The following is a 57671-nucleotide window of genomic DNA, read 5'->3' on the forward strand; positions in this document are numbered from 1 at the left end:
CATTTTTAAACGATTATTTGGGTTTCTTCCCATAAAGCACTCTACTATAATATGACTTTCTTGAAGCGGTGGGGAAATAATACAAATATAAATCCTGCCAAGCTTTCTTCTTTGTAGCATATCAGCAAAGAATTTGTGGCTTTCATTATTTTTTGCAATAAGGATTGCTCCACTTGTATCTTTATCCAATCTATGAACAATCCCGCTTCTTTCCTCTCCATTAATTGTAGAAAGAGAATATTTATGAAATTGCAAATAATCACTTAATGTAATATCTTTTATACTTGGGGCAGGATGAACTGCTAGATTGCGAGGTTTATTTAAGATAATATAGTCACTAGTTTCCGCAATAACTTCAATATAAATATTTTTTATATATTCAGCATTGCTAGATTTAATACTTGATTCTAAATAAATATTAGATTTGCTATATTCTAAGGTTTTTTTTATGAAATCTCGCGAGGCATAAATGTTGATTACATCTTTTTTGAAAAGCTTTCTGCTTTTCTTAGCCAATATATCATTTACAAACACATACCCCGCATCTATCCACTGCGAACTTTGATGTCTAGAAATTCCTAAAACTTCGTGCAAAGCTATATCTAACCTAGCAAAATCTTGCAATAAGCCAAAACAATACAAAATATTCATATTTTTGAAGCATATAAATTTTTATAAAGCCAAAAGATTCCAATACATAAAGCAATACCAACTATGTATCCTGCAATCAAAGAATAAAATATACTTGCTACCAAAAAACTTATTAGTGTTATTCCTGCTATTGTGCTAACATATGGCAATTGTGTAATAAAATGGCTTTGCACGGAACAACCAGCACCTGTAGCTGATAATATGGTAGTATCTGATATAGGAGAAGCGTGATCTCCATATACAGCACCAGATAATATTGCAGATATAACAAAGCTAAGTTCAAGCCCATTAACATTTGCAAGGGTAGCTCCAATGGGTAGCATAATGGCAAATGTTCCCCAACTAGTGCCAGTGCAAAATGCAATAAAAGCAGAAATAATAAATGAAACTAATGGGATAGCAATACCAGCTGCTATGATATTGCTTTCAAGCCACAACCTAGATAAATTAGATAGATAGATTCCACTTTGCAAATCATTCTTTATAACAGGACCTATGCTCCATGCAAGCACAAGAATCAAAACAGCAGGTAGCATAGATAACACGCCCATTTTAATAATTGGAAAGAAAGAATCTGTAGTAAAATGCTTATATGATATTATATAGCTTATTATAAGTGCACCAAAGCCCCCCCAAAATAACGAAAAGCTAGTATCTGTATTAGCAAGCATATCTATTATGCTTATACTTTTTGATTCTAAATAACCTGTAATCAATATCAATGCCCCTATAAAGAATATAAGGCTTATAATTGGTATAATTAGTAAATAAATACTGCTAGGGGCTCTTTGTTTGGATTGGAGGAAATCGCTTACACCGATATTTCTATTACGTCTCATGGCTGGTAAATCTATCTGCCAATAAATTGTCAAAAAAACTGCGAGTAATGCAAGCCAAGCATAATAATTACCCCAAATACTAGCGAATAATAAAAGAAAGGCATTGTTTTCATTTAATCCACCAATGATTCCTATTATGTAAGCACCCCAACTAGAGATTGGCATTAGAATGCAAATTGGTGCGGCAGTAGAATCTATAATATATGCTAGTCTTTCTCTTGTAGAATTATTTGCATCATTAAGGTGCTTACTCATCTGTCCAACCGTAAGTGCATTAAAATAATCATCAATAAATATAACAATCCCAGCGATAAATGCCAAAAACTCCGAACCTTTTGCGGTTTTTATCCTATTGCGAGTCCACTTAACAAAAGCAGACACGCCGCCTGAATAAGAGATGACTTGAGTTAAAATTCCAAGAATAAACATAAACCCGAATACATAGAAATTAGATAGCTCAATATCTACTCCATTCTCTGATACGCTATAAAATACGCCGCTAATACTATGATAAACATAAAATAAGGAATGCAATATATTTTCATTCCAATTAATTTGCATTCCATACAAAATGCTACCCGCAAAGCCTACCATAATACCAGATAAACAAATTCCAACGAAAAGAGATAAGACAATTCGTTTTGTAATAATAACCATTGTGATAACAAATATAGGTATAACCAAACTAAATGCAGAATCTGCATACATAAATAAAATCCTTTTGATAGAGTCCTCTTTCATTGTAGCTTGAAAGACTAAATCTTGCAATATATTTTAGCAATGAGCGAGTGTTTGGAATCCTTATTGTTGGGAAAGTTCTAGCATTTTGGTAATACTATTTAAGTTTAATAAAACTTATTATAATTGTTAGCTAAAATATTAAAAGCAGGGAGATATATGGAAAACGAAGTGATTGAATTGCTAAAGGATCATAACAACTTGGAAAGTTTTGGCTATATGATTCTATTTCTATACTCTGTGGGTGGAGGATATATTGGAATCATAACAGCTGGCGTATTCTCATCTCTAGGGAAGTTTGATTTAAGCATTAGTATCTTGTTGGCAATTTGCGGAAATGTTATTGGAAGCTCACTTTTTTGTGTATTTGCTAGAACACAAAAAAGCGAAGTTTTTAAAATTTTTAAAAAACATAAACGAAAATTAGCCTACCTACAAATCATGATAAAGAAATATGATTGGATAATTTTCCTAATTAGCAAATTCATACATGGTTTTAGAACATTTGTCCCCATAGCTGTTGGCATTAGTAAATATAGCTTGATAAAGTTTTTATGTATCAACTTCATTGCGTGTATCATTTGGGGCATCAGCTTAGGGTTACTTGGATTCTATGCGACAGGTATGCTATTACCTATATTAAAATTTTTACTTCAATATCCATATTTATTTGCTATTATTTTGCTAACACTCATTACAATATTCACAGTTATTAGTTATATACGTAAGCGACTATCAAAAGATAATAATATACAGCTAATTGATAATAGAAGTAAATTAGAATAATAATAAGAAAATTTAATTTAATATAAAGTTAAACAAAATAACTATTAGCAACAGTACTGCTAATCATATCTCTTCCAATATGTCCTATCAAAGAAGTCTGCCTCATTTAATAAAGCCTCAAATGGTTTGAATCTCTCCTTGTAGCCCATAGACTTATGCCCCTTAATCCAATAACCAGGATAAAAATATTTTAACTTAAGTTTTCTAGCTAGATTTAGTAATAATAATATATTTAATGTTCCTAAGCTCAACTTTTCAAAATCATGATCATAGAAAAAGTAATTAGCACTCATAGAATCTTCCACAATATCAAAATAGCTAACCCCAACCAAATGCCCTTCACGATAGAGACACATCTCATATCCAAAAAACTCACTACCAGATACAAATGAGCTTGTATATCTATCCATATCAATGCTATTCATACTCCAGCCCTTTTTATACATCATTTTATTATGATATTTAAGATACAGGCATACCCTAGCATCATTTGTTAGTGGACGTCTAATTTGTATCAAAGTATTAATATTCTTTTTCATTACTTTTTTCATACTAGAAGTCATATTGAATTCTTGGACTAGATTCCTAATAGTAATGCATCTATTACAACCAAAACATTGAGGTACAAAGTAATATTCACCAAAACGTCTATATCCTCTAGCTAACAAGCCATTATAAAAATAAGGAGTGCAATCCTTAATACATAGATAGCGAAATTGGCTTTGAAGCTCCTCAAAATATGAACAAGGATGTAATTCAGAAAAAAAATCAAAATACTCCATATTATTCCAACTAACGAAAAAACTTTATTTTATTATAAGTTTTTATTGCTATTAAATAAAAAATAGGAATATCAAGTAGATTTATCACAGATTTTACTAGATAATCAAATAAAAATAACATAAAAACATCATAATAAGGCAAAACAAATAAAAACGCTATATGAAAAAATATAAAGGTATCAATACACTGCGCAATACTAGTACTTACACCATTGCGTAGCCACCATAGTGATGGAAACTTCTCTTTTAATTTATAAAAAACAAATACATCAAGAAATTGAGAAGCAAAAAACGCCAATATGCTAGCAAATGCAATTCTAGGGTCGCTAACTATAAATACAGATGTGATAAATGCAAAAAATAACCCAAACCTAAGCGTTCTAAGCACTTCCTTGCGACTATATTTCTCACTTAATATATCCATTAACAAAAAAGATAATGGATATGTAAGCGCACCATATGTAACATGTGTATCCATGATTCTAAAACTAACAAGCATATTAGAAATAGTAATAATACAAACAAATATTGATACTGTTAACCAAAATACCGTTTTGCTCATCTTAGATTCTACTGGTTGATAGGAATTCATTATACTTCCTTATTTGACTTTTTATTTAGCATTTAACTCGGAGAGTTTTAACACAAATTCTATCTCCCCCTTACTCATATAAAGATCTTTGGCTATGGCATCAATGGTGTAACCATTTTTAAACATATCAATGATCTGTTTTTCATTTCTTTGTTGTGTTGGAGTATTAAAATGTCCAAGAGAACGTAATTTCTCCTCAAGTATAAGAATTTTGTCCTCAAAATAATCTCTATCACTTTGTAAACCATGTTGCAAGGCGTTTATGTCACTTTTATGTTCTGTGATAATTTTCAGTAAGTCGTTATATTTACTAGAATCTCTAGACTTTTCAGATTCTACAATCCACTTCTGTATCTTATAAATTTCTTTATTTATATCTTCGATTGAGTGTTCTAGCTGAATAATCTTCTTATAAGTTTCTTTCTCTTTCGTCATTATATAAAGTAAAATAATAATAACTACTATAATAAAACATAAAGCAATAATCACACTCATTGTTTCATAGCTTATATTAACAAATGAATCTGTCATATTCATTCCCCTAGTAAATATCGGATTTACGCGCTTTAAGCATTTCTCTCTCTACACTCATTATATAGCCATCATAATCTTTTAAATCTCTCTCACCTATCTTTGTAATACGAAATACATCAATATCCAAGCCCTCTGCAAATAATGGAACATAACGAGCAGGAAATGTAGGTAAAAATAATCTTACATAATATTGTCTCCATACAAGCAAATTTTTGCCATGGGATTCTTGAGGTTGATTGGAAATGTTGGTTGCATTTGTAGAATGTGAATAGACACTAAGATTAGAATTTACTAAAACATCTGGCAAGTTGCCTTTCTCCTGCGCACCAATATCGCTGCTCTGTAACACAACAATACCATGACCAAGCTTATATGTATGGGAGATATGTTCTAAGTCTATATATTTTATAGCATTTCCAGATATAAGATTCTCAATATGCTCTAGTTTTTTATAAATTTGCACTAACATTTCACCTAGTATAAATGTCCCACCCCCACACTTACAATCACCGCTCTTTGATTTTAGTGAACTCAACCATTTTTCAATAGAATTATTGTGAATCTGCGTTATAGTATGATACTCTTCTAGAGCTTTGGGATTCAGATCCTCATCTAAAAGCTGAAATTCAATTTGCAATCTAGATTCTACTAATCGAGTTTGAAACTCCATATCAAAACCTCACTACACTATCTAAGATGATAAAAAACAAGAATACAAATCCCAAATAACCATTAGTAACAAAAAACGCCTTTGGAATATTGTGTAAATCCTTGCAAACTATCACATGCTCATAAACCAACATAATAGCAGCTAACAATAATCCTATAATTGCTAGATTATATGTTTGACTACACCTAAGAAATATGGCCCAACAAAATATTGCCAAAATATGCGAAATTCTAGATATGCTCAAGGCATTATCTAAGCCAAATCTAGATGGCACAGAATATAGTCCATTAGCCTTATCGTGCTCTATGTCTTGTAACGAATAAATCAAGTCAAAACCAGCAACCCAAAATAACACACCTAAACATAAAAACGCAGTCCAAATATGCAAATCTCCGCTTACAGCAATATCACCAGCAAGAGGTGCTAAACCAAGAGACAATCCTAAAACCCAATGGGCTAAATATGAGAATCTCTTCATTAGACTATAAAATCCAATAATAATAAGAAATGGAACTGATAGCATAAATGCTAAATCATTGATAAAATAACTTACTAATACAAATGCAATGATATTTAGAATACAAAATGCGAGTAATGAAATAACTGAAATCCTACCATCAACGCTTGGGCGATTCTTGGTGCGATTATTAGTAATGTCAATATCCCTATCACAAAACCTATTGAAAGCCATAGCAAAATTCCTAGCACTAACTAAGGCAATAACACATAAAAATAAAACCTTAAAGCCAAAGAATCCATTATCATTGACTGCATTTGAGGAAACAACCATAGCTATTAGTATAAAACTCGCACTAAATATAGTATGCTCAAATGCTACCAATTCACTAAATACTTGTAATCTATGCCATATTTTTCTTATTGTCATAACTGATAGCTCACCGCCCTTGATTTAAGTATTGTAAGCACAGCACTATTTGGCTTACGCAAAGCTTTTAACTATAACATAAAAGACAGCTAAAATCAAGCTTCTATAACTATATAGAGATATAGCATAAAAATCAATATCATTCAGATAAAAAATAAACATAGACAATAAAACTAAATAAACTTTATAGTATTAAGCTAAAATTTTATATTATACTTTCACTAAAGAATAGTTTTAAGGATTTGACATGGCAAAAAGTCTTTATGAAACTCTTGGTATTTCGGAAAATGCAAACAATGATGAAATAAAGAAAGCTTACCGAAAGCTAGCAAGGCAATATCACCCAGATGTAAATAAATCTCCAGAAGCTGAGGAGAAATTCAAAGAAATCAATGCAGCATATGAGATACTAAGCGATTCGGAAAAAAAAGCAGCATATGACCAATATGGGGATTCTATGTTTAATGGGCAAAGCTTTGGAGATTTCTCTCGTCATCATAAAGGTCAAAATTTAAATGATCTTCTTAATGCCATATTTGGCAACTTTGGCGGTTACAATCGTAATGGTTCTAGCTTTAACGGCTTTGGTGGATATGCTAACTTTGGTAACTTTGGAGAATATAATAATGATATTGACTTAGATATTGAAGCGAGCACAAAAATACCTCTTAAAACAGCAATTATAGGAGGAAATTTAAAATTTACATTAAATAACTCTAGCTTCGAGCTTAAGATTCCAGAAGGAATCTCAAATGGAACAAAGCTAAGGGCAAAAGGTAAAGGCAGAAAACTAGGAAACATTACAGGAGATGCAATAATAACAATAAACATATCTACGGAGAAAAACTTTGAAATTGATGGAATCGACCTCATTCAAGAAATCTATGTTCCTCTGAAAATTATGCTATTTGGTGGTGATATGGTTGTAAATACAATACAAAAAGACATAACGATAAAAATCCCAAAAAATGTGCAAAGTGGGTTAAAAATGCGCGTTGAAGGAATGGGATTCAAAGATAGAAAAAATGGAAAACAAGGAGATCTTTTGTTGAAATTGAGAGCATTATTACCAAATAGCGATGATCTTAGTCCGGAGCTTAAGAACTTAATGTTAAAAGAGCTATAAAATCACTAGCACAAATCGAATTCAAAGCCCAAAGTTTTATGTTAAGATTACTAATGTATTTCAACGCACATTCTAAGGAGTTCCTATGGAAGCTGGATATGATGAGCCTGTATTCCCAATTAGCGTTGTAGCTAAGATTCTTGAAATACACCCACAAACATTACGCCAGTATGAGAAAGAAGGCTTAATTGAACCATCAAGGACAGATGGTAAAATGAGGCTATATTCACAGCGAGATATGGATAAGATTAGGACAATCCTAAAATTAACAAGAGACTTGGGCGTAAATCTTGCTGGAGTAGATATTATTTTACGATTAAAGGAACGTATGGACGAATTAGATAGCATGAATGATGATTTACGCAGTAATATACACAAGAAACAAGGAGCAACCTCAAGCGACTTAACAATTACAAAAAGCTCTTATGAGATCGTTATATTATCAAAAAAATAAATAAACTTCTTTATTATTAAATACCGATTCTGCAAAATGTTAATAAAAAATAATAAGACATAATATAAAGCCTATAAATGAAATGATAAAATTAATACAAAATGCAAAAACTAGAGCTTATCTAACCTCTTCAACGCAATAAATAGCTCCATAAAAACACAAAACTATAAGACAAATGAGAAATTAAGAAATGGAATCATATTAAAGTTTACTAACCAAGTCGTCTAAAATTATAAAAAGCCAACCATCAACATTTAGCCAAAAGAATATCCATACCTAAACTCTTAACTACAATAGATCGATAGATTCCTTGCAAAAGCTTGCAGTCATATTTAAAAGATTGACATTCTAGCTTACCCTCAAGGCGTAATTTTCTCAATTCATTTTTTGCCAACTTATCGCTTTTTGTATATATCTCCAAAACCTGACAAGCATTACCAAAGCTTATAGTATCTAGAAAATCACGAATTTGCTTATCTATATTTAGATCTCTATGTCTTGAATCAATCAAATGACAAAACAACTTAATACTATTTCGTCGTTGCAAAAAATCAGTTAAATTTCTATCCCATTGCTGCCTTTGCTTCTTATCAACTTTTGCATAACCAAAACCAGGAAGATCAATAATAACCAATGGCAATTTATAAGCATATCCTAAGGTAGAATTAGTGTTAGTTCCTCGTATCTCCCAAGTAGTTTGAAAAAAGTTGATTAATCTAGTTTTGCCAGGAGTGCTAGAGCTTTTAGCAAGCTTGGCGTTTAAGATTTTATTAATAAAAGAGCTCTTTCCTACATTGCTGCGACCAAGTATTGCTATTTCTGTATATTGGCTTGGAATAGATTCTAAAATATTGCTAGCAGACTTAATAAATTTTGAATGAAGTGGACGTATCATAACATTAGAATCTATAAAAATACTAGTATCTGCAACATATTGCACTATGACACCTCGCTATTAAGGAATAATACTTTACAATCATAACACAAATAAGCTGCATAAAACTTGATTAATAGAAAGCTAGACTAGCGTGAAGTAGGTGTATCGTGCACAATAGTAATCTCCCCATTGATATCGCTAAGAATCGCGCAAGCAGCTTCCACAGCACTACCCATAGCACATGTAACCATTGTTGTAACACCAGATGCTAATCCAGCGACATATATTCCATCCTTAACTTCCTGTCTACCATTCCAATGTAACTTTATTTTGTTTGGTTTATTCATAAGAGTATGTGCTCTAATAATATCTCCTAAACCATTAATATCAAATCTGCTAGCCCCTGTAGCAAGAATTATATAATCTGCGCTTTTATTTATATTATATCCTTTTACTTGAAAATCGCCCTTTTTGCCCAAAATATCACTAACAGTTCCAACAATGTATTCAACTTTAAGTAAAGAATCAATTTGCATTTTTGTCTGCTCAATAATTTCTTTACCTGTAATCGCACGCGGAAATAGTGGCACATTATAAATTGCTGCTGCATTCAAATCAGCCTTATTATCATCAATAATACTAATATCAAAATCCAATTCTGTGCTCTTAGCTGAAGCTAACACCAACGCTGCACTTAAACCTGCAATACTCCCACCTATAATAATAATTGATTTTTTCATAATTTATCCTTAAATATAAAAATAAATATTAATTTTATAATAAAAAATGTTAATTTGCAGATAAATGTTTTAAACAAAACTCAACCTAACTTAGTATAAAATAACCGACATTTTCTAAAAAAGAAAAAAAGGAACATTTATGACCTTAGAGCAGTATAAACAATATGCCAAAGAAAATGAAGATTGGACTCCAGGCTGGGAAGCAATAGATCGGGCGTTTGAATCTATCTATCATGAACAAAAACCAAAACATTATGCAACAAATTTAGTATCGAGAGCAAATCTTGGTGGTGATCAATACCTAGATGGATATAGTATATACAAATCTGAACATGGCTACTCTCATATTGTAACTTATGGCATGAGTGAACTATATGTAAATGAAGAATCATTTGGCGGCGAATGGAGTGGCTGGGGATATGAGATGACATTTAAGCTCATGAGTAAGAATCCACAAGATTGTCTTTGGGTGTTTAATATATTTGCTAATTTAGCGTTTTTAACCAATACTAAAGAAAATTTCTTGCAGAATCTACAATTCATAGCTGGCGATAATAAACCAATAGACAGAGTTAGTAATTCTCAAATAACTGGTTTAATTGTAGTATATGATACAGAGATATTAAGCTCAAATACACCACATGGGCGATTAGATTTCTTACAACTAGTTGGTATAACACAAAAAGAGCTTGAACATATTGCTAGATTTGAAGATGAAGAAGCAAGTAAGGCTGAAATACAAAAGCTAGTCCATAGAATGCAAGAAGACAATCCATATCTAGTAACAAATATGCAAAGAGATAAAAACTATATATAAATATTTAGATATAATAAATATCGTATTTAAAAGTTATTTAAATTATAAAATATCTATATTTAGTAATCTTTATAGCTATTAGCTTTATAATTTATAACCATACTTCATAGGAGATATAATGAATGCAACACAAATTGCAAAAGATAACTTTGGAATTGTATTAGATTCTGATATAAAGTCCTCATTAAGCAGCAAAGTAAAAAAGATTGATAGAGGTTATTATCCCAAACATATTCTAAGGGCTTTAGCAAAACAAGGATATTTCACCAACAATATTGCTAGCACCAAAATTATTAATGATATAGATATCATTAGCAATTTAAAACCTAAAGCCAATAAAAGTGATTTTTCTAGCTTCCTAGTCCAAGCATTGAAAAGTATCTCTGCTATCTCCTCAATATGCGGAACAACAGGATTTTGCGTTTGGTGTCAGCAAGCTCTCTCATGGTATCTTGCCAATAGCAAAAACATAACCTTGAGAGATGAGATTTTAGAAACCGTGCATAAAGGTTGCTTACTTGGCGGAACAGGACTATCAAATCCAATGAAATCATATGCAAATATTGAAAATAATTCTTTGAAAGCCAATAAGGTAGATCAAGGCTATATTATAAAAGGAATGCTTCCTTGGGTATCTAATATTGAATATGGTCATGTATTTGCAACTATATTTCCAGTTACAAATGGTATATCAAATACAAGATTTGTCATGGGGCTAGTTCGTTGTGAAGAAGATAAAGGTATAGCATTAGGAGATAATATTAGTTTTATAGGTTTAGATGGTAGCGCGACAAAGTCTGTTAAATTTAAAGATTATTTTATGCCTGAAAGCGACTGTATCGCAAATCCTGCCGAATCCATATTAATTAGCATTACAGCCGGATTTATTATATTGCAAATGGGTATGGGCATAGGTATTATCTCTTCATGTTTAAAACAGATGAAAAAGTCAAATATAACTCATTCACATATAAATAGATTCCTTAATATTAGTGAAAATGAGTTAGAAGATTCCTATCAATTACTAGCAAATAAGGCTATCGAGCTTGCAAAGACACCATACAAAAGCGATAGCAAGGAATATATGTTAGATGTGTTAAATACGCGACTAGAGTTTTCTAAATTAGCACTTAAAGCTAGCAATGCTGCTTGTCTGTATTCAGGGGCTAAAGGCTATATAAAAGGCAGCAATGTTGAGAGATTATTAAGAGAATCTTATTTTATCGCTATGGTAACACCATCAATCAAACACCTACAAAAAGAGCTATATGACATAAGTCAAGGAAGAGGAGTAATGAAGCAATGGAAAGAAAGCTTAGCAAACATCAAATGAAGCATATAAGATAGTTATACAAATGGACAATAAGCTAAAGGCATTATTCTAATAACATAAATAACAATTTCTAACAATATAAATATATGTTTAAGCCCATATAGCGGCTATCTTTGATAGATAATATTGGTTTGGTTTTACGCTTTTTTCATACTTCACAATACAAAATGTTCTTTTTTTAGCTATAATTCTAAATTGCGAAGTTAATTAGCTTCTGTGTATTTTAGGAGTTTTTGTGAAAATATTTAGCAAGCATTTTCCTTATATATGCTCTGGTTATAAACAAATACTATCAACTAACATATCACTAAACAATCAGGTTATTTGCAATATAGGAGCTAATATTGGTTGTTGTATTCAAACATTTGAGAATCTTTTTATGTTTTTACAAAAACACCGTAGCATTGCTATTTACGCTACATCTCATATATATAAAAATTCGCCATTTGGCTATGTCAAACAACCAGATTTTTATAACGCTTCCATGATTATATATACTAGCCTTGACATTAGGAGTATATTTGTGCTCTTTTCATATCTTGAGCGTAAATTTGGTAGATTGCGAAGAAGAATCTTTAGAAATGCTCCTCGTACACTTGATATTGACATAATTTTTTATAATAATAAAAAAATTCGTCTAAATCATATGCATATCCCACATATAGATTACGTAAATAGACAAAGTGTTATATCCACTTTGAGATTCCATATAGGTTAATATATGAAACTATATACTTATTCGGGAGAAACGCCAACAGAAGCACTTAAAAGGGCGCAAGCTATGCATGGAGATGAGGCACTAGTAGTAGAAAATAAAACAATTCGAAAGAAAACACTAACAGAGCCAGGATTATATGAGATTGTAGTGCAAGTTGATGAAAAAGATGGTGCCAGTCTTAATACTCAAGAAAAAGAAATAATCCAAAATAGGACAAATAGTATTCAAGAAAGATTAGATAACATAGCGCAAAGAGAACTAGAAAGAAAAAGAGCTCAGAAGAACCAGAGCTTTTTTGATGAAAACATTAGTAATCAGCTAAGTCGTGCTGTGCGTGAGATTTCTGAACTATCAAATGAGATAGAAAATGATGATGTAAAACTAAACTTTAGTAATAATGTTTTGAGAAATCAAAATCTACTTCCTTCTCAACAAGTTGTTCGTCAAACTAATCATCCAATAGCTCAAGCAAGCGACACTATTGGCAGACTAAATAAGAGAGTTGATACTAAGATTCAAGAAAAGCAGAACCTAAGAAATAGGGATAGCAGCAATGTAGATGAGTTAAGAGGCATAAAGCAAGAACTAGACAAGCTAAATGATAAATTAAAGCTTATACAGAATATGGTATGGGAAGATAGAAGCCCGAAGAATGAAGGGATAAATATACCATATGAGTTTGCAGAGATATATCGTATAGCCAAGACAAGCGGCATTATTAACGCACATCTTGATGCAATAATGAGTTTAAGCCTAGAGCTTATGCCTCTTAAAATGAGGGAAAATTCGTTAACTATTAAGCGTTACTTTAGAGAAGTATTACGCAAAATGATATATTGCAGACCTGAAAGCAAAGACACGACAAAGAAAATCATGATGCTTGTTGGTCCAACTGGCGTAGGCAAGACTACTGCACTAGCAAAGCTAGCAGCAAGATTCTCATTAGAAAAAAAAGCAAAAGTTGGAATTATAACCCTTGATAGTTACAGAATTGGAGCATTAGAGCAACTCGAATGGTATGCAGAACGAATGAGAATTAGCATACAAATGGTAATAGCTCCTGAAGATTTTTTAAAGGCCCTTGATTCTTTGCGCTATTGTGATTACATATTAATAGATACAGCTGGTAGAAGTCAAAATGACAGTGAGAAGATATCACAAATTAAAAAATATCTTCAAAGTGATTATAAAATTAACACATCTCTTGTCATGAGTGCTACTACAAAGTTTGAAGATCTGCGCGACATCTATGATGCATTTGGAATACTAAATCTAGATACACTAATATTTAGCAAACTAGATGAGAGTAGAGGTCTTGGGAATATATTTTCATTGGCATATGAAACAAAAAAACCAATTAGTTATTTTTCAGTTGGACAAGAAGTCCCAACAGACTTAGTTGTAGCTACCAATGAATCACTAGTTGATTGGCTATTAGATGGCTTTATCAACCCAAATTCATAAGGATTTAGAAAGCGAATTTGAAATGCTTGTCATATTTGCATAAAGGAGCATCATGACTATTGGAATTATAGGAGCAATGAAAGAGGAAATCGCACCCCTTATTGGGAAATATAATAACCACAAAGAAACAACCATAGGTGGCAACACCTACTACAATATAAAGTATAACGAGCACAATATAATCATAGCGTATAGCAAAATAGGCAAGGTGCATTCAGCAATTAGCGCGTTAGTGATGATTTTACATTTTGACTGCAAAATCATTATTTTTAGTGGTGTAGCCGGAGCATTAACAAAGGATTTAAGAGTTGGGGACTTGGTTGTAGCAACTAAGTTATGCCAGCACGATGTAGATATTTCAGCTTTCGGACACGCATTAGGATTTATCCCGGAAGGCAAACTATTTTATGATGGAGATTCTAATTTAAGAAAGCTAGCCAATGAAATTGGCAAAGATATGGGTATTGAAATTAAAGAAGGGATTATTGCAAGTGGAGACCAATTTATAGCAAATCAAAATAGAAAAGAATTTATTATTAGCAAGTTTAATGCCATTGCAGTAGAGATGGAGGGAGCTAGTGTAGCTTGTGTATGTGATAATTTTGGGATTCCATTTTGCGTCTTTAGATCTATTAGCGATGCTGCAGATATGGATGCTAGTATTAGCTTTGATGAATTTTTGGATTCAAGCGCAAAAATTAGCGCGGATTTTGTAAGCAGAATGATAGATAAGATTTTAAACCAACATATATAAAAACCTTAGCTTAAAATATATAATGATTATCTCTATATAAGATGATATTGCAATAATTATAGGCTATACAACTAGAATAATTATTAAGGAAGCATTAATGATGGAATTATTAATTGAGATTCTAATAGAGGAGTTACCAGCCATTCCTTTATTAAATAATCTTAACTCATGTAAAGAGAAATGGAATGAGATTCTAAAACAAAATAGACTAGAATCAAAGTTTGATTTTTTTTATACTCCAAGAAGACTAGTCATTATTCATAGAAATTTTCCAGCAAGGCAAGAAGACTCTATTATTTCTTTATATGGACCGCCAAGCAATATAGCTTACAAAGAAGACAAAACACCTTCAAAAGCATTATTAAGCTTTCTATCTAAAAATAATATAAAGCAAGAACATATTACAACTAAAATTAAAAATAAAAAAGAAATAATCTATATAGAAAAGGTTTCACAAGGGATAGAATCAAAAAAGCTTCTAAGCAATATGGTTATAGAATGGTTAAACAGTTTACACTTTGGGAAAAACATGAGATGGGGGGATAATACTCAAAGCTTTATTAGACCAATTAGAAATATCTGCATTTTACTCAACAACAACCTAATTCCTTGTAATGCCTATGGCGTGCAAGGAAGCAACATAATAACTCCACATAGGCAAGCTAGAATTAAATACGATTCAGTAAAATCAAACGATAATCTTAGAGCTAATAGTATAGATTCCTATATTCATATTTTACGTAATAATGGGGTTGTGCTAGACCAACAAGAACGTAAGGATATAATTATCAAAGCTTTCAAAACGATAGAAGATAAGCATAATGTGCAAATTGAAATTGACAAAGAATTGCTAGATGAAGTAATAGCTATCACCGAATATCCAACCGTGCTATTAGGACGTTTTGATAATAAATTTTTAGAGATTCCAAAGGAAGTAATCATCACCTCTATGAAGGAAAATCAACGATATTTTTCCATATATAATGGAACAAAGCCTCAAAACTTTGAATCTAAAACTAACAATTTATATGCTGGATTCATTGTCGTTAGCAATGCTTTTATGGGGAATTTTGACTTGATTTTAAAAGGAAATGAAAAAGTTCTTCGAGCAAGATTAGAAGATGCCCTATTCTTCTATCGTAATGATATAAAGGCAAATATGAACTTTGGTAGCCTCACAAATATTGGTTTTATAGATGGAGCTGGAAATCTTCAAGACAAAGTAGAGCGTGAGGTGATTTTGGTAGAAAAGCTTTTGTATGCAATCAAAGAACAATGTTCAGAAGCATCAAATAAACAAAAAGCAACTCTTGAAATAGATATTAACAAAGACTTACAAAGTATTATAAAAACATTATATCATGCTAAAAATGACTTATTATCTCAAACTGTTGGAGAATTCCCAGAACTACAAGGAATCATGGGCGCGAATTTTGCCTCTATTATTGGCTTTAATGAAAGAGAGTGCCTTGCAATAAGAGAACAATATCTCCCACATGGAAAGGATTTGTCCTTGCCTAGTTCTAATTTTAGTGCAATTATCAATCTTGCTATAAAACTTGACACCATATTTACATTGTTTCATTTAAAAAAGATTCCTACTGGCTCAAAAGATCCATTTGCCTTGCGTAGACAAACAAGCGCATTTCTTAGAATATGTGTAAAATTTAACTATAATCTAAAAATATCTGATATTTGCAACTTAGCTATGAATAGCAAAGATTATGCGAATCTCGATTCTAAAATATTAAATGAATTCATATTAGAGCGCATTTATGGAATCTGTAACCATATAAATCCAAGTATTGTACGGGCTGTATTGAAACTTAATATTGGAATTGTAGACATGTTTTATAGAATCTATGCCCTAAATAACTATTGCGATAAGATTGATATAAGGTCTGTTATTAGCACATTTAAGCGGGTAGCAAATATTTTAAATTCAACCGTTGATACAAAAAACATGATTAATGCAGAACTATTCGAAGAAAGCGAAAGAGAGTTATATAACAATCTCCTAGTATACAAACAACAAAAAAAACAAATAATCCTAGAGCATAATAGCGATATATCGCCATTAAATGCGCAGGATTTCTTGCATCAAGAATATATCAAGAATCTAGTAATGCAACTAGAGTTATTATTTAGCCTTAAGAAAAACCTTGACGATGTTTTTGAGAATGTCCTTATTAATTGTGAAAATTTAAAATTACGTGAAAATAGAATTAGCCTAATCCAAGACGTATTTAATGAATTTCTAGAATTTGGCGATATGTGCCAAATCGCAATATAGCTTTTTATACCATAGGTTGATATTATCTACTTATAGCATTATATTTTCTAAAATATTAAATATGCCCATAGTTAGTAGATTTATGATATATCAATATGGGCTAAATTGATATTTTTAGATTAATAAGTTAAAATTAATTTTTAACCATCTAAGCTACTACCCAATATAACTTAGTAAAATTATCATGAAATACAAAATATATAAAATCTAGTCTGCAAAATCAGCATAAACAAGCGCGCTACCCCAAGTAAACCCAGCACCAAAAGCATCCAATAATAACAAATCCCGATTCTTAAACATGCCATGAGTATAGGCAAAATCCAAAGCCATAGGAATACTAGCCGCGGAAGTATTGCCATATTTCTGAACAGTTAAAACAATTTTTTCATCTGGTAACTCAAGCGAATTAGCTATTGCTTGTATGATTCTTAAATTAGCTTGATGGGGTACAAAATAATCTAGTTCATTTGGTAAAATATTATGCTTTTGTAACATATATTTTGCGTCCTTGCTTATAGTTCGAACAGCAACTTTAAATACTTCATTGCCCTTCATTCTAAGAAATTGATTTTCTGTCTCTTTCTCCTCTATTATTCCATCTAATATAGATATATCTGATTGAAAATTATTTGGCATATTATTGCTTTTAGGAGTATAAAGCAAATGCGAAAAATCACCATTTGAAGAGATATGAACGTCTTTTATGCCAACTTTATCACCTTGACCAATTACACAAGCCCCTGCTCCATCTCCAAAAAGTACGCAAGTGCTTCTATCTGTGAAATCCAAAATTGAGCTTATTTTTTCCGCACCCACTACCAATACATTATTATAGGCACCGCTCTCTATGTATGACTTTGCCATAGACAGACAATAAACAAAACCAGAACAAGCTGCAGTAATATCAAATGCTGGAATATCCTTCATTCCCAACTTAGAAGCAATAATACAAGCAGTAGATGGCATACCAAAAAAATCTGGGCTAATACTAGCACAAAGTATAATGTCAATATCACTTGAACTCAAATTAGCTCTTTTTATAGCCAATTTGGCCGCTTCTACACCCAAATCGCTACTTTTCAGATGGCTAGGAGCAAAATAACGTGTATTTATACCTGTTCTTTGCACAATCCATTCATCACTTGTTTCCAAAAAACTTGTAAAAAATTTATTTGGAACGCAACGACTGGGCACATAAGAGGCAATAGATTTCATAGAAGCATAAACTGACATGCTGATTCCTTGTTTTGATATTGAAGCATAGCACTTAGACCTACTTAAACTAGCCTTATTTATTTTGATTAAAAGCTTCCTGAATGATGTCGCATACCATAGTTTCACAACCTACGACAGCCTGATATATTGCACATTCAATAGCTCTAGCATTACTTTTACCATGACTAACAATCACTGGCTTCTTAACCCCAAGCAATGGGGCACCACCATATTCCGCATAATCTATCTTTTTCTTTAAAGAAGAAAAGGCTTGCTTCATGAACAAATAACCAAACATGCTAAAAAATGACTTTCTAACTTGTTCTTTTAGTATGATACCAATAGAACTAGCTACACCCTCACTAGCTTTTAAAACAAGATTACCCATAAAGCCGTCGCAAACTATAACATCTACACTACCATTAAAAATATCAGAACCCTCAACATTGCCCTTGAAAAAATCATAGTGTTTCAACATCTTAAATGCTTCTTTCGTTAATTCGTTGCCTTTAGAATCTTCCTCTCCATTAGAAAGCAAACCAACTCTAGGGCTAGAATATCCTAAAACCTTTTTAGCATAGTGAAACCCCATAATAGCAAAATCTAAGAGATATTCAGGTTTACAATCTGTATTTGCTCCTGCATCAAGAATAATGCTTGGGTTAGAGGTAATCGTTGGCATACAAGTACAAATTGCAGGTCTAGAAACACCAGGTATCCTGCCGATCTGTAAAGTGGCAAGACTCATGGTCGCTCCACTATGCCCCGCACTCACACAAGCATCAGCCTCACCTTTTTTTAATAATTGTATAGCTTGATATATTGAAGTATCTACGCGTTTATTGGCTATACTAGCGGACTCTGTCATTTGCATAAAATCATTGGTATGGACTATTTGTATTCTCTGTAAGATAGCATTAGGCAAATGTTTAGAATCAACAAATGGCTTTAATAGTAGCTCATCACCCACTAATAAGGCATGAAAATTCTTATTCTCCAATGAACTAAGCAAGCCATCAACAACAGGTGCTATACCATTATCAGCCCCCATTGCGTCCAATACGATTCGTAGCATAACGCCCTATTTATATGTCTGTGTAAATTTATTAATAAAGTGAGGAAGTTTCCAACTACCATCTTTATCTTTAATAGGTTTTGCCAAAGATACACTATAATGCGTGCGCCTCTTCGCCGCCCTTGTTTTACTAACTCTTCTCTTAGGAACTGCCATAACTACTCCTTAATATTATAATCTAGGCGAATGGATTCTACTTCGCCTTGCAATATGAAGCCAAAATCTATAAATCCATCAAAAAACTCTATAACCTCTAACGGATCAATATCTGATGTTTGACTTTGTATATCCCAGACTCCATCTGAAAAATACAAAGTCAAATCTTGCCTTATAGTTTTAAAAAAGAGATCACTACTCAACACACAAACTAATTTAAGTCTAGCACAAAATTCCCCTTGAAATTTAATAATTCTAGAATCCACCCTTTCTATACTGCCAACTAAAGATGCACTTTCATCTGATTCTAAGAATCCAGAATCGCTACTACAAGTAAAATCTATCTTCCTTGGATTAGAAAGCACTTTTCTAAACTCTATCCTCATTATGATACCTTATATCAATACCATAGAAAATAAATCTAAAACTTTAATCTACACAATGTGTATCAAGTTTATAACTACAAACCAAAATCTGCTAAGAAAATCTTAAGTAATCTTTTAGGACTAATAATCAATCTAAAATAAAATCATCATCAAATCAAAACAATAAGAATAAAGCTTCTTAACGTTTAAGGCTGTCTAAAGATTCTAAAATATAATTAAACATAGAAATAAGGTTCAAAAAGACTTACACCAAACTCTTAAAAAATTTCACGTCTAGCGAAGAAGAAAGAAATCTCAATAGCTGCATTATCTTTAGAATCGCTTCCATGCACAGCATTTTCATCAATGCTATCAGCAAAATCAGCACGGATTGTTCCAGCTTGTGCTTCTTTTGGATTCGTAGATCCCATTAATTCCCTATTCTTAGCTATAGCATCGCTGCCTTCTAGAATCATAACAACAACAGGTCCACTAACCATAAAATCTACTAAATCCTTAAAAAAGGGCCTATCTTTATGTATAGCATAAAATTCGCCAGCCTCTTCTTTACTCAAATGCAGCTTTTTTATAGCAGCAATTCTTAAGCCGTTCTCCTCGAAACGTGAAATTATCTTACCAACCAATTGTTTCCTCACAGCATCAGGCTTAATAATAGATAATGTTTGTTCCATATTCTCAATATTCCTTAAATTAAATAATAACGAACACATCATCAAATATAGATAGATGGCATAGTTAAGAATCAATATAATACAAACTTTGTATTATATTGATTCTTAACTATGCCAAGTTCGTTGTTTAAGTGAAGTTAGATTCTACACTAAAAACAATCAAAAATCAAGTTTTAACCAAATAAAAGATAATTTAGCTACAAATATAAATCCTATGCCATCTATCTATCTGTTATAATTATATATTTTACACAATACGCTTTTTACAATCAATTATTTCATTAAAATTTATATATGCTAATCCAAGATACGCAAGGAAGTAGTCTATGTCTCTTTTTCAAGCAAATATACAAAGTATTATTTATGAATCTTTTGCCAAGCAAGATTCTATGTGCTGCTGCTATTATGCTAATGAAATTAATAATGCAGCTAGCAATAAATCTAGTTGTGTCAAACTACAAGATGTAAACTTATTGCACAAATATACAGAAGAATCTCTTAAACAATATAAACCCAAGATTATTCTTTGCGGAAGTGATGAAGCATATTTATGTTATCAAGCTTTAAGTTTCATACTATCTCAAAAAAATACAAAAGATGAATTGCTACCAATATTACTACCAGACATTCGTGCAAAACCATTTGATAGCATGCAGAGTTTTTATTCGGAGTTTAGAGAACTATTTGCTAAACTTTCATTATGGTATAGAAATGATTGTAAACAGATTCTAGTCTCACCTGTCCAAACGCTTATGGCTTTTATGCCAAGTGCTAATTTACTTAGTTGCTTTAACCTTAGTTTAGGAGAAAATATCGCCAATGCGAACTATCTAAATCAAAGTAGAGATGATAATATTCCATCTAATTTTAAAAACAGTTATAACATAGAATATAGAACTAATAATTTAGGATTAAATAAACTAGCAGAAAAGCTTTTGCACTATGGCTATGAACATGTAGAAATCGTAGAAATGCAAGGAGAGTTTTCTCACAGAGGAGACATTATAGATATATTTATACCAAATACTAATATGCCCGTGCGACTAAGTTTCTTTGATACAGAAATTGAGAGTATTCGCTATTTTGATTATCAAACACAGCTAAGCAATAAAGAAGAATTAGAATGCATTACAATTTATCCAGCCCTATTTAGCCTTAGTGACACTGATTACTTGTTTTTAGAGTCAAAAATTAAGTCCATGGATAACACAAACGATAGCTATCAATATGCAATAGAAAAAAGTATTAATACTGTTGGATTTTGGTTTCTTAAAGATATTGGCGGTATTAATTTATTAAAGCATTATACGTCTATATTTACTCCAAAAGCAATAATAGAATATAAAGAAAATCTTGAATATATTGATCAAGATCTATTACTAAGCGATACAGCCAAGATAAAAGTTCTAAAGAATGCAAAATCCTTTAAAGATATGGATACATTTCGTTTAAGCAATCTGGCAAACACTATTAGGCTCAATGCAAATAAGCAAATAATGATTCTAAGTCCTACAAATGCTTTGATAAAGAATCTTTTAGATAACAATCAAACACAATATATAGAATCTACAAAAAATATCAAAAACATTATAACGCCATTTTACTTGCACATACAATCAGAAACACAAATATTCATTAGTCTACAAAAACCACAAAGAATACAAAAAAAAGCTATAAAGCTAGATTTAGATTCACTAAAGGTTGGTGATTTCGTGGTGCATAACGAATATGGTGTAGGAATCTTCCAAGCAATACAGCAAGTAAGTATTATGGGTGGATTAAAGGATTTTATTAGCATAACATATGCCAATGATGATAAGTTGCTGTTACCTGTGGAAAATCTAAATATGATTGAAAAATATACCAGCTTTGACAATACAATAATCAAACTTGATAAATTGGGTAAATCTAACTTTTTACGGTTAAAAGATTCTATCAAGGAGAGACTACTAGAAATTGCCAATGAAATCATTAGAGTGCAAGCACAAAGAGAGCTAAGCAATGGAGCCATTATCTCACTACAATCTCCACAAAATTTAATCGCATACAGTAAGTTTGAAGAAGCAAGAGGATTTGAGCTTACAAAAGATCAAGAGGTTGCCATACACGAAAGTTTTAAAGATTTAGCAAGTGGAAAAGTTATGGATAGATTACTTAATGGCGACGTAGGATTTGGCAAAACCGAAGTTGCTATGAGTATTTGTTTTGTAAGTGCTATTAATGGATATACAAGTTTTGTGCTTGTGCCTACTACTCTGCTTTGCAACCAGCATTTTGATAGTTTTAAAGAAAGAATGAAAAAAATAATATTGCCAAATGGCAAGATAATAGGAATTGCAAAGATTGATAGATTTACAACCCAAAAACAAAAGGAAATATTACAAAAAGATTTAGCAAATGGAAACATTCATATTGTAATTGGAACTCACGCACTATTTAACCTAGAGGCAAAGAATCTAGGCTTGATAGTCATTGATGAAGAGCATAAATTTGGTGTAAAACAAAAAGAGACACTTAAGCAAAAAAGCATTAATACACATGTATTATCAATGTCTGCTACTCCAATTCCTCGCACTCTCAATATGGCTTACTCAAAACTCAAAGCAATCAGTCATCTACAAACGCCTCCAACATATAAGCAAGAGAATAAGACTTTTGTTAAGCAAAAACAAGATTCTCTAATTAAGGAAGTTATCATTCGAGAGCTAAGACGCGGTGGACAAGTATTTTACATCTACAACAACATAGCAAGAATGCCAAACATAAAAAAATATTTGCTAGATTTATTGCCAAATCTTAAAATCTTAGTTTTACATTCCCAAGTTAGCCCTAAAGACACAGAAAAAGGCATGCTAGATTTTTTACATAATGAATATAATGTCTTACTTTGTACTTCAATAGTGGAATCAGGAATTCATCTGCCAAATGCTAATACCATCATAATAGATAATGCTGAAAACTTTGGCATAGCTGACTTACATCAATTAAGAGGCAGAGTTGGTAGAGGTAAGGCTGTGGGATTTTGCTATTTTTTGGTGAATGAGAATCTAAATAATGACGCAAAGCAAAGACTTTTAGCATTAGAGAAAAACTCATATCTAGGCAGTGGAGCGAATCTTGCTATGCGCGACCTAGAAATTAGAGGAGGTGGGAATCTATTAGGACAAGCGCAAAGCGGACATATCAAGCAAGTAGGCTTTGGAATGTATGTTCGTATGCTAGAGGAAACATTGCACAGCCTTTTACAAAGTAGCACATATGATAACAAGGTTGATTTAAAACTATCTATTTCCGCATTTCTAGATAGCTCTCTAATAACTAGCGAGCGTATGCGATTAGAGCTATATAGACGTCTCTCTCAAGTCAAAAGTGAATATGAAGTGTATGAGATTGAGCATGAAATAGAAGAGAGATTTGGTAAATTAGACAAATATAGCTCGCAATTCTTAGAACTAATCATTATAAAGACTCTAGCTAGCAAGTTGCAAATTAAGTCGATTAGCAATATGGCACATAATATCTCACTAATTTACCACGATAATTCAAGAATCACATTGAACTCCCCAACAAAAGATGATGATGATATTATTTTAACCATTAAAGAATACCTAAAGAAAATGCTAAAAAATAAGCCAAATGAAAATCAAATTCAAAATCACACGAAATACAACAAAATAGAAGAATCCTAAAGAAAAAGCACAATAATTAAATTTCTAATGAAACAATGATAATCACCTAAAAATAGCGTATTTTTATGTATTGATGTTGCAATTAGTTTTATAAATAAGTTAAGATAAGCCTTAATAATTAAAGGTAGGTAAAGCTTATGGGATTGCTTATTATTTATTTTCTTATTGCAATTATTATATCTTTTATATGTTCCATACTAGAGGCGGTGCTATACTCCATCACCCCAACATTTATAGAAAGCTATCTTAAAACACGCCCAAAGAGTGGCAAAATTCTATTATTCCTAAAAGTAAATTTAGATAGCGCGTTAGGTGCAATACTCATTATAAATCTTTTTGCTAATACAGTTGGAGCAGCTGGTGTAGGGGCAGAGGCAACAGAAATATTTGGCGAAACATGGCAGGGTGCAATAGCAATTGGAATGACGCTTAGCATTTTGTATATATCAGAAATTCTACCAAAAACAATTGGAGCAACTTATTGGAAACAACTAGTCCTACCTGCTAGCTATATTATATTCATATTTTATTGGATTGTCTTCCCATTAGTATATATATCGCGCATTATTACTAGAATATTTAAGGATAATAAAACAAATCAAATGAGTCGTGATGAGGTGTTAGCAATAATGGAACTAGGTGAGAAAAGTGGCAGCATAAATGAGCTAGAGGGTGATATTTTAGAGCATTTAATAGCTCAAAAATCCCTTAGCACAAAAGACATCATGACTAAAAAATCAAATATCTTCGCACTTGATGAAGAAATGAGCATTAAAGATTCTATAAAGGCATTAAAAGAGGAAAAATACTCTAGAATACCCATCTACAATAACATACCGAGTAATATCTGCTCTATGGTATATCGTAAAGATATTTTACAATCCCACCTAAAAGGCAAGAAGAAAAAAGCACTAAAATCAATAGCAAGAAATATAACAAAGGTGCAAGAAAATTTAGGGCTACTTGACTTGCTAGATTTATTCATCAACAAAAAAGAACATTTATTTGTTGTGTTAGATGATAGAAATAATATAGTTGGTATAGTAAGTTTAGATGATGTTATCGATGCCATTTTAAATGTAGAAATAAAAGACTAGGAGAAAAAAATGACATTACTCATTATATATTGCACAACTGCTATTATAATATGTTTTATTTGCTCCATACTAGAAGCTACCTTCCTATCTATTACACCATCATATGTTACTAGCTATGAGAAGAAAAATCCAAAGATTGGAGGATATTTGCGATATTTAAAGGAAAATGTAGACGATGCCGAGGGTGCCATATTAGTGCTTAATACCTTTGGTGTTACTGCTACCTCAACTGGAGTTGGAATACAAATAGCACATATCTTTGGGGTAGAATGGCAAAGCTTTGGAGCAGCATTACTTACAATTGTGCTAATTTATGCTTGTGAAATATTCCCAAAAACACTTGGAGCAACCTATTGGAAGAATTTTGCACCTATGGTAACAATTACTGTGCACTATCTACTAAAAGTTACTTACCCCTTTGTTGTAGTGGCAAAATTTATTACTCATTTTGTCAAACCAGATAAAGAAGGAAATTCCGTAAGCAGAGATGAGATTCTAGCTGCTAGCAAGATTGGAGAGGAAGGAGGCTCAATAACTAAAAAAGAGCAAAGCATTATCGAGAATCTATTCACACTAAAAAATAAGCAAACAATCGACATATTGACACCTCGCAATGTTGTATTTGCACTAAAGCAAGACTTGAGCATAGAAGAAGCATTGAATTTTGAGAGAATATATAGTTATTCCTATGTACCGCTATATGATGAAATCATAGATAATATTATTGGAGTTATTTATGCGCCCGATATTTTGGAGGAAGGAATCAGAACAAACACAAACAAACAAATTTGTGAATTTATACAACCAATTTATGCAGTCCAGCTAAATCTACCTGTAATAAATTTGCTAAAACTTTTTATTAGTAAAAATGAAAAAATTTTTATCGTGCAAGATAATTATGGGCAACTAGTTGGCATTGTAACACTAGAAGACGCTATAGAGACACTTTTAGGTGTGGAAATTATTGATGAGTTTGATGAGGCTAGCGATATGCAAAAGCTAGCAAAAGAAAAACTTCATTCAATGAAGTTAAAATATATGAAAAAAATGCATCATAAGAAAAAAAATAGTGATAAGTTGGGGAATTGACATTAGCTTTAATTTGATTCTTAGTTTAACAAAATAACTATGCAATATATTGCTCTACATTGAAAACACAGTTAGCTTGCTATTGCAAATAATAAAAAAGAGCAAAAATATTAAATAACTCATGTATATTCATAAAAATACTCATATATAAAATAATGCCTACCATAACTATTAGAAAGATAAGATAATTTTATAAATAAATACGATATTGTCAATATTGCTTTTCTTTATAATCAAGGTATAATTAAGGCTTGAAAAATAATATATTGTGATTATATTGCCTATCTTAAATAAGATAAAAGAAAGACTAATAAGTGCCCATATCACTTTGGGCATAATATGGCTACCAGAAATATGTCCCAAATAATTAATGAAAATAATTCTCTATTATTACTAAATATGATAAAAAGTAGATAATGAAATCATAAGAATACTACAAAATTTATACTAGCTACTAAGTGATAATTATGTTTTAAGTCAACAGAGCAATACTAGCAAGAAATGACAAATTGAATATTAATCATAAGCCTTGTAAAAAAATTCTTGCATTAAGATTAAATAATAAAAGCAAAAAAATAATAAAAAGCTTAAGTGTCCAATGTTACAAACAGTAAAAACATCTATGCTATCTTTTTAAAGTTTAGTCTGAATTCAACATCTTAAGTCCAATAGATTTAAATCTAAATACAATCAAAACCATTAAAGATATAAACCATAAGAACAATCTTAAAACAATTAGCAGCTATATGTTGATATAAACTCAAATGGATGCGGTCTAGCTTCCCATGGCCAAATTTCTGTCTCAAACTTGTATGCCTTATATACCTGTAAAAATTCCTCTGTGAAAACTCCACCTTGCTTTAAATAATCCTTATCAACTAACATTTCTTCTATAGCACTCCTTAGCGTATGAGGAAGTTGCTTAATGCCCTTTGCTCGAATTTCATCTAGACTTAGCTCGAATAGGTTAATATCCATTGGTTTGCCAGGATCAATTTTATTATGAATGCCATCAAGTCCAGCCATAAACAGACTAGCAAATGCTAAATATGGATTGCTAGAACTATCTGGAAATCTAAACTCCATACGTTTTGCTTTTTCCCCTTGATTATATGGGATTCTAACACTTGCGCTGCGATTTTGTGCAGAGTATGTAAGAATACTTGGAGCTTCAAACCCGGGTATTAATCTCTTATAAGAATTTGTGCTGGAATTTGTAAATGCTGCAACACTCCTTGCATGCTTTAAAACACCACCCAAGAAATGCAAAGCCGTATCGCTCAATCCCTGATAACTATCACCTGCAAAGCAATTTTTTCCTTTTTTCCAAATGCTAATATGCACATGCATGCCGCTCCCATTATCTCCATATAGGGGCTTTGGCATAAATGTAGCCGTTTTACCATTCAAATGGGCTACCATCTTAATTACATATTTAAGTTTCTGCACATTATCAGCAGCTTCTATCATATTGCCAAATCTTACACCAATCTCACACTGCCCTTGTGCAACCTCATGATGAACTACAAATGTTTCTAGACCAACTTGATTTAACACCTTTACCATTTCAGCACGAATATCAACCAAGGAATCCACAGGAGCAACAGGGAAGTATCCACCTTTTGTACCGGGACGATGTCCTATATTGCTACCAGCTTCAAAGTTCTTATTTCGATTCCATTCACCCTCTTCTGTATCTACCTCATAATATTGGCAATTTATGGAATCTTGCATCTTGATGCTATCAAAAATAAAGAATTCATTTTCTGGACCATAATAAACTATGTCGCCAATACCAGTATCTATTAAATATTGCATAGCTCTTTTTACAATGCTTCTTGGACATTTCTCATACGGTTGATTTTTATAAATATCCCAAACATCGCAAAATACAACAACAGTAGTATCAGCTGTAAAAGGATCAATGAAATACCTAATAGGATCAGGAATTAGAATCATATCAGACTTATTCACAGATTGCCAAGCCTCAATGCTTGAGCCATCAAATGGAATACCATCAAAACTACTTTCATCAACAGCCACCATAGAAAAACCAATATGATGCCAAGTCCCCTTAATATCTGTAAATCTGAAATCTACAAATTCCACTTCATTGGCATTACAAAACTCAAAAAACTCTTTGATTTGTGCTTGCTTGGTGCTTGCTTCAACCATATTGAACTCCTTGATAAAAATTTAAATACTGCAAGTTTAACATATTTAAACAAAAAATCAGCAAAAAAATAATATTTCTTGAATACAAATTGTATTATAATTTTATACAATACCTAAATCGAATTGCATTTTTAACTTTATGCAACATTATCATTAATGTCTTCAGAGGAAAAATTTATGAAACCAAAGATTTTATTATTTACATATATATATTACCCGATACTTAGTTGCTATCTGCTTGGACAAGCTAATGCTAAGACACAGGACATGGAAATAAAATTAGTTCCTGCACAAAATCCTATTATTGAAAACCAAATGCCAATTAATTCTGTAAAGTCAAACCAAGATAATAATGGACTCTTTATTGAAGCAGAAGCAGAGATTTTTAACAAAACTGCTTTTTCTCTAAACCAACGAGTTCCCAATAATGGCTATGGATACTTCTTAGGCATGCTTAGCATTGGTTATAACTACGGAAATTTTAGCTTTGTGCTTGGTGGGGTTGGTGCGGGGTTGGCTTATGATTCTACTAAGAATAATAATAATGCAGAAGGTCTAGGCTTTAACTATGTTGGGTCATATCCTGGATATTTGGCGAATAGAGAAGCTACAAATATTAATACACATAATTACTTAATTCATAACGCCTATATTGGATATGATAACTCTATTTTTAAGATTAAGGTTGGTAGATTCTTGCAAGAAGATGATGATTGGTATGATAGCTATGCAGAGGGGATATCTGTAATTTATAAATTTGCAAATAAATACCATCTTAAGATATTTGGCTCTAGCACATATGCTCTTGTTGGACAAGGCTGGTTAAACGACTTTAGTAGGACATATTTCACAAACGGCTTACTTAATGCTGAGTTTGGTTATAACTATGAAGAACTCAAAGCTATGATTTATATATATTACGGAATCAATGAATTTATATCTCCCGGATTCAATATAGAAGTTGGATTTGGTGATTCTGATAATATTTACACTACAACAAAATTAACTGCAATTTTTCCAGTTCATCAAAAGCTAGCAAAAGAAAGGGGATTCTTTGTTAATATTCTTGAACCAAAGGGCTTTAATGCAAGCATATTGCTACGTCAAGATGTAGAGTTTTTTGAGAAATATCTAGCAGCCATTGCATTCTATAAGAATATTGGCAACGCAAATGCCCGCATGGCATTATTTGGAAATCCAATAGGCATTGATATTTGGGATAATAGTATTTATACAGAAGGAGCATCCCTAAATGCCTCTGTAGCACCAGATGCATTTAGTGCTTTGCTATTTACTAGAGCTAGATATGAAAATATAGCAACATTTTTGCAACAAGCAGATATTGGCATTAACGCTCGATATACATACTCTCCTAGCAATGATGAATATTCTCTAAGCTTATTTTGTGATTTAGGAATCACTAAGAATTTGAGTTTAAGCTTGATATTGAACTACTATACAACAATAATAAAGAATGAATTATTAATACTAGATGATAGTATGAGAGCAAATATAAGCAGAGCGACATTTGATAGAAGCTATCTTATAAGTCGTATTACATATAGCTTTTAGCAACTTAAATAAAATCATTAGTAATTTAATTATTTGCATGGCTATAATCTTTACCAATAAGTGCACAAAGTTGTTGTAGAATCTAAGCTTCAAATCACCTATAAAGCAAGGTATATAAGGATTAAGAAAAATTATGAAAAAACTATTAAAATTACATAAAATTGGATTAAAAACTCTAGGCTCATTAGGTTTAGCTTCTTTACTAATTATATCAAATGGTTGTGCGTCCAAAACCGAAGAGATAGAGCAAGAAACAGTCAAATGTGAAAGCTATAAAACATATGCGAGTGCTACTTTTGAAGTCGAGGGCGATATGAATGAGCTAGTTGAGAAAACTGCAAAAAAAGCTCTCACAAAAAGCTGCTTTAAGAAATCAGATCAAAGCAATGCAAATATGAGAATTAAGATTCAATCAACGCAGTCTATGCAAGCTGAAGCAGGATTCATACAAGATAAACACGATAATTCATTTAGCCTAGATATAACGGCTATTATGCTAATCCCAACAGAGCAAGGTGGTCTTACTACAATCACAGGAACGCAAAATGCGAACTTACACCTAAAATCTACTACTATTGCAGACTTTGGTAGCAAATCTGAATTATCTGAAAAAGAAATTATACCATTTATAGAGAGCAATGTTTTAATAGCCCTAAATACTCTTTTTAAAAATATTTCATAGGATTTAATATTATGATTAGGAGAATATATCAATATATATTGATTTTATCCATGCCACTTCAAATAGCATTTGGTGCACAAGATTACAAGAATAATGAATATTTTATTGATAAGGCTCATTCTAGCGTTAGCTTTGGAGTTAAACATTTAAGCGTTGCAGATAGTATTGGAATCTTTGAGGATTTCGATGGAAGACTATTTTTTGAAAATGGTGTAATAAAAAAATTACAAGGACAAGCAGCAATCAACAGCATTAATACATTCAATCCGGGGAGAGATTCTGACTTACAAGATTCAAATTTTTTTTCTCACAGTAAGGCTTTTTTAGAATCTATTTCATTCAATGATAATGTGTTGCTAGCTAAGCTTACAATTAACAATATTACAAAAGAAGTATCATTCAAGGCTAGCATTATTGGACCAATCCGCAACCCAAGCCTATATAAACAAAAGAATAAACCACAAGATGTCCTAAAAAATCCCATTTTAGACAAAGACTTTACTAGCAATATGCAATTGCAATCAAGCAAAAATAATTCATATATTAAACAAAAACTATATAGTAAAACCATAGATAGCACCAATAACACACTAGTGAATCCAATGCTAGAGGATGCTGCTAATTCCGATTGCGGTTGCTATGCTAGTTATGGAGACAATGTGTTAGGTATAGAATTATTTGGTAAAATAAATCGTTTTGATTTCAATATCGCTAGCAACACTCCTAAAGAATGGTTAGGTGATATTGTATGGATAAAAATTATCCTAGAAGCCTCACAGTAATTCTTGTTATTGCGATTATCAACATAATTAGTAATCAATCACAAATAGAATCACTCAAAAATGCTTATATAAATTCATTAGATAAGTTTCTATCCTAGCTAATCTAAATATTAATCTGCCCGTACAAATCATTCAATAATCTTTGCTGGAGTAAACAATGGAAGAAGTTATTACTAAAATAGAAAAGATTGTCCTATCTGCCATCTTCTTTGATAAAGACAAATTTGATGAAATATATGAGAGCATATCGCATAAAGATTTTATAATGCCATTACATATTTGCATGTTCAAAGCATTCGAATCTTTACAAAAGATAAATATGCCTTTTACACCAGAGATTGTCTGCATAGAAATGCAAAAAGAAATGTCAAATATAACACTTGATGATATAAGCATAGTCATTGCAGAATCTCCTATTGCAAATATAGATTCTTATGTTGAGCAAATAAAAAATGCTTCAATAAATAGATCGCTATTTGCACTTGCAAGCTTCATTAGAGACACAAGCCTTAAACCTGGCTCAAAGGCTAATGATATACTTGAAGAAACACAAAGAAGAATCTATGCTCTAAGCATGGACAATACCTCAAATGATTTTCGCTCTAGTATAGAGATAATAGAATCAACGATGTCTATTTTAGAAAACGTAAAGAATCTTCAAGGCGCAATTAAAGGAATTGACACAGGATTTGCAGAGCTAAATAGCCTTACAACTGGATTTAATGATGGAGAACTAATTATAATTGGTGCTAGACCAGGAATGGGAAAAACAGCCCTAATTCTTAGTATGGCATTAAAGATTATTAGCAGTGGCAAGGGTGTAGCCATATTTAGCCTAGAGATGCCGGCTGAACAGCTAATGTTAAGAATGCTATCATCACGAGGTAGGATTCCATTACAAAGCATGCGTTCAGGCTCACTAAATGACGATGAATGGAGTAAGCTTTCACTCATATCACAAGAATTATGTCAAAAAAATAATCTCTATATTGATGATAGCTCTGGACTTACATTAGCTTCTCTAAGAACAAAACTGCGCAAATTGTTTGCAAGGGATTCTAGTGTAGGTATTGTAATGATTGACTACTTACAGCTAATGGGACAAAATAACAAAGAAAATAGCGATAGATACAGCATTATTAGCGAGATTTCAAGAGGATTAAAACTTTTAGCGCGTGAATTAAATGTCCCAATCATAGCACTATCACAGCTAAATAGATCTGTTGAAAGCAGAGAAGATAAGCGACCAATCATGTCAGATTTACGAGATAGTGGATCTATTGAACAAGATGCAGATATTATCCTCTTTTTATATAGAGATGCCTACTATAAGGAGAGAGAGTCTAGAAATATGAAAAAAATAGCCATTAAGAAGAAGCAACAAGGAGAAGAAATAGATATTCCAGAGGTATTTATCGCGCCTGAAACAGAGGAAGTAGATATAATTGTAGCCAAGAATAGAAATGGAGCGGCAGGTGATTCTGTCAAGGCACTTTATCATAAGAAATACACATTATTTGAAGATATGGAGGAAAGCGAAATGACAAGTATGGCAATCCAAAATGTCACTACATTATATCTAGATGATACAGAGTTAAATACAGATACAAGCGGATTACCAAAAATATAATATATGTAGCAACATCGGAACATAGATAATATAAATTACATATATTGCTTTATAAATCAATATTAATAATTTAGATAGAGGTCTTACAAATATAATTAAGAAATTATAGATTTCTTAATGCTCAATAAAGCACTAAAAAATCTATAACTTTTTGCAAAGTCATAGAATAACAAAACAAGAAGACTTTAAAGTCTTGCCTAGCATAAAGCAAAACTAGTTCCAACTGTATAGATGATGTAAGAGTGATTGTTTATCAATTTGTTTAAGATAATATGAATTGAGATAAAAACATCCTATTACCTAAAATAGTCTTGGATAAAAATTAGATAAAATTACTAGTAGCACTCACGCTTTAACTAAAAATACGATATAAGATAAATCAAAGTAAAAGCGCATAACACAGCCATTCAATCTAAAACTATATATAAAAGCCAAAGGAGTATATATGCTAAAAGGAAAGAATATTCTAATTTTTCTTAGCGGTTCTATTGCTGTATATAAGAGTTTGTTGCTCATTCGTATGTTTATAAAAGAAGGGGCTAATGTGCGCGTTGTGGCAAGTCCTAGTGCTCTAAAATTTGTTACAAGATTAAGCATTGAAACGCTTAGTAGAACAACCCTATTAGTAGAAGATAGTGAAGGATGGAATATAGAAGATTCAAATACTCCAAATCATATAAAATATGCAAAATGGGCAGATATAGCAATATTTGCCCCAATTACAGCAAATAGTATCAATAAGCTAGCACAAGGCATAGCAGACAATATATATCTATCTACAGCACTAGCTCTTCCAAATGCTATAAATGTCCCAAAACTAATTATTCCAAGTGCAAATACTCGTATGCTAGAAAATCCAATTACACAAAGAAACATACAATCACTAAAACAAGACGGATATACTATAATGCCATCACAGCATGGGAATCTCGCATGTCAAGAAATAGGCAATGGGGCGATGATAGATATTGAGGACATTGTTTTTGCAACAAAAAAAGCTCTTTATACAAGGGATTTTTGGCGTAATCAATTAGTAATTGTTACTGGAGGCGGAAGTAATGAGGATATTGATTCTGTGCGATGCATAAGTAATAAATCAAGCGGTTTACAAGCTTGCAATCTAGCTCTAGCAATGTATTTTTTAGGTGCTAAGGTAACACTTATTAGCTCTCAAATACCCTTGCGATTACCTATCGATATAAATATTATTAATGTATATAGCTCAAAAGATTATTTAGAAGCATTGGAAAAACACACAAAACAGCACAATAAGCAAAAAATATATTTATTTATGGCTGCAGCAATTAGCGACTATATCCCCAAACATAGAAATGGAAAGCTAAAAAAGGCAGATCTGGGTGATACTATGAGTTTAAACCTATATAAAAACATTGATATTTTGCAAAATATACAAGCAAAAAATGTCATAAAGATAGCCTTTAAGGCTGAATGCGATAGCCAAAATGCTAAAAATAGTGCCATATCAGTTTTAGATTCCAAAGATTGCAAACTAGTATGTTTAAATATTATTTCAGATGACAATAAGGCATTTGGTAGCCAAGATAATACACTATGTATCATTCATAAAAAAGATATATCCTTGTATAATATATCATCAAAATCCCTAGATAGAGAATTTAACAATAAAGAGAGCAACAATATATTATCAAGGCTTGGTATTAATGATGTGAGACTAGAAACTAAATATGCCGAATGCAACTTAGATTCCACAATATATAAAGAATATCAGGTATCTGGAACCAAATTAACGGTAAGTATGGCACTAGCCCTATACATTGAGCATATCGTGTTGCAATAATGTTTGCAATATTTGATTAAAGGAAAATAATGAGTAAATTACAACATCTTGCGGTTGTTATGGACGGAAATAGACGATGGGCTAGAAAAAATGGAATCCTAGAAAAAATTGGCTACTTGCATGGAGCAAAGACCGTGCAAAAAATTATAGAAGTTTGCATTGAAGAAGGAATAACAAATCTCACGTTATTTGCTTTTAGCACAGAAAATTGGCAGAGACCTAAAGAGGAGATTGAATATCTATTTGATTTACTAGAAAAATATTTAGACAATAGCTTAGATAGATTTATAAAAAATCAAGTAAGATTTCGCGCAATAGGCAATTTAGAAGCAATTGACGACAAATTGAAAAAAAAGATACAAAATGCTCAAAACATAACTAAAGATTGCACTAAATTATGTGTAAATGTGGCAATATCTTATGGAGCAAAAGACGAAATTGTGCGCTCTGTACTTAGAGTAATTGATAAGGGATTACCAATCAATGAAAAAAATATTCAAGATAATTTAGATTTACCGCAAGATGTAGATTTATTATTAAGGGTTGGCAATGCGAAAAGAATTTCAAATTTCTTGCTTTGGCAATGCGCATATGCTGAAATATTTTTTAGCGATACTCTATTTCCCGGTTTTACAAAAAGAGAATGTAAAAAAATCATTAACGACTTTAAAAAAAGGGAAAGAACTTTTGGTAAATAAGCCAAAAAGATTATAAGGCTAATTTATTCTAGATTTTATTTTGCAACACCTGCTCCTTATGTCATTAGCAACAATAAAAATCAATGTATTTTGTAATTTATTTAGAATCTTTTTTATCTTTAGAGATAGAATCATTGCTTTTTGATTCATCAAAAATAAATACAGGTAAGCTAAGTTTATAATGAATTGCAACTACTCGAAATCCAAATCCAAAAACCAAAGTAATAAGAACAGAGAATATATTAGGAATATTTGTATAAACACATAAGACATAGTAGAGTATACATGCAACAATGGACACACTAGCATAAAGCTCCTTTTGAAAAACCAAAGGTATCTTATTACATAAGATATCGCGCAATATCCCACCTGAAACGCCTGTAATAACCCCAGATATGACACAAACAACAAAACCAAAATCGTGTTCTAATGCCTTATTAACACCAATAATACTAAAAGAAATAAGACCTAGCGCATCTAAAAGTAGAAAAAGTCTATCAAATCTAGCAAAAAAATATGGAATCATAACAGTTAGCATACTGAAAAAACAAAGCATGATGACATATTCGGGATGTTGCACCCATGTCATAGGATGCATATCTAGCACAATGTCTCTAAGTGTGCCTCCGCCAATAGCAGTTACAAGCGAAATAAGCAAAACTCCAAATAAATCCATGCGATATTTGCCAGCACTCAAAGCACCTGTAATGGCTTCTGAAACAATAGCAATAATATAGAGGACTTGTAATACCATATATCACCTCCATAAATCCAAACTATATAAATCTCTGCCTAGCAGACATTTTTTCCAAAAATGCCTTTGTCCTCTCATGCTTAGGATATAAAAAAAATATTTCTGGGGTATTTTCTTCTAAAATAACTCCATTTGCTATAAATACTATCTTTGTAGCTATTGCCTTAGCAAAATGTAATTCATGAGTTACCACAAGCATAGTAGTGTGTTTGATATTTAGAATTACATTCAAAACTTCTTCCACTAGTTCAGGATCAAGCGCGCTAGTTGGCTCATCAAATAAAATAATAGATGGGTTAATTGCCAAAGCTCTAGCTATCGCCACTCGTTGTTGTTGCCCACCACTTAGCTGATATGGATAAAAATTAGCCTTGTCCCCTAAGCCAACTTGATTCAATTTCGACATTGCTATATCCATTGCCTGCGTTTTAGACATATTCTGCACAATAATTAAGCCCTCCATAACATTCTCAATAGCATTTTTATTTACAAAAAGATTATAATGTTGAAAAACCATAGCACTTTTTTTTCTCAATGCCAAAATATCTTTCTTTGTATAACTCTCAAAATTAAATGCAACAGAATCTATCTTTACTAGACCACTTTGAGCAAACTCAAGAGCATTGATACAACGCAAAAACGTGCTTTTTCCAGAACCACTTGGACCAATGATAGCAACAATATCACCCATATTTACTTGTAAGCTAACATCTTTTAGCACTTTTGTATTACCAAAACTCTTAATCAGATTCTCTACCTTTAGCATAAAATATCCTATAAATAGCTCTTTTTATATCTCTCTGCAATCTTTTCCAAACGGAAAAATAATGTCTCTAGAACCACACACATACCCCAATACAACAAGGCTGCCATGCAATATACTTCTAAAAACTTAGAGCTTCTACCTGATTCTATATCTGCTATGCCCATTAATTCTGGAACAGTAATAACAGAACAAAGAGATGTATTTTTAAGCTGCAATATAAAAAAATTTAATAGATTTGGCAACGTTATCATAATTGCTTGGGGTAAAATAATACGACGTAATACTTGACACTCACTCATACCAATGGAATATGCAGCCTCTAGCTGCCCCTTATCAATAGCTAATATCGCAGAGCGAAAAATCTCGCATAAATAAGCACTAGCATATAGAGAAAATACAATTAAAGCATAATAAATAGCATCTATGCTACTAATGTCTATTTGTATATCAAAATCTCTAAGAAAAATCGGAATCCCATAATAAAACATTAGTAGCTGGACTAATAGAGGAGTGGCACGAAAAAATGATACATATACAATAACAATATTATTTACAATAAAAATTCTATAAATCCTTGCCAAAGCCATGAATAAGCCAATAACTGAACCAGCAAAAAATGAAACAACAGTAATCAATAAAGTTATTGGTAAACTAGGAACAAGCAAGCTAAAGGTTGAAAAAAAATATGCTAAATCAAACATATAACACCTACTAATAACATCTTCATATGTTTAATTCTTTTTATTTTGTTTGGTCAACACCGAAGTATTTTATTGAAATTTCTGATATTTTTCCATCTTGTATAGCTCTTTCTAATGCCTGATCAATAGTTTTTGAAAGCTCAATAGAATCCTTTCTAAATATAAAATATATTGGAATCTTCTCAAATACAAAATCTGTAACTTTTATATATACGCCTTGAGATTTAGCATAATCAACTGCACTAGCAGGGTCATTTATCATGGCTTGAATTCTGCCATTTGCCAAATCTGCTATTATAGCTGGAGAAGTTTTATAATATATTATGGATATATTTTGTTTTGGATTCTCTTTCACATATTTCTCGATGTTAATGGCATGATTAGAACCAACTGTTACTCCAACTTTGACATTTTTCAAATCTTTTATATGTGTTATATTAGAATTATTTCCAATTATTAATCCACTAACTCCATAGAAATATGGCTTATTTGAAAAAATATATTTTTTTTCTCTTTCATCATTCTTAGTAATCTGATTTGCTACAACATCAAACTTACCAGAATCTAATCCTGTAAATATAACATTCCATGGAACAGATACAATTTGTAACTTTGATTCTGGAATATAAGATACAACGACTTGTAAAACCTCATTATCAAATCCTAGTGGATTGTTTTTAGAATCTAAATAAGCAAATGGCTTATAAGCGTTCTCACTACCAGCAACAATAAGCAATTGATTGTCTTTGGAAAAAACATTCCCACCTAGCATTACAATAGCCGCAAATAAAATGGAACACAATTTATATATTTGATTTATTCCCACATTAAACCCCTAATAATTATGTAGATTGTATAGCATTATGTCTTATTATTTCTCAATGGATACAGCACCACTGCGAATAATCTCCTTGGGCATAAATATACCTATACATCGAATCAAATCTGCAATCTTTTGTGTATCTCCGCTTACGCTATACACTATATATTTCTCACCCCAGCTAACAATCTTACCGCCAGAAGAATTAATTAATGCACTAATAGCACCAATCTTTTCGTTATTTTCAAACTTTATTAAAGCTATCTCCTGAGTTACGATATCCTCACTCTCTACAACATTTAACACAGGTATAAGTTTATGAAGTTGTTTAATAATTTGCTCTAAAACCCTCTCATCACCACGCGTAGAGACTGTAATCCTAGATAGATTATTATCAGGTAAAGGCGCAACAGTTAGACTATCAATATTGTAACCCCTACCAGCAAAAAGACCTGAAATTCTAGCTAAGACACTATGTTCATTGATAACAGTTATACATATAATTTTTTTTTGCATTATGCTCCCTTATTCCTTATATTATTCTAATATCATCTTATATAGGGGATTCCCTCCAGGCACCATAGGCAAAACTATCTCTTCCCTATCTATCCATACATTAATCAGACTTGGCTTGTCGCTCTGCAATGCAGTTTGAAATGCATCTTTAAATTCCTCTTTATTGCTAGCCTCTAAACCCAATGCTCCAAAACTCTGTGCCAATAGCACAAAATTTGGTTGATTTAAGTTTACATGAGACAATCTCTTTTCATAGAAAAAATCCTGCCATTGCTTTACCATCCCCAAATAAGCATTATTAAGGACAATATTAACCGTCTTAATACCCGATTCTACAAAAGTCATCATTTCCTGAATATTCATCAATACGCCACCATCACCGCTAAAGCTAATAGCAATCTTATCTGTAATACCCTCTTCTTTCATCTCTTCTAAAGCCATAAAGACACCCATAGTTGCAGGCAAAGCAAAACCCATAGTTCCAAGTCCGCCACTTGTAATAAATTGCCTCTTAGCACTAAAGGGATAAAACTGCGCTACCCACATTTGATGTTGTCCAACATCAGCAGTTACAATAGCCCTATCTCCCAAAATTCTACCTACCTCTTGTATTACCCACTGCGGTTTTAAGGCTACATTTTTATCATCAGGCGAATCATTAAATCGTAGTGGATGCGTGTCACTCCATTTTTTAAGTTTATTCCACCATGCTACCCTCTCTTTAAGAATATCAGGCTTTATATCTTTATCTTGAAGCTCTTTAATTAATTCTTTTAATATAAATTTCAAATCTCCTACGATTGGATAATTGACATTAATAATTTTACCAATAGAGCTTGGATCAATATCAATATGTGCTATCTTAGCGAACTTTGCAAATTCGCTAACCTTGCCTGTAACTCTATCATCAAAGCGAGCTCCAAGACAAATTAGCAAATCACACTCACTTGTAGCCATATTTGCAGCATAAGAACCATGCATACCTAGCATGCCTAAGAAATGGGGGCTATTTTGAGCTACTCCCCTAGCCATTAATGTTTCAACACTTGGAATCTTGGTTATCTCCAGAAGCCTTTTTATCTCTTGATAACTATTAGATATAACTGCTCCACCACCAATATATATGAGCGGATTTTTTGATTCTAAAATAGCCAAAGCTAACTTTTTGATTTGTCTTGTATTACCCTTTATTGTTGGCTTATAACTTGCTAGAGCAATACTATTCGGGTAATTAAATGGCGCAACTTGGGCACTAATGTCTTTTGGAATATCCACAAGCACAGGTCCTGGTCTACCGCTCCTTGCAATGTAAAAAGCCTCTTTCAATATCCTAGGAAGCTCTGTGATGTCTTTTACTAAATAATTATGTTTAGTGCATGGTCTAGAAATACCAACAGCATCAATCTCTTGGAAAGAATCAGTTCCAATTTGAGAAAGTGGAACCTGCCCACTTATAATAACTAAAGGTATAGAATCAGTAAATGCAGTTGCAATTCCTGTTACCGCGTTAGTAAATCCTGGTCCAGAAGTAATAATGGCTACCCCTACTTTGCCGCTAGCTCTGGCATAGCCATCGGCGGCATGAACAGCCCCTTGCTCATGCCGAGTAAGAATATGTCGAAAATATTTCTGCTTATAAATTTCATCATAAATATTTAGCACAGCACCACCTGGATAACCAAAAATAACTTTTACTCCTTCTAAGTGTAATGCTTCTATAAGCATCTTAGAACCGTTAATATTGTTTTCTATAGAATCAAACTTATTGTCTTGCTGCATGTTGAATCCTTAACAAAAAAACTTAAAAGAGATATTCTATTATAGAATAAAGAAATCTTAATACCTTAATCCTATTATTATATACAAATTTTATTCAGAATAGATTTTTTTACCAATTTGTTGTTTTATTCTAGGCTATGTGTTAAAATATAGACTTTTTGATAGTCATACAAACCGAGTGAAAGGGATTTTGTGAAGCATATCTTACTTATAGTTGATGGTGAAATCGCTCTTCAATTCCTAAGAGATGTATTAAAGTCATATTACAGTAATAACCTATACATAGTGATATATCAAGATTCAATTTTCCTTCCCAAAGAAATTCCAAGTAGTTTTGAATTTTACCACTGTGATTACACATCTAGCTTCCGATTAAATAACCTACTAGCAAATAAAGATATAAGCGATGCTTTCATTGTGCTAAAAGACCCAAATGAAGCCCATGTAATATATGAATATTTACGCAGCAATTATAAAAAAATTCGAATCATAAAAAGCATTTATGATTCGAATAAGAAATACCAAGAGTTAATGAATAAAGATTCCAATCTTATTTGTATTTCACAAACAGAGGCAATGTCTTTAAAACTCTTATCTCGATTGCCAAATGTCCCTGTTGTTCCACGTGGCTTTGGTTTAGAGCAAGGAGAGGTTATGGAGATTGGCGTTCCTAGTGGTAGCGTGTTTGCTCATAGACAAGTAAATACCATTCAACAAATTAATTGGAGGATTATTGGAATTTATAGGCGACAAAATTTTATGTTAGCCACTTCGCAGTCAATAATAATGCCCGGGGATACTCTATTGGTAGCGGGTAACCCAAATGTCATGCATACAATCTATCAAAGAATCAAATCCGAAATGGGACAATTCCCATTGCCATTTGGTATGGAGATGTATCTATTTTTAGATATGTCACTGCAAAGTAAAGACCAAATGCTTTTTGATTGTAGAGAAGCTATTTATTTGCATAGACATTTAAAAAGCATACATCTAACAATAAAGATTCTACATCCTACAAACTTCAAAACTATAAGAGAAATTGATAGTTTAAGCCAAAATGATATTTCTATCATAGTAGATTACAATAGTCAAGACTTTATTCAAACAGTTCGCAATAAATTTGGTAAGAAGATTGGATTAATCGTAGTAGGCAATGAGCTTTTCTCCAAAAGAAACTATCGTAAAGTCCTATGGCAGAGTAAAATACCAGTATTCAAAACAGCAAAAAGTGCCATAAGCGCAAAAGATTATAATCCAAACATAGAAAAAAGCAAACTTCAAAACAATAACAATAAGCTATGCTACCCTCCAGCAGTATCAGAAAGCCTAATTGTAATAACTAGCGATAGCTATAAGGACTATAATATATCTACTGTTATATTTGATATAAGCAAACAACTACAGCTTAATGTAAAAATATATGATTTTGAACCAGATAATCACTTTAGCAATGAAGTAACAGAGCATTTTAGTAACATATCGCGCATATTTGAACGTAAATTTTTTATAGAACGAACAAATTCTCATAATCCTATTTTGTATTTACAGAATCTAAAAGAGCCTGTTTTGCAATTTGTGCCATTTCGAGCAAGCATTACTAAGAGCAGAATCTTAGCCTTTACGAAAGTGCAATTTGAATCACTAAGCTTCATGGTGGATATGAATCCACAAATCTTTATTCCAATTGCTGAATAACATACAAATAAACACTAAATGGCTAATACTAAAGAATTAGACAACAATGTAGGGCTAACATTTATTTATAATTAGCTATTTAAAGAAAGTTAGATTCTTATGCCTAAGCTATTGGTTTTTGTTACAAATATAAATGTGGCTCTATCATATTTTAGATATAAAATGCAATAACAACATATGTAAATTAAAAAATGAATTTGTCCAATTAAAGCTTAAAAATAGCAAATTTAACTTATTTAATAACATAAGTTCAAAAGCCAATAAGCTATATGCCTCTAGATTCTCTATATTATTCTTGAAGCTTTGTAGCTTGAAGCACAAGCATAAAGCCTAGTTGAACTCCAAACTCATATAAAAGCTCCTCTCCCCTTTGTATTGCTTCTTGCAACGGCATAGGAGCATTAATGATTGAAAACATGCAATCAATATGGTATTCACGTAGGTCTAAATATCCCTCCCCAAGCAAACCTGCTACACCAATAGTATGCTTACCTAGAGCAAATGCTCTACTAGCTATACCAATTGGGGCTTTACCAAAGCTACTTTGCCTATCAAGACAGCCCTCACCTGTGATAACTATATCTACATTGCGTATCTTCTCATCTGCTTTAATCAAATCCAGTATTCTATATGCTCCATTTAGAATCCGAACACAACAAAATGAAGATAATCCAAATACAACTCCACCTCCAGCTCCGCTCTTATTGATAGTGCGTAAGATTTTGCCCGTATGTGCTTCTACTATATCTGCAAAATAACTTAGATTTGATTCTAATATTTCCAAATCACCATCAAGTATTCCTTTTTGTTTACCATAAACATAAGTTGCACCATTTTTTCCTAATAAAGAATTCTCTACGTCGCATATAATCTCAATTTCTAAATCACAAAGATCTATACTCCCAGATATAGAGTAAATATTATGAAGATCCTTAGGGCTTATATGGTCTTTTATAACTGCTCCGTTCTTATCATGAAATTTTATCCCTAATGCTTGCAAGCAACCAGCACCACCATCATTTGTAGCACTACCCCCTACACCCAAAATAATTTTTCTAGCTCCCTTTGTATAAGCATCTAAAATCATCTCTCCTAATCCATAACTTGAGGCATAAAACGTGCGTCTATTCTCAATAGGAGTAAGAGTTAATCCAGTGCTTTGAGCCATTTCTAGAATTGCTTCATTCTCACGCAAAAGATATTTAGCTTTAACTTTCTGCCCATAAGGTCCAAAAACGCTAACATCTTGTAATGTATATGATTCTATATCATTTACAAAACCTTGCATTAACAAAGCTTCAAGCAATCCATCGCCACCATCACTTATTGGCATAATAGTGGAAACAAGGGGATAATTGACCCTATCAAACGAATCCTGTAGACCTCTTTGCAATGCTAAGCATGCTTGAATAGAAGTCATAGAGCCTTTGAAGGAATCAAGAGCAATTAATATCCTATATGGAGAGACTTGGCTAGAGTTTATGATACTAAACATAAATACCGCCTATTGACATTGAGATATAAATTCTCTATGTTTTTGTAATTCTTCTGAACTATCTATTTGGGTATCTGTGATTAAATCAAAAGTCTCTTGAGCTCTTTTGCAATCCTTAATTTTGTAGAATCCCCAAGCAAGACTATCTAAATATTCTACAGAATCTGGCTCAATTGATAAGGCTAAAGATACATAATGAATACCAGATTCCAAATCAATATCATAGTCAATTAATAAATAACCTAAAAAATTATAAAAAAATGCATCTTCCTTACTTGGTTTTGAATTGCTATCTACTAAATCTTTGTTACGATGCTCTATTGCTTTTTTGAGAGATTCTATCACAGGCATTAATGCCTCTTTATCTCTTGAACCCAATGCTTCGTATTGATATACAGCACTTAGTCTTAAGAAGTTATTAATCTTTGTGTCTTCATAAAGGCTTCTTGCAACCTCAAATGCCTCTTGAAAACGATTTGCAGCTGAATATACCTGCATTAGCAATTCTCTTGCCTCATGTCCTAGCACAGATTCATTTTCTTGTAAAAAGACTATGGATTCTTCATACTTTTCTTGCTGCATTAGTAATCTTACAAATAAAGTTGCATTTTGAATATTTTGAAAATTTTCGAATCGCTTAATTAAACTATCCTTGAGAGTATCAAATTCATTGAGTTTAATATAAAGCCCTATGAAATTTTCAAGATTCTCGTTAGATTCATTATTAACTATAGAATCGCTTAGATATTTAAGAGCATTTTGAATATCTTGCTTATCAATATATATAGCTATAATTTGATATAATACATCATTCTTTAACTTACTAGAGGCATTCATAGAATCATTATATATCACTAACAAATGCTCTAATGCTTTATCTAATTGCCTCTCTTGTATATATATATTAGACAATATATAGTGGAATTGGATATTCGGATTTGTGAGTATAATTTTTTCTAACAATATAGATGCTAGATGGTATTCTCCCTTACGCATATGCGATTCTGCAATAATAGCATTTATATCATCATCATCGATATCATGGCTTTGAGCTTGATATTGCATTGCTAGATTAAGCGCTATATCAAAGTTTCCAGCTTCACTTTGTGATAAAACCATTTGTTTTAGAAAATAGAAATCTTTAGTTTCTATAAACAGATTTTCATAGATTCTATATGCCTCTAAATATTTGCCATCAATAGTTAAATTAGCAGCTTCAATCATATAAAGATCATGTTGGTCAATATCTGGATATTCGGTTTCATAAGCTAAAACATGACTGCTAAAAACCAAGCTAACTAAAAATGAATATATTAGTGATAAAGAAATACTAATCCGCATTTAACCCCTCTACTATCAGACTTATGTAATCACACCAATACATCTACCAATAAGCTCTTTTTTATTTTTATCTTTATTCTTATGGCTATCTGCATAACTATCCCAAAAAGGAAAGCTTTGACATTGCTTGGGTCTAACAGGATAAATGTCGCAACACATTGAATCTTCATTAAAAAATACACAGCCTACTCCCATATATTTATTGTTGCATGTTTTCTCTATTAGGGAAAAACGATAACCAACTTTCCTAATATATCTTAGGCACATATCTTCAAATGGAATATTAAGAAATTCTGCTATCAAAGCTATTTCTTCAATTTTCAAAAATACATATCCACTTTCGCCATAACAACATTTACCACCACACTCTGCGCATTTACTAGGATCAAAGCTAAAATCAAAGCCCACTTTCCTCATGAGAAGCGGTTGTGCGACTAGCTTAAGCAAGCTAACCTCATTCTCTCCTATTAGATTATCATTCATTATGTTCCCTATATTAATTGTAGGTAGTATATATAACATTGTAATTGAATTTTATTAATATGTTTTATCAAAGGTAATACGTGGATCTACTATCATATATAACACATCACTTATAATATTTACCACCAATCCAATAAGTGTAAAAATAAAAAGTGTCCCAAATATAACTGGATAATCTCTCGAAATAATACTATCATAACCTAATAATCCCAATCCATCAAGGCTAAATATAATTTCTATAAGTAGATTAGAGCTAAAAAACATACCAACAAATGTAGCTGGAAACAAAGATATAAGCAGCAAACAAGCGTTACGAAATACATGCTTGTATAGTATTACCGCATTACTAGCACCCTTTGCCATAGCTAAAGTAACATATGTCTTTCCAATTTCATCTAAAAATGAGTTTTTGACTAATAGCGTAAGGCTAGCAAATCCACCTATACATATACATATTAGAGGCAGAATCAAATGCCACAAATAATCCATAATTTTTCCCATTATAGACAATTCATGAAAATTCTCGCTAACCAAACCCTTAAGAGGTAAAATATCCCAAAAACTACCTCCGCAAAATAAAACAATGAGTAAAATAGCAAAAAGAAAAGAAGGTATAGCATATCCTATAGCTAATATAGAACTTGTAATCGCATCAAAATTAGAACCATCTCTACATGCTTTAGCAATGCCAAGAGGAATGCTTATTAGATAAATAATAATGGTGCTAAATATTCCAAGTGATAAGGAAGTTGGCATTTTTTCCATAATAATATCTATTACTCTTGTCTCCCGATAAAAGCTAACCCCAAAATCAAACTTAATGAAGTTTTTTAAAACAAAAAAAAATCGATCCAATATTGGTTTATCAAATCCATACTCCTTATTGAGCTGTTCTAAAAATTCTGCATCTAATCCCCTTGAACCTTGATAGCTGCTAAGTTTTACACTTCCAATATTGCTTTCACCATTTATTGAATTAGTTAGCTTCGCGCTTATTTGTTCAACAGGACCACCAGGAGCTAACTGAATAATAAAAAAATTAAGTGCTATTATTCCAAACAAGGTTGGAATAATAAGCATAAACCTCTTAGATATGTATATTAACATAATAGCCCTCCATTTAATTGGCATAAAGACACTAATACGGAACAAAAACTTAATTTATGTAATGCTATATCAATCTAATGTTAAAGCCTATTGACAATCATAGCATCAACAAAATCTAATATACTATAAAGATAAAATTTAACCGCTTTGAATAAAAATTACAGATTATTAAGTATGAAAGATATATATCAAATTTAATAAGGACTATCCATAAAGTTTAATAGCTTAATAGCTAGGATTTTCTTTGTTTTGTAATTATAGTAGTCAGACCAGCCTTAATGCTATCTCCCTTACCAACTAATGCTTGTAAATTGCTACCTGTTAGTTTTACTCTAATTCTGCCTATATTTAAGAATCCAATTTTATCCAAGAAAAGAGATTTATCACTATCACAACGCAAACTACAGAATCTAAAAAATCTAGGCAACATATGGATGGTAAGTTTACAATCATCATTATCTAATAAAACATTAGCCTCAAGCCTATCTCTAGCCCCAAGCTCATTTGCAGTTCTACTATTGCCAATAAAATAAAATCCCTTGATATATGTTATAGAAACATCATTTAAATCCGTGGGTGCATAAATCCTAGCATTCCATCTAGTCTTAATTTCTATAGTTATAGAATCATTATCCTGCATAAGCCATACAACTCTACCATTGATTGGGGCAACTATACCTTGAGGATTGGTTGGAACAATAATCTTAGAGCCAAACGAAAATATCCAAAAAAATACCAACAACGCTGTTATACCAGACAATATATACCAATTAAAATATAAAAATACTAAAACAACTATTATCAACAACAATGTTCCAAATCTATGTTCTGGCTCAATTATTCTCATAATAAATCCTAGTGTATGCAATAGAGCAATTTATACAAACTCCTAAATTATAACAAACTATTCATATTTAGTAATATTGTAAATATCACAATCGCAATAAATTACTATATATTTATACAAAACATTCTATTACTTAGTAACAAATAAACAACAATATAGCAATATGAGAAGATATATCTTTATTGTTTAGTCATTATATCTTGAAAATTTACTATTGTATAATTCTAGTTTATAGGCGAATCTTTTGGAGACAAATATGAAAACTTTTGATTATATTGCTCATATAGAATCATTGGCACATAAATCTTTGAAGATAGATGAATTTTGCCATATCATGCAAAATTATTTTCCAGAATATTCAGAACTATCTAATGAATGTTTCTTTGAAGTTTTAATTGCACTAAATGCTCCAATAACAAGATATACCAACCAATGTGATAATCAAATGGAATACGTTGGATTAAATAGCAAAGATATCTTATTAAACGAAGCTAAACTGTGTTTCGTAGACATTGAAACTACATCTAGTAATATAGAATATGGACAAATAATCGAAATAGGTGCTATTATGGTTCAAAATGGCAAGATTCATAAGATATTTGACAGCCTGATACATAGCAATTACGTGCCAAATGATATTATCGAGCTAACAGGCATAGATGCAAAAATGCTAGAAAATGCGCCAAATATTAATGAAACTCTTAAGAAATTCAGAGATTTTCTAGGCGATTGTGTATTTGTGGCGCATAATGTCTTATTTGATTATAACTTCCTTTCAGATTCCATGATACATCATGGAATCCCACCTCTTTTTAATACACGTCTTTGCACAGTAGAGCTTTCTAAAAAAACAATACCTTCAAGAAAGCATGCCCTACCCTATCTCAACAAAGCACTTGGAATCAATATGAAAATAAGTCACAGAGCACTAGCCGACTCCTTTAGTTCAATGCAACTTTACAATATATGTATGCTAAATCTCCCATCTAATATCAAAACATTACAAGAATTAATTGATTTTTCTAAATGCAGTATTCACTACCAATCTTATTCTATAAATAAAAAACACTAAACAATAAAATTTCTTTGTAAATTTACATGTATGAGCTTATCTATACCATATATCAAACATAAATACATAATTAAGTAATATTTAAGCATAGATAACTACTTATTTATCGCTTAACTATTCTTTAAATAAAAAATAAACTATGATTAATTATAGACTATCTTTACGCTAGAAAATTATAAAATCCAAATATAATATTTAGCTCAAAATTATAACTATGCTAGCTTTCATCTTTACTAGATTTTATAGAACCAATAGTTTGTTTATCTATATCATCATCTTGAATTTTAGCAAAAGATTCAGAATTGTTTAAATCTACACTTAATTTTTCTTCTTGAATTATTTTCGGTTTATAGTCCTCAAATAGATTTTGAACAGATTGTATATTATCTTGCAATCCCCTTTCAGCATCCTTGACTACTTGGAAGTCATCTTGAATCTTATTAAAGTCATTTTCAAGTTTTTCTTTATACTCAAGTGCTTCCTTTTTAATTTCAGCAAGATTAACTTCCCTATCTAGAGTTTCTTTGGCATCACTTATTGTCTTTTTTAAAACTCTAATAGTTTTAACAACTTCCACAATAGCATTGGGCAGCTTATCTGGACCTAAAATAATAATACCAACGATAAGCACTAAAATAATCTCTCCGATTCCAAAACCAAGCACTTGATCCTACCTAAAACGTTTTTAACTTAAAAACTCTTATTGCATGCTATCTAATATACCTTGAACCTCATTAACAGAACCGCTTTCAGTAAAAAAGAATACTTCAACTCTATTGTTAGCACGTCGCCCAATATCACTATCATTAGGAACAATTGGGCGATATTGACCATATGAAGTGTAAGAGAGCCTATTTGGATCAACACCTTTGTTAATAAGATATTTCATAACATTGTATGAACGAGCAGCAGCTAACTCGTAATTATTCATATAGCCCACAGGAGTTGAATTATCAGTATAACCACGAATATCAACATATACTTCCGCGGGAAGCTTATTAATTGTAGTAGCGAGTAAATCTAGCTCGGTTCTCCTGTCCTGATTCAAAAGTTCAGAAGTTCCAGTCTCAAAGAGAATATCAGATGGCAAACGTAATGTGGTTCCCTGCTCAATTTGCTCCAACAACCCACCATCTTGCACTAAATTGGATAATTGGCTAACAGTTACTGTGGTAGTAGGAGCATTTTGATTTATTGATGTGTTTTGATTCTCGCTTTCGGTCTTCTTTACATCTGATGGATCTGGTGGAATCATTAATACTGGCATTGTACGTTCAGGAATAGGAGTAGCATCAAATATCGTAATAAAAGCTTGTGTAACAGCTTTAACTTTGGATGTATTTGCAGCAGAAATTGCATAAAGAGCAATAAACAAAGCTAAAAGCAAGGACAAAAAGTCGGCATATGGCACAGCCCATTTCTCTCCTGCTGGACACTCACATTTGCATTTTTTAGACATAGGCACTCCTTATCACAAATTTTCTTTCTACAAAATACCAACAAATAAAAAACAATTATTCAAATTGTGAAATTTTTGGTTCACCAGGAGGAATGAAGCCCAATAATTTAGCTTCCAAATTTCTAGGATTATCTCCATTTGCAATACCACACACAGCTTCTATAATAAGAATCTTTTCAATTATAATATCATGGGATTTGTTTTTTATCTTATTACCAAATGGACCAAAAAGAGCATAAGCTCCCATTATTCCTGTAACAGTTGCTGTAAAAGCACCTGCAATACCTGCAGCCATAGCAGCCGGATTATCAAGTAACTGAAGTGCTAGCATAAGACCCATAACAGCACCAACAAGACCAAATGTAGGGCAAGATTCGCCAAAAAGCAGCCAATAATGGGCAGCACCATGATAATAATGTTCGAGTTGTTCAACTTGAATCTCCATATCTTCTCTCACATCTTTTGCTTCACGACCATCTATAATCATAGACATAGCTTCTCTAGTAAAATCATCTTCAAGTTGGGATACTCTTGCTTCAAGAGTAAGTAAGCCATTTTTACGAGCCTCAGAGCTAAATTCAACCATTTGACGAATAGTATTATTTAAATTAATCTTTGGATTCACAAATACAATTTTTATTTCCTTAAAAGCAGCTTTAATTGCATGTGGATGAGATGCTGTCATAGCAGAGAATGCAGCTGTTGGCATAACAATCAAAATAGAACTCAAATGAATAACGTGCAAAGGGTTACCCCCCTCGAGTATATCCCCAATAGATATACTCGTGATAGATAAAACAATTCCTAGAATACTCGATAAATCCATACTAACCCTTTCTATTTATAAAGTCATTATATTATCTAACAAATATATATCATTTGTTTTTATGCTGAACAAGCCAAACATTTCAAGTCCTTCTGAACTTTTACCTTTCTAAAGTCCATAGTCCTTATATCCATACTTAAAACGGTATCAGTAAGCAACTCTCCAAGATCTAAGATATATTTTATAGCCTCACTAGCCTGAATGCAACCAACAATGCCGGGTAAAACACCCAATATTCCAGCTATAGATAAAGATTCCAACTTTTCCTTACTTGGAGCATTAAATACGCACCTAAAGCAAGCAGTCTTGTTGGGTATAATAGTCATAGCCCGACCTTGATATTTTAACACGGAGGCATGGCTAAATGGTTTATTGATTTCTATACAAATGTCATTAATGAGGAATTTACCAGCAAAATTATCAGTGGCATCAACTATAAAATCATAATTCTTCGCGATACTGTGACCATTTGAATCGGTAAATTTATCAAAATATGTATCTACTACTATATTTGGATTAATACTCTTCATCTTAACACTTGCAGATGATATTTTTGATCTTCCAATATCACCTGTGAAGTGAATAACCTGCCTTTGCAAATTTTCAATTTCAACAACATCGCAATCAATTATTCCAATCCTACCTACACCAGCTGCACTAAGATATGAACAAACAGGAGATCCAAGCCCACCAACGCCAATGACCAAAACCTTAGATTTGGAAAGCTTTACTTGTCCCTTTTCACCAATATCTTCCAACAATAATTGACGTAAATAACGCTCCCTAAGTAGATTGACAGATTCCATTATTTAAACTCCCAAGAATCATTTAAGAAAGTTCTACGAATCAATATAACGAATCCAAATGGGGACTACTTGTTGCTCCGCTTTAACTGTTGTGCTCTCCCCATGCCCTGGATACACAACCATATCCCTATCAATAAGTAAGAATCTTTCTAAAGAATATTTCATAGAGCTAGAACTAGAATAAGGAAAATCATAGCGACCAATACTACGATGAAAAATAAAATCTCCGCTAAAAAAGCAATTATCTATCTCTATCATACTGCAGCCAGGAGTATGACCCGGAAAATGCCAATAATTAACATTTATACCATTTATGCAAATAGAAGCCACAGATTCATTATTTTCTATATATACATCTGCCTTGCATGGAGTAAGACCAAGATTGAAACAATCAGATTCCAACATAAACGAATCTTGCTCCGGACAATAAACTTTAGCTTTTGTTTTTTGTCGCAATGAAGCTATATCCCATATATGATCAAAATGACCATGAGTAACTAATATTGCTTGGAGATTAGAAGTCTGGGACAAAATCCATTCAGTAGAGCCATAACCCGGATCAACTACAAATTCAAAGCCATCAAATTTCAATAAATAAGAATTTGTAGCGTAATCCCCGAAGTCTTGCCTAATAATATCCATTAGGATTCCTTTAAACTAAATCTTAAGTAAATCAGCCAAGCAGATAGACTTATACATTTTAATATAGATTGACTTAAAACAACATAAAAAATATTATTCAGTTTTATACAAACTAGTTTATTTTACTTTGTTTATTTGCCAACTTGGATAAATAAATGCAAGCATTTGAATTCTTTAAATAGCATGCTTTTGTATAATACTGCAGCGCATTGGCTATATCTTCGTTAGCATCTTTAGTAACACCACGTTCATAGATAATACCAAGATTTAGACATGCGGCTGAATAATCCCCGCCACAAGATTGATTAAAAAGATGTATAGCCTCAGCATAATCACTTGCAACTTGTGCATAATTGTAGCGTAAAACACCAAGATTAAAGCAAGCCACACTATCTCCCATAGTGCAGCTCTTTCCATAATAACTCTGAGCTCTATCTAAATCTACATTATCAGTTTTCTGCTTTTTAGAATCAAAATCCTGACTATAAATCAAGCCAAGATTCTGGCATGCTTCTTTATTACCTGCTTGACAGGCTTTTGTATAAAGCTCTACGCTCTTATTTGATTCTTTACTAGTGTCCTTTTCCTTATCATCTTTTGTCTTTGAAGTGGTTGAATATTCATAGAAAGCAAGATTATTACATGCATCATAATTACCACCATTACAAGACTTTTGATAAAAAGCCATCATGGATATATAATACTGTTGTTTAAGCTTTTTGCGTTGAGAGCGAGAATACCTCTTATCATTATCTAAACCATCAATAATCTTGCCTTGAACTATACCAGCAGATAAACAAGCAATGAAATTATTTTGTTCACATAGATTAGCAAACAAAGGCAATGCCCCTTCTAGATCCCCCTTCTTATAAAGACTATATGCCATATTATATTCTGCTTGCGGATTGTAAGGATTATTATAAGCAATATTGCTTTTAGTATTGTTTGGCTTATATGAGCCATATGCTTGCTGATTAGAATAAGATTCATATCCGCTAGCACCAAATAATTCAGCTGAAATCAATGCTACTAAAACCAATAAACATACAAAAAAAACTTCACAAATACGCATATACGCTAAAGAAAAGTTATAAACAATAAGAATATTTTTAATAAATATTCTCATACTAAACTCCTTAAAAAATATTAAGTCTAAAAAATATTGATTTTGCACTATCATTATATTAACATTACATGTTATATAATTATATTGCATATATCGAGGAATATTTTGAAAAATTTTATATTTTTTACCATTTTTGCATTTGTATTATGCTTATGTGCTTGTTCTATAACAGAAGAACGTATAAAAGCAGAATATGATAAATCTGATTATAAAAAAACATATAGGAGTATACAAAAAACAATAAGCTCAAATAATAATAACGTTTTGCTATGGCAAATGCAATCCGGATTTTTAACATTTAGCCAATTTGGTCCTGTATTTAGCTTAATAGATTTAGAAAAAGCAGAATCTATTTACAAAAAATACGAACAAGAAGGAATATTATCAAGCACATTTAGCTCAATGGCAGCTACACTTAGCAATGATAATGCAATACCATATAAGGGAAATGTATATGAAGGTAGTTTACTGAATTTCTATAAGGCTTTGGCCTATTCTAGTATAGGGGACTTTGTAAATGCGAGAGTAGAGTTTAATCGTGCAAATGATAGACAAAGACGCGCAAAAGAATACTATAAAAAAGAAATACAAAAAGCTCATGATAATGCAATAAAAAATGCCAATAAGAAGAAAGAAAGTAAAGATTACACATTAAACACTTCAAAATCTAGCATTAATAACATTATCAAGCTAAAATATTCAAATCTCGATAATTTCGCAATTTATAAAGACCTAATCAATCCAATTATCCCATATACATCAGGGATATTTTTTATGATCGAGAATGATTATTCAAAGGCTGTGGACTTGCTTAAAGAATCTTATGGAATATCTCGTTCAGACGTCATATTAAGCGATATGGAGCTATTAGAATCTAGACGATTTGAAAAAGATATAAACAATTACACTTGGTTTATTGTTGAAGATGGAGACATTAGTAGAAAACAAGGCAATACATTCTCAACGCCAATAATAATAAATAGCAACATAACATCAATAAATTTAGCTATGCCAACTATATATAATATCAAACCAAATTTTAATAATTATAAGATAAATGATTATAAAACAGACCGTATTGTAGAACTTAGTAATATATTTGTTAGCGAATTTGAAAAGCAATTACCGTCAATAATAACAAGGGCAATTATTGGGGCTATAGTTAAATTTATAACTATCTATGCAATCAGCGGGGCTACTAGTGGCGACTACGACAGTATAGCTGGACTATTTGCTAACATTGCCTTTAGTCTGATGACATATCCTGATACAAGAAATAGCTTTGTGCTTGCTAATTCTATACACGTTGTTAGAATACCAAATGATATTGAAAATGTAACTTTATATGGAGATAATACAAAGTTATTAAACATAAAATTAACACAAGATTGCAATTCAATTGGAAAAAGAATAGAATCTAGTAAAGATTTTACAACTCTGATTGAAAAGGATCCAAATGATTTTAACACTAGAATAAAACTATTCGAAAAATATAAGAAAAGTAAAGACATATGCACCAAAACAGATAATATAGTCTATGTTAGAGTTCGTAACAATATGGCTACACATTTTATAATTAAAGGAGATTAACAAATGTATATTTCATTAGGTAAAAATATGATATTAAAACCTGCTATATCTATAGCGTTTATAACAACTATTGGGTTTTATATAGTAGGATGTGCAAATAAAGATGTGCAATATGTTGATACAAAAGATTCCAAAAAATACACAAGTGTTGGACTTGATTATCATGATATTGAAGCAGCAGCACATAAAAGTGTCCAAAGCCTACTAACAAGTCAATATATAATATCTATAGATCCAACTAAAAAAAAGGTTCTTGCGATTTCAGATGTTGTCAATGACACAATGCAACAAGTAAATGTCCAATCCTTAACAATGGGCATTACAAGAACAATGAGGAATAGTGGTAGATTCCAACTCACAGGAGCAATAGCTGGTAGCGGTGGTATGTCAGACAATATGATTAAAAATGTTCGCTCTCTTAGAGATGATGAAGAATTTAACCAATATACAACAACTGAAAAAGGGACTTTGATAGCACCTGAATTATCATTATCAGGTAAAATTGTTCAAAAAAATACCCGTGTAGGAAAACAACAAAGAGTAGACTATTCGTTCATATTGCAGCTCATAGATATTAAAACTGGGATAGTGCAATGGGATGAAGAAACAAATATTATTAAGGTGGCTCCAAATAAAACTGTAGCTTGGTAGTATTGCTTACATATTAATATCTTTGTGTATGATATGCCAAATGTAAAAATTCAATTCATTGTAATAATTTGGGCTTGGTAATTAAATGCAAATTAGAATCTATACGTTTAGTCTACAATTTATTAAGTAAAATAACTAAAATCTATTGGGTTAGCATCTATAAATTGATGACTTATATAAGCTTTTATTAGCAATTTTGTATTGTTATAAACAATACAAAATTGCACAAATAAACAAAATTCAGCATATTACATGCTACCCTAAGTTATAATAAATAGGAATGTATTTTGCTTGAGATTACTAGATTAGTATATATGGAGCCTTAATATGACCATTAACAATAATCCAGCTATTGTTGTTGAGAAACTTCCTAGTAGCAAGGATTCTTTAAAGCTTGCTGATACTCAAAAGTCTTTTAGTATTGTAGACATTGTGCCAAATTCAATACAAAGCAATCAAACAGGTGAAGATGATAACTCGTCTCAAATAGATGAAATACTATCTACAATGAAAGCATTACATATTGCCAGAAAGAGCTTAAGTGATGTTCAAAGCATAGTAAAGGACATGAAGAATAACTATAAAGTAGAAGCAAGAGATGAATGGTTATTACCTGAAAATAATATGCTAAAACAGAGATATAATGCTATGTTAGAAATCAAAAGAATATTCGAAAATGCAAAGTATAATCAACAAAATGTATTCAGTATTAACTATGCCGACAAAAATATCAATCTAAACTTCGAAAGAAACAATTTATCGAATCTAAATTTAAGAGATGGGCACTCTATTGATATATTTTCCTACAATATTGACATGCTAAGCAAAGATATTGATAAAGAAATTGGCAACTTGCAAAGTCAGATAGATTCCATTAAACAAAGTAGATGGCTCTCAATGCAACAATTAAAAACTATTCCACTAGAGCAAAAGGAAACAAAACAAATAGACAATAATACCAATCAGCCAAATCTTGCTAGTTTGTTGTCTATATCAAGCAACAAAGAACAGTTGCCAGCAAGTAATATAGAAACAAAAGATGAGAACAATACGATAGACAAATCATCCAATCCTAATGTAAGTAAAATATATGAAGATTTACCTAATTTGTCAGACTCAAACAATAATCCTATACAAGATATTAAAAGCGCAGAATCTCAAGCTCAAAGCAAGAATGAAACATTAACTCAAAACGAAAAACCAAACGATACGCAAGATAATAAAGAATCTAGTATACAGGAATCTACTAATATGCAATCACAAACATCTGCAAATAATCAAGATGAAAACGCGCAAACTCAAGAAAAAGCATCAATAACAAATAAGGAGCTTAGCGATACACAAAATAAAACAATAACAACAAATGATGAATCTAATAAGATCCAAGAAGACAAAACAGCTA

The 57671-nt window shown here is 31.8% G+C and carries 55 protein-coding genes (2 of these 55 cut by a window edge); 23 read left to right on the plus strand and 32 right to left on the minus strand.

Annotated elements, in window-relative coordinates; all coding sequences use genetic code 11:
• Positions 1 to 651, minus strand: the 5' portion of a protein-coding gene (locus LS73_RS02945; RefSeq protein WP_034557829.1) for an RluA family pseudouridine synthase. 390 nt of this gene lie to the left of the window's left edge; 651 of the gene's 1041 nt are visible here — the first part of the coding sequence; it begins with the start codon at positions 649 to 651; the stop codon falls past the left edge of the window.
• A complete protein-coding gene (locus LS73_RS02950) occupies positions 648 to 2198 on the minus strand; it encodes a Na+/H+ antiporter NhaC family protein (protein WP_034557828.1) in 1551 nt (516 codons plus the stop codon). The genes LS73_RS02945 and LS73_RS02950 overlap by 4 nt, the downstream gene beginning before the upstream one ends.
• Positions 2199 to 2387: 189 nt before the next feature.
• Between LS73_RS02950 and LS73_RS02955 the strand changes: the two genes are divergently transcribed.
• Positions 2388 to 3014 carry a DedA family protein gene (locus LS73_RS02955; RefSeq protein WP_052089580.1) on the plus strand — a complete coding sequence of 209 codons (627 nt, stop codon included), beginning with the start codon at positions 2388 to 2390 and terminating at the stop codon, positions 3012 to 3014.
• A gap of 59 nt (positions 3015 to 3073) precedes the next feature.
• Here the strand turns inward: LS73_RS02955 and LS73_RS02960 are convergent, their stop codons facing one another.
• Genes LS73_RS02960 through mqnP form a run of 5 tightly spaced genes read right to left on the minus strand, consistent with a single transcriptional unit; the run spans position 3074 to position 6478 of the window.
• Complete coding sequence (locus tag LS73_RS02960) at positions 3074 to 3796, minus strand: arginyltransferase (protein ID WP_034557826.1); 723 nt, start codon at positions 3794 to 3796, stop codon at positions 3074 to 3076.
• A gap of 10 nt (positions 3797 to 3806) precedes the next feature.
• Entirely contained in the window at positions 3807 to 4388 is a 582-nt protein-coding gene (locus LS73_RS02965) for a queuosine precursor transporter (RefSeq protein ID WP_233708791.1), read from the minus strand.
• Between the two features lie 21 nt (positions 4389 to 4409).
• A complete protein-coding gene (locus LS73_RS02970; RefSeq protein ID WP_233708792.1) occupies positions 4410 to 4919 on the minus strand; it encodes a DUF6115 domain-containing protein in 510 nt (169 codons plus the stop codon).
• Between the two features lie 10 nt (positions 4920 to 4929).
• A complete protein-coding gene (locus LS73_RS02975; RefSeq protein WP_034557824.1) occupies positions 4930 to 5592 on the minus strand; it encodes a hypothetical protein in 663 nt (220 codons plus the stop codon).
• 1 nt (position 5593) lies between these two features.
• On the minus strand, positions 5594 to 6478 hold the full coding sequence (mqnP, locus tag LS73_RS02980) for a menaquinone biosynthesis prenyltransferase MqnP (RefSeq protein WP_034557823.1): 885 nt from the start codon (positions 6476 to 6478) through the stop codon (positions 5594 to 5596).
• A 247-nt stretch (positions 6479 to 6725) separates the two neighbouring features.
• Between mqnP and LS73_RS02985 the strand changes: the two genes are divergently transcribed.
• Complete coding sequence (locus tag LS73_RS02985; protein ID WP_104692087.1) at positions 6726 to 7604, plus strand: DnaJ C-terminal domain-containing protein; 879 nt, start codon at positions 6726 to 6728, stop codon at positions 7602 to 7604.
• A gap of 85 nt (positions 7605 to 7689) precedes the next feature.
• Positions 7690 to 8058, plus strand: a complete 369-nt coding sequence (locus tag LS73_RS02990) for a heat shock protein transcriptional repressor HspR (RefSeq protein WP_034558344.1) — start codon at positions 7690 to 7692, stop codon at positions 8056 to 8058.
• Between the two features lie 247 nt (positions 8059 to 8305).
• On the opposite strand, the gene yihA is transcribed toward LS73_RS02990, so the two are convergent.
• On the minus strand, positions 8306 to 8998 hold the full coding sequence (gene yihA, locus LS73_RS02995; RefSeq protein ID WP_052089725.1) for a ribosome biogenesis GTP-binding protein YihA/YsxC: 693 nt from the start codon (positions 8996 to 8998) through the stop codon (positions 8306 to 8308).
• Between the two features lie 83 nt (positions 8999 to 9081).
• Complete coding sequence (locus LS73_RS03000) at positions 9082 to 9675, minus strand: FAD-dependent oxidoreductase (protein WP_034558346.1); 594 nt, start codon at positions 9673 to 9675, stop codon at positions 9082 to 9084.
• 139 nt (positions 9676 to 9814) lie between these two features.
• Between LS73_RS03000 and LS73_RS03005 the strand changes: the two genes are divergently transcribed.
• From LS73_RS03005 to glyS, 6 genes are all read left to right on the plus strand, one after another.
• Positions 9815 to 10492, plus strand: coding sequence for a suppressor of fused domain protein (locus LS73_RS03005; protein WP_034558348.1), 678 nt, complete (start codon positions 9815 to 9817; stop codon positions 10490 to 10492).
• 118 nt (positions 10493 to 10610) lie between these two features.
• Complete coding sequence (locus LS73_RS03010) at positions 10611 to 11825, plus strand: acyl-CoA dehydrogenase family protein (protein WP_104692088.1); 1215 nt, start codon at positions 10611 to 10613, stop codon at positions 11823 to 11825.
• 235 nt (positions 11826 to 12060) lie between these two features.
• A complete protein-coding gene (gene folK / locus LS73_RS03015) occupies positions 12061 to 12543 on the plus strand; it encodes a 2-amino-4-hydroxy-6-hydroxymethyldihydropteridine diphosphokinase (protein WP_034556804.1) in 483 nt (160 codons plus the stop codon).
• A gap of 3 nt (positions 12544 to 12546) precedes the next feature.
• Positions 12547 to 14007 (plus strand): flagellar biosynthesis protein FlhF, encoded by a 1461-nt coding sequence (gene flhF, locus LS73_RS03020; RefSeq protein ID WP_034556806.1) that lies wholly within the window; start codon positions 12547 to 12549, stop codon positions 14005 to 14007.
• A gap of 52 nt (positions 14008 to 14059) precedes the next feature.
• The gene (locus LS73_RS03025; protein WP_034556809.1) at positions 14060 to 14761 is read left to right on the plus strand and encodes a 5'-methylthioadenosine/adenosylhomocysteine nucleosidase; all 702 of its coding nucleotides are present in this window, start codon (positions 14060 to 14062) and stop codon (positions 14759 to 14761) included.
• 97 nt (positions 14762 to 14858) lie between these two features.
• Entirely contained in the window at positions 14859 to 17054 is a 2196-nt protein-coding gene (gene glyS / locus LS73_RS03030) for a glycine--tRNA ligase subunit beta (RefSeq protein WP_034556811.1), read from the plus strand.
• Positions 17055 to 17261: 207 nt separating this feature from the next.
• Here glyS and LS73_RS03035 read toward each other — a convergent pair whose 3' ends face one another.
• From LS73_RS03035 to ndk, 5 genes are all read right to left on the minus strand, one after another.
• Positions 17262 to 18287, minus strand: a complete 1026-nt coding sequence (locus LS73_RS03035) for a beta-ketoacyl-ACP synthase III (protein WP_034556812.1) — start codon at positions 18285 to 18287, stop codon at positions 17262 to 17264.
• Between the two features lie 55 nt (positions 18288 to 18342).
• The gene (gene plsX / locus LS73_RS03040; protein WP_104692089.1) at positions 18343 to 19344 is read right to left on the minus strand and encodes a phosphate acyltransferase PlsX; all 1002 of its coding nucleotides are present in this window, start codon (positions 19342 to 19344) and stop codon (positions 18343 to 18345) included.
• Between the two features lie 6 nt (positions 19345 to 19350).
• On the minus strand, positions 19351 to 19500 hold the full coding sequence (rpmF, locus tag LS73_RS03045; RefSeq protein WP_034558047.1) for a 50S ribosomal protein L32: 150 nt from the start codon (positions 19498 to 19500) through the stop codon (positions 19351 to 19353).
• A 2-nt stretch (positions 19501 to 19502) separates the two neighbouring features.
• Positions 19503 to 19886, minus strand: a complete 384-nt coding sequence (locus tag LS73_RS03050; RefSeq protein ID WP_034558048.1) for a hypothetical protein — start codon at positions 19884 to 19886, stop codon at positions 19503 to 19505.
• Between the two features lie 257 nt (positions 19887 to 20143).
• Positions 20144 to 20557 carry a nucleoside-diphosphate kinase gene (ndk, locus tag LS73_RS03055; protein ID WP_034558049.1) on the minus strand — a complete coding sequence of 138 codons (414 nt, stop codon included), beginning with the start codon at positions 20555 to 20557 and terminating at the stop codon, positions 20144 to 20146.
• Positions 20558 to 20883: 326 nt separating this feature from the next.
• Here ndk and LS73_RS03060 point away from each other — a divergent pair, with 326 nt between their 5' ends.
• The 3 genes from LS73_RS03060 to LS73_RS03070 all read left to right on the plus strand — a co-directional run bounded on the left by LS73_RS03060 (position 20884) and on the right by LS73_RS03070 (position 26432).
• Positions 20884 to 24246: a DEAD/DEAH box helicase gene (locus tag LS73_RS03060; RefSeq protein ID WP_104692090.1), complete on the plus strand. Its 3363-nt coding sequence runs from the start codon at positions 20884 to 20886 to the stop codon at positions 24244 to 24246.
• Between the two features lie 137 nt (positions 24247 to 24383).
• Positions 24384 to 25343 carry a CNNM domain-containing protein gene (locus LS73_RS03065; protein WP_034557400.1) on the plus strand — a complete coding sequence of 320 codons (960 nt, stop codon included), beginning with the start codon at positions 24384 to 24386 and terminating at the stop codon, positions 25341 to 25343.
• Between the two features lie 9 nt (positions 25344 to 25352).
• Positions 25353 to 26432, plus strand: coding sequence for a CNNM domain-containing protein (locus tag LS73_RS03070; RefSeq protein ID WP_034556862.1), 1080 nt, complete (start codon positions 25353 to 25355; stop codon positions 26430 to 26432).
• A 735-nt stretch (positions 26433 to 27167) separates the two neighbouring features.
• Here LS73_RS03070 and glnA read toward each other — a convergent pair.
• Positions 27168 to 28607 carry a type I glutamate--ammonia ligase gene (glnA, locus tag LS73_RS03075; protein ID WP_034556863.1) on the minus strand — a complete coding sequence of 480 codons (1440 nt, stop codon included), beginning with the start codon at positions 28605 to 28607 and terminating at the stop codon, positions 27168 to 27170.
• 177 nt (positions 28608 to 28784) lie between these two features.
• On the opposite strand from glnA, the gene LS73_RS03080 reads away from it, so the two are divergent.
• From LS73_RS03080 to uppS, 6 genes are all read left to right on the plus strand, one after another.
• A complete protein-coding gene (locus LS73_RS03080) occupies positions 28785 to 30179 on the plus strand; it encodes an outer membrane family protein (protein ID WP_052089464.1) in 1395 nt (464 codons plus the stop codon).
• A 133-nt stretch (positions 30180 to 30312) separates the two neighbouring features.
• The gene (locus LS73_RS03085) at positions 30313 to 30861 is read left to right on the plus strand and encodes a hypothetical protein (RefSeq protein WP_034556864.1); all 549 of its coding nucleotides are present in this window, start codon (positions 30313 to 30315) and stop codon (positions 30859 to 30861) included.
• 11 nt (positions 30862 to 30872) lie between these two features.
• Positions 30873 to 31643, plus strand: a complete 771-nt coding sequence (locus tag LS73_RS03090) for a YceI family protein (RefSeq protein WP_233708875.1) — start codon at positions 30873 to 30875, stop codon at positions 31641 to 31643.
• Between the two features lie 157 nt (positions 31644 to 31800).
• Positions 31801 to 33273 (plus strand): replicative DNA helicase, encoded by a 1473-nt coding sequence (gene dnaB / locus LS73_RS03095; protein WP_034556865.1) that lies wholly within the window; start codon positions 31801 to 31803, stop codon positions 33271 to 33273.
• Between the two features lie 445 nt (positions 33274 to 33718).
• Entirely contained in the window at positions 33719 to 35092 is a 1374-nt protein-coding gene (gene coaBC, locus LS73_RS03100; RefSeq protein WP_104692091.1) for a bifunctional phosphopantothenoylcysteine decarboxylase/phosphopantothenate--cysteine ligase CoaBC, read from the plus strand.
• 29 nt (positions 35093 to 35121) lie between these two features.
• Positions 35122 to 35790, plus strand: a complete 669-nt coding sequence (gene uppS / locus LS73_RS03105; protein ID WP_034556866.1) for a polyprenyl diphosphate synthase — start codon at positions 35122 to 35124, stop codon at positions 35788 to 35790.
• A gap of 97 nt (positions 35791 to 35887) precedes the next feature.
• On the opposite strand, the gene LS73_RS03110 is transcribed toward uppS, so the two are convergent.
• From LS73_RS03110 to LS73_RS03135, 6 genes are read right to left on the minus strand one after another with little or no spacing between them, the layout of a single operon-like run.
• Complete coding sequence (locus LS73_RS03110; protein ID WP_034556868.1) at positions 35888 to 36544, minus strand: trimeric intracellular cation channel family protein; 657 nt, start codon at positions 36542 to 36544, stop codon at positions 35888 to 35890.
• 22 nt (positions 36545 to 36566) lie between these two features.
• Positions 36567 to 37310, minus strand: coding sequence for an amino acid ABC transporter ATP-binding protein (locus LS73_RS03115; RefSeq protein WP_034556870.1), 744 nt, complete (start codon positions 37308 to 37310; stop codon positions 36567 to 36569).
• 8 nt (positions 37311 to 37318) lie between these two features.
• Positions 37319 to 38011 (minus strand): amino acid ABC transporter permease, encoded by a 693-nt coding sequence (locus tag LS73_RS03120; RefSeq protein ID WP_034556873.1) that lies wholly within the window; start codon positions 38009 to 38011, stop codon positions 37319 to 37321.
• A gap of 40 nt (positions 38012 to 38051) precedes the next feature.
• Complete coding sequence (locus tag LS73_RS03125) at positions 38052 to 38837, minus strand: transporter substrate-binding domain-containing protein (protein WP_034556875.1); 786 nt, start codon at positions 38835 to 38837, stop codon at positions 38052 to 38054.
• A gap of 45 nt (positions 38838 to 38882) precedes the next feature.
• A complete protein-coding gene (ilvN, locus tag LS73_RS03130; protein WP_034556877.1) occupies positions 38883 to 39347 on the minus strand; it encodes an acetolactate synthase small subunit in 465 nt (154 codons plus the stop codon).
• 21 nt (positions 39348 to 39368) lie between these two features.
• Positions 39369 to 41126: an acetolactate synthase large subunit gene (locus LS73_RS03135; protein WP_052089467.1), complete on the minus strand. Its 1758-nt coding sequence runs from the start codon at positions 41124 to 41126 to the stop codon at positions 39369 to 39371.
• A gap of 192 nt (positions 41127 to 41318) precedes the next feature.
• Here LS73_RS03135 and LS73_RS03140 point away from each other — a divergent pair, with 192 nt between their 5' ends.
• Positions 41319 to 42824: a TrkA C-terminal domain-containing protein gene (locus LS73_RS03140; RefSeq protein ID WP_034556879.1), complete on the plus strand. Its 1506-nt coding sequence runs from the start codon at positions 41319 to 41321 to the stop codon at positions 42822 to 42824.
• A gap of 289 nt (positions 42825 to 43113) precedes the next feature.
• Here LS73_RS03140 and LS73_RS03145 read toward each other — a convergent pair whose 3' ends face one another.
• The 5 genes from LS73_RS03145 to LS73_RS03165 form a co-directional block, all read right to left on the minus strand.
• Positions 43114 to 44319: a glycerate kinase gene (locus LS73_RS03145; protein WP_052089468.1), complete on the minus strand. Its 1206-nt coding sequence runs from the start codon at positions 44317 to 44319 to the stop codon at positions 43114 to 43116.
• Between the two features lie 9 nt (positions 44320 to 44328).
• On the minus strand, positions 44329 to 45660 hold the full coding sequence (locus LS73_RS03150) for a tetratricopeptide repeat protein (RefSeq protein ID WP_052089469.1): 1332 nt from the start codon (positions 45658 to 45660) through the stop codon (positions 44329 to 44331).
• A 21-nt stretch (positions 45661 to 45681) separates the two neighbouring features.
• On the minus strand, positions 45682 to 46143 hold the full coding sequence (locus LS73_RS03155) for a YkgJ family cysteine cluster protein (protein ID WP_324736852.1): 462 nt from the start codon (positions 46141 to 46143) through the stop codon (positions 45682 to 45684).
• Positions 46144 to 46197: 54 nt separating this feature from the next.
• A complete protein-coding gene (gene yejB / locus LS73_RS03160; protein WP_034556880.1) occupies positions 46198 to 47250 on the minus strand; it encodes a microcin C ABC transporter permease YejB in 1053 nt (350 codons plus the stop codon).
• A 232-nt stretch (positions 47251 to 47482) separates the two neighbouring features.
• Positions 47483 to 48097, minus strand: coding sequence for a hypothetical protein (locus LS73_RS03165; protein WP_034556882.1), 615 nt, complete (start codon positions 48095 to 48097; stop codon positions 47483 to 47485).
• Between the two features lie 256 nt (positions 48098 to 48353).
• Between LS73_RS03165 and LS73_RS03170 the strand changes: the two genes are divergently transcribed.
• On the plus strand, positions 48354 to 49169 hold the full coding sequence (locus LS73_RS03170) for a 3'-5' exonuclease (RefSeq protein ID WP_034556884.1): 816 nt from the start codon (positions 48354 to 48356) through the stop codon (positions 49167 to 49169).
• Positions 49170 to 49386: 217 nt separating this feature from the next.
• Here LS73_RS03170 and tatB read toward each other — a convergent pair whose 3' ends face one another.
• The 6 genes from tatB to LS73_RS03200 form a co-directional block, all read right to left on the minus strand.
• Positions 49387 to 49833: a Sec-independent protein translocase protein TatB gene (gene tatB, locus LS73_RS03175; RefSeq protein ID WP_052089470.1), complete on the minus strand. Its 447-nt coding sequence runs from the start codon at positions 49831 to 49833 to the stop codon at positions 49387 to 49389.
• Between the two features lie 36 nt (positions 49834 to 49869).
• A complete protein-coding gene (gene motB, locus LS73_RS03180; RefSeq protein ID WP_034556886.1) occupies positions 49870 to 50628 on the minus strand; it encodes a flagellar motor protein MotB in 759 nt (252 codons plus the stop codon).
• 55 nt (positions 50629 to 50683) lie between these two features.
• Positions 50684 to 51454 carry a flagellar motor stator protein MotA gene (gene motA, locus LS73_RS03185; protein WP_034556887.1) on the minus strand — a complete coding sequence of 257 codons (771 nt, stop codon included), beginning with the start codon at positions 51452 to 51454 and terminating at the stop codon, positions 50684 to 50686.
• A gap of 59 nt (positions 51455 to 51513) precedes the next feature.
• Positions 51514 to 52260 (minus strand): HesA/MoeB/ThiF family protein, encoded by a 747-nt coding sequence (locus LS73_RS03190; RefSeq protein ID WP_034556889.1) that lies wholly within the window; start codon positions 52258 to 52260, stop codon positions 51514 to 51516.
• A 33-nt stretch (positions 52261 to 52293) separates the two neighbouring features.
• Entirely contained in the window at positions 52294 to 52902 is a 609-nt protein-coding gene (locus LS73_RS03195) for an MBL fold metallo-hydrolase (RefSeq protein ID WP_034556890.1), read from the minus strand.
• Positions 52903 to 53014: 112 nt separating this feature from the next.
• A complete protein-coding gene (locus LS73_RS03200) occupies positions 53015 to 54028 on the minus strand; it encodes a tetratricopeptide repeat protein (protein ID WP_104692092.1) in 1014 nt (337 codons plus the stop codon).
• Between the two features lie 105 nt (positions 54029 to 54133).
• On the opposite strand from LS73_RS03200, the gene LS73_RS03205 reads away from it, so the two are divergent.
• The 3 genes from LS73_RS03205 to LS73_RS03215 all read left to right on the plus strand — a co-directional run.
• A complete protein-coding gene (locus LS73_RS03205) occupies positions 54134 to 55618 on the plus strand; it encodes a COG3014 family protein (RefSeq protein ID WP_034556891.1) in 1485 nt (494 codons plus the stop codon).
• 3 nt (positions 55619 to 55621) lie between these two features.
• Positions 55622 to 56269, plus strand: coding sequence for a penicillin-binding protein activator LpoB (lpoB, locus tag LS73_RS03210; protein WP_233708874.1), 648 nt, complete (start codon positions 55622 to 55624; stop codon positions 56267 to 56269).
• 327 nt (positions 56270 to 56596) lie between these two features.
• Positions 56597 to 57671: the 5' portion of a hypothetical protein gene (locus LS73_RS03215; protein ID WP_034556892.1), read on the plus strand. 35 nt of this gene lie beyond the right edge of the window; the window shows 1075 of its 1110 coding nt (coding positions 1-1075); its start codon is at positions 56597 to 56599; the stop codon falls past the right edge of the window.

Source organism: Helicobacter muridarum, from assembly GCF_000765805.2.
In the GTDB taxonomy this organism is placed as follows: Bacteria; Campylobacterota; Campylobacteria; order Campylobacterales; family Helicobacteraceae; genus Helicobacter_A; species Helicobacter_A muridarum.

Excerpts from the sequence above, each read along its gene's own strand:
- LS73_RS03080 (WP_052089464.1), top strand. The coding sequence starts at position 28,785 with ATGAAACCAAAGATTTTATTATTTACATATATATATTACCCGATACTT.
- LS73_RS03005 (WP_034558348.1), top strand. The coding sequence starts at position 9,815 with ATGACCTTAGAGCAGTATAAACAATATGCCAAAGAAAATGAAGATTGG.
- LS73_RS03195 (WP_034556890.1), bottom strand. The coding sequence starts at position 52,902 with ATGGATATTATTAGGCAAGACTTCGGGGATTACGCTACAAATTCTTAT.
- LS73_RS02990 (WP_034558344.1), top strand. The coding sequence starts at position 7,690 with ATGGAAGCTGGATATGATGAGCCTGTATTCCCAATTAGCGTTGTAGCT.
- LS73_RS03035 (WP_034556812.1), bottom strand. The coding sequence starts at position 18,287 with ATGTCAGTTTATGCTTCTATGAAATCTATTGCCTCTTATGTGCCCAGT.
- LS73_RS03150 (WP_052089469.1), bottom strand. The coding sequence starts at position 45,660 with ATGCGGATTAGTATTTCTTTATCACTAATATATTCATTTTTAGTTAGC.
- LS73_RS02950 (WP_034557828.1), bottom strand. The coding sequence starts at position 2,198 with ATGTATGCAGATTCTGCATTTAGTTTGGTTATACCTATATTTGTTATC.
- LS73_RS02970 (WP_233708792.1), bottom strand. The coding sequence starts at position 4,919 with ATGACAGATTCATTTGTTAATATAAGCTATGAAACAATGAGTGTGATT.
- LS73_RS03170 (WP_034556884.1), top strand. The coding sequence starts at position 48,354 with ATGAAAACTTTTGATTATATTGCTCATATAGAATCATTGGCACATAAA.
- LS73_RS02965 (WP_233708791.1), bottom strand. The coding sequence starts at position 4,388 with ATGAATTCCTATCAACCAGTAGAATCTAAGATGAGCAAAACGGTATTT.
- glnA (WP_034556863.1), bottom strand. The coding sequence starts at position 28,607 with ATGGTTGAAGCAAGCACCAAGCAAGCACAAATCAAAGAGTTTTTTGAG.
- LS73_RS02985 (WP_104692087.1), top strand. The coding sequence starts at position 6,726 with ATGGCAAAAAGTCTTTATGAAACTCTTGGTATTTCGGAAAATGCAAAC.
- LS73_RS03190 (WP_034556889.1), bottom strand. The coding sequence starts at position 52,260 with ATGGAATCTGTCAATCTACTTAGGGAGCGTTATTTACGTCAATTATTG.
- motA (WP_034556887.1), bottom strand. The coding sequence starts at position 51,454 with ATGGATTTATCGAGTATTCTAGGAATTGTTTTATCTATCACGAGTATA.
- LS73_RS03065 (WP_034557400.1), top strand. The coding sequence starts at position 24,384 with ATGGGATTGCTTATTATTTATTTTCTTATTGCAATTATTATATCTTTT.
- LS73_RS03120 (WP_034556873.1), bottom strand. The coding sequence starts at position 38,011 with ATGTTTGATTTAGCATATTTTTTTTCAACCTTTAGCTTGCTTGTTCCT.
- LS73_RS03145 (WP_052089468.1), bottom strand. The coding sequence starts at position 44,319 with ATGTTTAGTATCATAAACTCTAGCCAAGTCTCTCCATATAGGATATTA.
- lpoB (WP_233708874.1), top strand. The coding sequence starts at position 55,622 with ATGTATATTTCATTAGGTAAAAATATGATATTAAAACCTGCTATATCT.
- plsX (WP_104692089.1), bottom strand. The coding sequence starts at position 19,344 with ATGCTACGAATCGTATTGGACGCAATGGGGGCTGATAATGGTATAGCA.
- LS73_RS03050 (WP_034558048.1), bottom strand. The coding sequence starts at position 19,886 with ATGAGGATAGAGTTTAGAAAAGTGCTTTCTAATCCAAGGAAGATAGAT.
- LS73_RS03135 (WP_052089467.1), bottom strand. The coding sequence starts at position 41,126 with ATGCAGCAAGACAATAAGTTTGATTCTATAGAAAACAATATTAACGGT.
- LS73_RS03010 (WP_104692088.1), top strand. The coding sequence starts at position 10,611 with ATGAATGCAACACAAATTGCAAAAGATAACTTTGGAATTGTATTAGAT.
- LS73_RS03155 (WP_324736852.1), bottom strand. The coding sequence starts at position 46,143 with ATGAATGATAATCTAATAGGAGAGAATGAGGTTAGCTTGCTTAAGCTA.
- flhF (WP_034556806.1), top strand. The coding sequence starts at position 12,547 with ATGAAACTATATACTTATTCGGGAGAAACGCCAACAGAAGCACTTAAA.
- LS73_RS03200 (WP_104692092.1), bottom strand. The coding sequence starts at position 54,028 with ATGAGAATATTTATTAAAAATATTCTTATTGTTTATAACTTTTCTTTA.
- uppS (WP_034556866.1), top strand. The coding sequence starts at position 35,122 with ATGAGTAAATTACAACATCTTGCGGTTGTTATGGACGGAAATAGACGA.
- LS73_RS03070 (WP_034556862.1), top strand. The coding sequence starts at position 25,353 with ATGACATTACTCATTATATATTGCACAACTGCTATTATAATATGTTTT.
- ilvN (WP_034556877.1), bottom strand. The coding sequence starts at position 39,347 with ATGCAAAAAAAAATTATATGTATAACTGTTATCAATGAACATAGTGTC.
- rpmF (WP_034558047.1), bottom strand. The coding sequence starts at position 19,500 with ATGGCAGTTCCTAAGAGAAGAGTTAGTAAAACAAGGGCGGCGAAGAGG.
- ndk (WP_034558049.1), bottom strand. The coding sequence starts at position 20,557 with ATGGAACAAACATTATCTATTATTAAGCCTGATGCTGTGAGGAAACAA.
- LS73_RS03165 (WP_034556882.1), bottom strand. The coding sequence starts at position 48,097 with ATGAGAATAATTGAGCCAGAACATAGATTTGGAACATTGTTGTTGATA.
- LS73_RS03025 (WP_034556809.1), top strand. The coding sequence starts at position 14,060 with ATGACTATTGGAATTATAGGAGCAATGAAAGAGGAAATCGCACCCCTT.
- LS73_RS02960 (WP_034557826.1), bottom strand. The coding sequence starts at position 3,796 with ATGGAGTATTTTGATTTTTTTTCTGAATTACATCCTTGTTCATATTTT.
- LS73_RS02955 (WP_052089580.1), top strand. The coding sequence starts at position 2,388 with ATGGAAAACGAAGTGATTGAATTGCTAAAGGATCATAACAACTTGGAA.
- dnaB (WP_034556865.1), top strand. The coding sequence starts at position 31,801 with ATGGAAGAAGTTATTACTAAAATAGAAAAGATTGTCCTATCTGCCATC.
- LS73_RS02975 (WP_034557824.1), bottom strand. The coding sequence starts at position 5,592 with ATGGAGTTTCAAACTCGATTAGTAGAATCTAGATTGCAAATTGAATTT.
- LS73_RS03115 (WP_034556870.1), bottom strand. The coding sequence starts at position 37,310 with ATGCTAAAGGTAGAGAATCTGATTAAGAGTTTTGGTAATACAAAAGTG.
- glyS (WP_034556811.1), top strand. The coding sequence starts at position 14,859 with ATGATGGAATTATTAATTGAGATTCTAATAGAGGAGTTACCAGCCATT.
- coaBC (WP_104692091.1), top strand. The coding sequence starts at position 33,719 with ATGCTAAAAGGAAAGAATATTCTAATTTTTCTTAGCGGTTCTATTGCT.
- LS73_RS03110 (WP_034556868.1), bottom strand. The coding sequence starts at position 36,544 with ATGGTATTACAAGTCCTCTATATTATTGCTATTGTTTCAGAAGCCATT.
- LS73_RS03000 (WP_034558346.1), bottom strand. The coding sequence starts at position 9,675 with ATGAAAAAATCAATTATTATTATAGGTGGGAGTATTGCAGGTTTAAGT.
- LS73_RS03090 (WP_233708875.1), top strand. The coding sequence starts at position 30,873 with ATGATTAGGAGAATATATCAATATATATTGATTTTATCCATGCCACTT.
- LS73_RS03060 (WP_104692090.1), top strand. The coding sequence starts at position 20,884 with ATGTCTCTTTTTCAAGCAAATATACAAAGTATTATTTATGAATCTTTT.
- yejB (WP_034556880.1), bottom strand. The coding sequence starts at position 47,250 with ATGTTAATATACATATCTAAGAGGTTTATGCTTATTATTCCAACCTTG.
- mqnP (WP_034557823.1), bottom strand. The coding sequence starts at position 6,478 with ATGACAATAAGAAAAATATGGCATAGATTACAAGTATTTAGTGAATTG.
- LS73_RS03085 (WP_034556864.1), top strand. The coding sequence starts at position 30,313 with ATGAAAAAACTATTAAAATTACATAAAATTGGATTAAAAACTCTAGGC.
- motB (WP_034556886.1), bottom strand. The coding sequence starts at position 50,628 with ATGTCTAAAAAATGCAAATGTGAGTGTCCAGCAGGAGAGAAATGGGCT.